Genomic DNA, 55989 nt, shown 5'->3' with positions numbered 1-55989 from the left:
TCGAGATCCTGACACGCCGCTGGCATGTTCAAACCGAAGCTGAATCCGAAGGTGATCTTTGGGGCGCTGTCCGATATCTTTTCGGTCGCTTCTGTCGCGAGATCGCCGGACTTGTGGTGTTTTACGTGGTCATCCGTGCGGTTGGGCGTGGGCTTCTGACACCTGAGCAAATCACTTACGCGGCGCCGTTTGTGTTCTACTTGATCTGGGTACCGCGGCTTGGTGCGGCCGCCTCGCGCTTTGTTCTGGCCCCGAACAAACCGCATTACCGTCTGGTCAACATCGAAGATCACTGGGCAAAGTATCTGCATCGCAATCTGATCGGGCTGCTGATCCTGATTGGTTTCACTCTGTTCCTGCTGCATTTTAACCGGCTGAACGGGATCACGGGTGATGAAACGCGTATCGGTTTCTGGCTGAACGCAGGTATTCACATTTATATTGGCCTGATCGCATGGAAAGCGCGCGAAGGTCTGTCGCAGATGATGCTGGGAACTGACCCGGACCACACCAGGTTCGACGAGGAAGTAGCAAAATACTACCCCTACTTCGCCGTTGCGGTCTCGGCTGCGACCTGGCTGCTGGTCGAATTTCTGGTGGCGCAGCGCAATCCCGCATCGCTGGCTCTGCTGGTTCAGGGGGCGCATTTCACGACCATGTTCTGGTTGTTGATCGCTCCGGCTCTCGACACATTGATCAGGGGTTTGGTCCGCCACCTTCAGCCACCAATGCTGGGCGATGGGCCTGTAGCGGAACGAGCGTATAAATCCACCAAGCGCAGCTACATTCGGATTGGCCGTGTTGTGGCGGGAATTTTCGTGATCCTGATGATTGCCCGCGCCTGGAACCTGAACCTCAGCGAAATCGCTGGTGGCAGTGGGGAAGAAGGCAGTCGTGTCATCCAATTCTTCATTATCGCCGCAGTAGGTTACATCTTGAATGAGGTTGTCTCGCTTTGGATCAACCGCCGCTTGGCGAAAGAGATGACTGCATCCGAGCAGAGCCCTGATGAAGAGGCCGGCGAAGGTGGCGGCGCGGGCGGCTCTCGTTTGGCAACTGTTCTGCCGCTGCTGCGCGTGACGGCACAGGTGGCGATCGCGGTCATCTTCGCGCTTCTGGCACTCGGGGCCCTGGGCCTGGATATCACGCCGCTTCTGGCCGGTGCTGGTATCCTGGGCCTGGCCATCGGTTTCGGCGCCCAGAAACTGGTTTCCGACATCGTCGGCGGCATCTTCTTTCTGGTCGATGATGCCTTCAGGGTCGGCGAATATGTGGATGTGGGCGGAACAACCGGCACGGTCGAGAAAATCTCGATCCGGTCGATGCAGCTGCGCCACCACCGCGGGCCGGTGCACACCATTCCCTATGGTGAGATCCAGAAGCTGACCAATTACAGCCGCGACTGGGTCATCATGAAGCTGAAGTTCACCGTGCCCTTTGATACCGACCCCAACAAGGTCAAGAAGATCTTCAAAAAGATCGGTGCCGAAATGATGGAGGACGAGACCCACAAGGATGGCTTCCTGCAGCCATTCAAGTCTCAAGGTGTCTTTGACTTTGACGATGTGGGCATGATCATCCGCGGCAAGTTCATGGCCAAGCCGGGCAAGCAGTTCACACTGCGCAAGGAAATCTTCAACCGGGTCAAGGCGTCGTTCAAGGAAAACGGTATCGACTTTGCCCGCCGCGAGGTGCGCGTTGCGATCCCCGGGCTGGATGACAATGATGACCTGTCTGGCGAGCAAAAGACTGCTATTGGCGCAGCGGCAGGAGCTGTTGCTCAGCAGGCCCAGCAACAGAAAGATCAGCCCAAATAAGCTGCAGATCATTCTGTGATCCAAAGATCAAACTCGGGGTCGTCATGAGGCGGCCCCTGTTTTCTTCAGACATCGCATACACACTCAAAATCCTGTCTCAATTGACAGAGCCGCCTTTCCTCTTCCCCCCGGCGGCTGCTTCCCCTAAAAGGCGCCAGACATTGCCATCTCGGGGACGGATACAGGATGCAAGAGCCAGCCATCACACCGGATTTGATTGCCGCACACGGGCTTAAGCCCGAGGAATACGACATGATCCTAGAGATCATCGGGCGTGAGCCAACCTTCACCGAGCTGGGCATCTTTTCTGCCATGTGGAACGAGCATTGCTCCTACAAATCCTCCAAGAAATGGCTGCGCACCCTTCCGACCGAGGGCCCTCAGGTCATCTGCGGACCGGGCGAAAATGCTGGTGTGGTTGACATTGGTGACGGTCAGGCGGTGGTCTTTAAAATGGAGAGCCACAACCACCCGTCCTATATCGAACCCTATCAGGGCGCGGCGACTGGTGTGGGTGGCATTTTGCGTGACGTCTTTACCATGGGCGCCCGTCCGATTGCTTCGATGAACGCTCTGTCCTTTGGTGAGCCCGACCACCACAAGACCCGCCAGTTGGTCAACGGCGTGGTTGAAGGTATTGGCGGCTATGGCAACTGCTTTGGGGTGCCTTGCGTCGGTGGCGAGGTCCGTTTCCACCCAGCGTATAACGGCAATTGCCTTGTGAATGCCTTCGCCGCAGGTTTGGCAGACAGCGACAAGATTTTCTACTCGGCCGCCTCGGGCGTCGGAATGCCCGTCGTTTATCTGGGCGCAAAAACCGGGCGCGATGGCGTTGGCGGTGCGACCATGGCCTCGGCCGAATTCGACGACACCATCGAAGAGAAACGCCCCACCGTACAGGTCGGCGACCCCTTCACCGAAAAGCGCCTGATGGAAGCGACCCTGGAGCTGATGCAGACCGGTGCCGTGATTTCGATTCAGGACATGGGCGCGGCGGGTCTGACCTGTTCTGCCGTGGAAATGGGCGACAAGGGCGGTCTGGGCGTGCGTCTGGATCTGGAAAACGTCCCCCAGCGCGAAGAGAACATGACGGCGTACGAGATGATGCTATCGGAATCTCAGGAACGCATGCTGATGGTGCTGAAGCCCGAGCTTGAGGCTGAGGCGCGCGCTGTGTTCGAGAAATGGGATTTGGATTTCGCCATCGTCGGAGAAACCATCGCCGAAGACCGCTTCCTGATCATGCATAACGGCGAGGTCAAAGCCGATCTGGTTCTGTCGAAACTCTCCTCAACCGCGCCGGAATATGACCGTCCGTGGGTTGCGACACCCGAGGCTGAGGAACTGGCCGAAGTCCCTCAGATCGACCCTATCGACGGGCTGCGCGCTCTGCTCGCCTCGCCCAATTACGCAGGCAAGCAATGGGTCTATGAGCAATATGACACCATGGTCATGGCCGACAGCACCCGTACACCCGGGCTGGGCGCAGGCATGGTGCGCGTCCACGGAACCGACAAGGTGCTGGCATTCACTAGCGATGTAACCCCGCGCTATGTCCGCGCCAACCCGGTCGAAGGCGGCAAGCAAGCGGTGGCCGAAGCCTATCGCAACCTGACTGCTGTCGGGGCCAAACCGCTGGCGACCACCGACAACCTGAATTTCGGCAACCCCGAAAAGCCTGAGATCATGGGCCAGCTCGTCGGCGCCATTCAGGGCATCGGCGCAGCCGTTGGCGCGCTGGATATGCCAATCGTGTCGGGGAACGTCTCGCTGTACAATGAGACAGACGGTCAGGCGATCCTGCCCACGCCGACCATCGGTGCGGTTGGCCTGCTCAGCCACAGTGATGAAATCATCGGCAACGAGGTTCGTGAGGGCCATGTGGCTCTGATGATTGGTGAAACCCAGGGCCATCTGGGCCAATCCGCCCTGCTGGCCGAGGTGTTCAACCGCGAAGACGGCGACGCGCCGCATGTCGATCTGGATGCCGAAAAGCGCAATGGTGATTTCATCCGCGCCAATCGCGAGATGATCAAGGCCTGCACCGATCTCGGCGATGGAGGTCTTGCACTCGCCGCGTTCGAACTGGCCGAAGCCGTCGGTGTCGGCGTACATCTCGACGAGGCCCCGACCGAGTTCCTGTTCGGTGAAGATCAGGCCCGCTATCTGGTCGCCTGCAACTTTGATCAGGCCGAGGCGCTGATGATTGCCGCCGGTCAGGCCGGTGTGGCGCTGGTGTCGGTCGGGCGCTTTACCGGCGATACCGTGAAAATTGGCGGCTCTGAGGCGCCGTTGGCGGAGTTGACCGAAACGTTCCGTACCAGTTTCGCGGCTGCTGTCGCCTGATCCTGCGCAGCACGTCTTGCGCGGGCTCACATGCCGCTCTACATCTTGGGAAAGACCTTCAGGAGAAACCTACATGCCGATGAGCGCCCACGAAATTGAAACCCTGCTGCGCGAGAGCTTTCCGAATGCGGAAATACAGGTTGGCGGCAGCGATGGCGTTCACATGTCCGCCATGATCGTGGATGAGAGCTTTCGCGGAAAAAACCGCGTGCAGCAGCAACGCGCTGTCTACGCTGCCTTGAAAGGCAAGATGGACGGTCCAGATGGAGATCTGCACGCGCTGGCGCTGACCACAAAAGTGCCGGAGTAAAATGGAGCATGCGATTGTAATCTCAATTGCGGTCTCCGTCTTTGTTGTACTGATCGCGCTTATCGCGCGGAACCATTCAAAGACTGGACGCAAGACGAGGCGAGGATCGCCGCCCGGACGCGGACAGCATCTTTTGCATTCCTCTTACAATTCACATGATGGTGCTATTGGCTCGTCGCAGACCCATATGCCCAAAGACCCACAAGACTACGCCAAAGCGATGATGCCGAAGAGCAAAGGAAACGCAAAATGACCGATGTGAAAACCCAGATCGACGAAACCGTCAAAGCCAATGACGTTGTGCTGTATATGAAAGGCACCAAAGAGATGCCGCAATGTGGGTTTTCGTCCCGCGTGGCCGGTGTGCTGAACTATATGGGCGTCGACTATGCCGATGTGAACGTTCTGGCCGATGAAGCGGTGCGCCAAGGCATCAAGGACTATTCCGATTGGCCGACCGTTCCTCAGCTTTATGTCAAAGGCGAATTCGTCGGTGGCTGCGATATCATCACCGAAATGACCCTGTCAGGTGAGCTGGACACACTGTTTGACGAAAACGGCGTTGACTACAACAAAGACGCTGCAGACAAAATCCGCGAAGCGAACGCCTGACCTGGCCTTAGCGGCTGGAGCAATTCTGATAGATGACCTGCTCGTCGGCGGCACCTGAGGCCGCCGCGTAGCTTACGCTGGCATCCCACCCTTTTGAGCGCAGAATGTATGTTCCGTTGGTGTCCACGGATTCATACCGAATGCCCGAACCGCTTTCTACCTGACGCATCGAGACAAGGGTGTTGTCCAAAATCGTCGCCGCTGCGCCCGACCCGTCCGCCGCGTTAAAGTAGGTCACGGGCAGTGGCACGCCATTTTCACAGGTGAAGCTTACGGTCAGAATGTCGATGTCTGCGGATGCAACGGATGCAGACAGGGCCAGAACGGCGGTACAGGCCAAAGATCGCATCATGGTCATTGGGATTTCTTCTCCTCGATCACGGATGCCAAAGCCTCGGCCCGTGCGGCCAGTTCAGCCAATGTGTCAGTTACTGACGGGGGCACCACGGCCACCTCAACCCGTTCCGGTTCTGGCGCAGGTGCTGCGCGCAGCGTATTCAACTCGGCCTCAACCTCGGTCAATTTGCGTTCCAAAACTTTGACCTTGTCATCCGTAGCGGCGGTTTTGTCGGCCAGCATCAAGCCCGCCATCAACAGCATCCGCGCCTCGGGCATCCGGCCAATCTGATCTGACAGAACCTGCGCTTCGTCATCCAGCATCTTGGCGGCAGTGTGCAGAAACGCCTCTTCCCCGTCCTGACAGGACACCTCGAAGCCGCGTCCGCCGATATGAATGGTCACTTCGGGCATCACTCTACCTCACCTTCTGCCAGTTCCGCTTTGCTGAGCAAGGGCTCAAGCCGGGCGAGAATGGCATGTGCCTCGGACGCATCCGAGGCCTGTTCCGCGCGGGTCGCCTCCAGTTCAGCAGCCGTGGCCTGATCCAGCAATTCAACGACCGAAAGCCCCTGCTCTGCTGCCCCGCGCAATTCATCAAGCGAGCTTTGCAGCATCGCGTTCGCCTTGCGCATCCGTTGCAGATCGCTGTCCAGACGCGACATTGCCGCCCCATGGCTGGCCCGTTCGGCACGCAGCATATCAAGTTCGGCGTTCAGATCATCCACCCGTTCGGTATCGGCAAGTTCTGACCGCAGCCGGCTATTTTCCGCCTCAATCTGTTTGGATTGTTCCACCAGCACCCGCAACTGATCCAACTCGGCCTGGATGGGCGCAGTATCGGCCAGCATGTCCATTTCTGATCGAAGCTGCGCATTCTCGGATTTTAAAGCGTCAAGCTCTTCTGAATTTTCCAGCGCCTCTTTGGCCTCGGCAAGTTCCAACCGGGCGGCCTCAACGCTTGCAAGTTTGGTCGATGCTTCCGCCAGCTGTTCGCGCAGCCCCTCGACCTCGGCGTTGTCACCAGACGATGCCTGCGCCTGATCCAGTTCAGCGCGCAGGCTGTCCATTTCCTGATCATGCCGTTCTTTCAGGGACTTCAACCGCTCCTGCAATTGGGCATTGGCGACCCGCTCCTCTTCAAGCGCGATCTTCAGGCTGTCATCCACCGGTTCGCCGCCGGGGGCCGCGTGCTGCATGGCATCGACACCTGCGCCGATACGCTCCATCGCGGCGATGATGCGATGCTGTAGTTCCTCGATTTGGCTCATGCCCCTGTCACCTCTTTATCAAGGTTCGTTCTGTTGCAGGGCGATCCGAATCAACATCACGCCCCGCCTGCGCCTAGTCTAGCGGAATGCGATGGAAAATACCCACTGTTTGGTTTCAACAACTTGGACTGCGCTGTTGAAGCACAAACCCTATGCAAAACCCAGTTCTACTTGCACTTTGAGGGCTGGATGGTATTGAGCCCGCAATCTGCATGTAATCCAAAGGAACAACGCCCGTGGACCTGACTGCGCTGCGCAATGCAAACCCCGAACACTGGGACAAAGCTGCGGCCATACGCACCCTAACCCTTGACGCCGTCGCCGCCGCAAATTCCGGCCATTCCGGCATGCCAATGGGCATGGCTGATGTTGCGACCGTGCTGTTCGAAAAGCACCTGAAATTCGACGCAGCAAACCCCAGCTGGCCCGACCGCGACCGGTTCATCCTGTCTGCTGGTCACGGCTCCATGCTGGTCTATTCGCTGCTCTATCTCACCGGCTATGCTGATGTGACCCTGGATGAGATCAAGAACTTCCGCCAGTTGGGCGCGAAAACCGCAGGCCACCCGGAGAATTTTCTGATCAACGGTGTCGAAACCACCACCGGGCCGCTGGGTCAGGGTATCTCGAACGCTGTGGGCTTTGCCATGGCCGAGGAAATCCAGCGCGCCCATTACGGCAAAAAGGTTGTCGATCACTACACCTATGTGATCGCAGGTGACGGCTGCCTGATGGAAGGCGTCAGCCAAGAAGCGATCACTCTGGCCGGTCGTCACGAGTTGGGCAAGCTGATCGTCTTCTGGGACAACAACAACATCACCATCGACGGCACCGTCGATATCGCTGATCGCACTGACCAGGTGAAACGCTTTGCCGCTTCGGGCTGGCAGGTGATCGAGATCGACGGGCACGACCCCGAGGCAATCGATGCGGCCATCACCAAGGCCAAAACGTCGAAAAAGCCGACCATGATTGCCTGCGAAAGCCATATCGCTCTGGGTCATGCGGCGCAGGATACCTCCAAAGGTCATGGCGCGTTGACGGATCAGGAGCAGTTGAAGGCGGCCAAGGCAGCTTATGGTTGGCCCCATGATGCGTTTGAAATCCCGGCCAATGTGAAATCCGCATGGGAAGCCATTGGGGCGCGTGGGGCCTCCGAGCGTGCCGCCTGGGAAGAGCGTTTCGCGCAGCTGTCCGAACGCAAGCAGGCCGAATTCAACCGGGCCTATGCGTTTGAAGCGCCCAAAAAGCTGGCCGGGGCGATCCGTTCGTTCAAGAAACAGATGTCGGAAGACCAGCCGAAACTGGCCACTCGCGCTTCGTCCGAGAAGGTTCTGAACGTTGTAAACCCGATCATGACCGAGACCGTTGGTGGTTCGGCTGACCTGACCGGATCAAACAATACCAAATCGGCTGATATGGGTGTGTTCCTGCCCGAAAACCGCAAGGGTCGCTACATCCACTACGGCATCCGTGAACACGGCATGGCCGCTGCGATGAACGGTATGGCGCTTCATGGCGGCATACGCCCCTATGGCGGGACCTTCATGGCCTTCACCGACTATGCCCGCCCGTCCATGCGTCTGGCCGCATTGATGAAAATCCCGTCAGTCTTTGTGATGACCCATGACTCGATCGGTCTGGGTGAAGACGGACCGACCCACCAGCCGGTCGAGCATCTGGCGATCAGCCGCGCGACACCGAACACCTATGTGTTCCGCCCCGCCGACACGGTCGAGACCGCTGAAGCCTGGGAATTGGCGCTGACCTTCAAGGACAGCCCCTCGGTCTTGTCGCTGACCCGTCAGGGCGTACCGACCGTGCGGACGGATCACAAGACCAAGAACCTGACCGCCCAAGGCGCTTATGTTCTGGCCGAGGCCGAAGGCAAGCGTCAGGCGATCCTGATCGCCACCGGATCCGAGGTTTCGCTGGCGATGGAGGCCAAAGCGTTGCTTGAAGGCGAAGGTATCGGCACCCGCGTCGTCTCGATGCCCTGCATGGAGCTGTTCGCGCAGCAGGATGAAACCTATCGCAAGCGCGTTCTCCCCGCGGGCCCTGTGCGCGTCGGTGTCGAGGCCGCCGTGCGTGCCGGTGGTTGGGACCGCTGGCTGCTGGGTGAACGTGGCCGCGAAGCCAAGGCGGGCTTCATCGGCATGTCCAGTTTTGGCGCCTCGGCCCCTGCGGGTGAGCTGTACAAGCATTTCGGCATTACGGCTGAGGCGACAGTTGCGAAGGTCAAAGATCTGCTGGGCTGATCCCTGCCTGAAAACGTCAAAAGCCCCGGTCCAGACCGGGGCTTTTTTGTTAGACGAAAATGATAACCGACTGCATCCCGTCAACGACCAGATCACCGTCAGTGTTCCAGACCCGCATGACCTGAGAACTATAGCCATCGCGCCCGGCGGTCAGTTGATGCTCCAGCAAGAACCACCCCTCGCGTGTTTGAATATCCTCGGCCAACACATTGAAAATCCAATTCATTGAAGAGTTTGGACCGGGTTTCTTCAGCGTTGGATAGATGGCAGGTGGCGGCAGATCAGCCACCGAGATTAACCCTTCCATCCGGCCCCACATACGCGGGTCTTTATGTCGGGCCCAAAGGCGCAGGTACCCTTTCTCGGCACCCGAGAACGGCAACGCGCCCTCGACCAGCCGGACATCGAAATTCTGAAGGAACGGGATAGGAGGTCTGGGCAAATCTGGCGGGAAGTAAGCCCCTGTTTCCTCAGGGTCTTCCGCAGGTTTGGCCGGGTAGTCAAACGCAACGTGGCTATCCTGAGGACGACCAAAGGAAAACGTCGCCATGGCTGCGACTTTCCCGTCGATCTGAGCGCGGGCATTGACGATGGTCACATTCCGCCCCTGTCGCAGCACCTCTGTTCCGATGATCGGCGAGGTTCCAATCGGTGCGGTAAAATTCACCAACGCCGAGCGCAAGGGTGGCAAATCCTTATGCTGCGCGCGAACCGCATCCAGCATAAGCGCAGAAGAGAACCCGCCAAAAGTGGTCCGGCCCTGCATCCAGTTGGATGGCACAGGATAGCTCAGACCATCGCCCGCCGGCGTTCGGCTCTCAAGAACCTCGGTTAGGGTATGAGACGACATTTGAATTCCAGTTCTTGTGTTTCAGGTCACAGCGTATCTGCTGTTCGGCTTGCGACCACAACGACCCAACGTCACAAACAGGGTTTTCAGTGCTGTTTGCTCGACCCTGAAACCATCCCCATCAACGGAGCAACGATCCTGGTTGCCACCGGGATCAGCGCCAGCCCATAGACCAAGCCGAAAATGCCATCCATTGTTGCTTTGGAAATCCACTCGACTGCTCCGACCCATTGCTCGGATGCCATATGCGCCAGCGCATAGGCCCAATCGTGGATATGGTGACCCAGCCAGCCATAGCCCAGCACTTCAAACCCGTGAATCACAATCGACCCACCAACCCAAAGCATTGCGGCGGTGCCGATGATCGAGAGCAGTTTCATCACTACAGGCATCGCCTTCACCAATCCGCGACCGATCCCGCGGCCAATCGGCGTGGGCGCGTTGCCTGCCAGGAACAGCCCCACGTCATCCATCTTCACGATCAGCGCGACTGACCCATAGACGGCCACGGTCACCCCGATCCCAACAACAGCCAGCGTCGCCGCCTGCATCCACAGGTTTGGGGCTTCGATCGCGGCCAGTGCAATGGTCATGATCTCGGCGGACAGGATGAAATCTGTCTTGATTGCACCTTTGACCTTTTGTTCTTCCAAATGGCCTGGATCGCGGTTTTTCATATCCTCGTCGATGACGTGGCTGCCATGGGGAAACAGCACATGGAATATCTTCTCGGCCCCTTCGAAACATAAGTATGAGCCGCCGATCATCAGCAACGGCGTAATCAGCCATGGTGCAAAATTGGCCAACAACAATGCAACGGGCAGCAACAGGATCAGCTTGTTAAAAAAGGACCCCCGAGCAATGCGCCAGATGATCGGCAATTCGCGCGCGGGCGCAAAACCCTGAACGTATTTCGGGGTTACCGCCGCATCGTCGATGATCACACCCGCCGTCTTGGCCCCGGCCTTGCCCGCAGCGGCGACAACGTCGTCAACCGAAGCAGCCGCAACTTTGGCGATCCCCGCCACATCGTCCAAAAGGGCCAACAGACCGCTCATCGCGCTTCCTTTCCTGTCACCTGTCGCGTTTCGGACCCTACCTGATCCAACAGCTAGCGCAAGCGTTAGCGCAATCGGATCAGGTTTGCGCTAACACCTTCAAAATATGCCATTTTTGCCCTTTTGAGACTCAGGTTTCACCGCTATATGGCCAACAACACAAGCGCATTCTGGAGACATGTTATGACCATCAAGGTCGGGATTAATGGTTTTGGCCGTATCGGTCGCTGTACCCTGTCGCATATCGCCGCCTCTGGGCGCAATGATATCGAGGTGATCAAAGTCAACGCCACCGGCCCGCTGGAAACCTCGGCGCATTTGCTGAAATATGACAGTATCCACGGTCGTTTTCCCCGCGACGTCTCAATCGAGGGCAACACCATGGATCTGGGTCGCGGCCCGATGCACATGTTCTCGACCTACGACATGAACGAGCTGGACTGGGAAGGCTGCGATGTCGTTCTGGAATGCACCGGCAAGTTCAACGATGGCACCAAAGCAAAAACGCATCTTGAACGTGGCGCACAAAAGGTTCTGTTGTCTGCGCCCGGCAAGAACGTCAACAAGACCATCGTGTTCGGCGTGAACCACAACACTCTGACCGCCAATGACAACATGGTCTCGAACGGCTCTTGCACCACCAACTGCCTTGCTCCGCTTGCCAAGGTGCTGGACGAAGGTGTTGGCATCGAACATGGCATCATGACCACGATCCACGCTTATACAGGCGACCAGCCAACGCTGGACCGCCGCCACAGCGACCTGTACCGCGCGCGTGCAGCCGCCATGTCGATGATCCCGACCTCGACCGGTGCCGCTGCAGCTTTGGGGGAAGTTCTCCCCAATCTGAGGGGCCGTCTTGATGGCTCGGCGATCCGCGTGCCTACCCCGAATGTTTCGGCGGTAGATCTGAGCTTCCGCGCCTCGCGCGATGTCACTGTCGAAGAGGTCAACGCCATCGTCGAAGAAGCCGCCAAAGGCCCGATGCAACGCGTTCTGGGCTTTGAGCCCGCTCCGCTGGTTTCGACCGATTTCAACCATACCGAAGAAAGCTCAATTTTTGCACCGGATCAAACTCGTGTGGTCGACAACCGCATGGTGCGTGTGCTGGCCTGGTATGACAACGAATGGGGCTTTTCCGTGCGCATGGCCGATGTGGCGGTTGCAATGGGTCGTCTTAACTGACCCTTTGCACATCGCTTGTACCTTCGGGCCTGCTCAGGTTATCTGGGCGGGCCTTTTTCGTTCGGGGAAAGAATGACAAATCAACTCGCTATATGGCTTGGGCTTCTGATCCTTGGCGTGGTGATTCTGGACTATGCACTGTTCGGCCCGGAACATTTGGTGTTTCTAAGCAAAAAGCTTTACGCGTTTCTGGACTGGCTCGCCTTCTGGCGTTGATCTAGGTTTTGCTTGACATTCGTGCCAATCTGCCATTGTTAGCGCTAACCAAGCCTCATATCGGGGCCAGCTGACGAACGGAGCGTGACATGACACTCAAACTGGCAATCAACGGCTTTGGACGGATCGGGCGCGGTGTTCTGCGGGCCTTGATCGAAACAGGCCGCACAGATGTGCAGATCGTAGCAATCAACGATCTGGGAAAACCGGAAATGAACGCGCATATGTTTGAGTTTGACAGTGTGCATGGCCGCTATCCAAACAAAGTCACGCTAACCGAAGCAGGCCTGGATGTTGGAGCAGGTCCGATCCGCCTGACCAGCGAGCGCGATCCCGAAGCACTGGAATGGTCTGACGTAGATGTGGTTCTGGAATGCACCGGCGTCTTCCGTACCCGTGAGGCGGCAGAACGTCACCTGAAGAACGGATCGAAGAAAGTACTGATTTCGGCCCCCGCACGCGGTGATGGGGGTGTCAAAACCGTCGTCTTCGGCGTGAATGATCACGAGTTGACGGCAGCAGACACGATCGTCTCGAACGCATCCTGCACCACCAACTGCCTGTCTCCGGTCGCTGCGGCACTGGATGCTGGGCTGGGCATTGTGCATGGCAATATGACCACTGTACACGCCTACACGGCCAGTCAACCCGTTCATGATAACGCGGGTAAAGACCCTTACCTGTCACGCGCTGCTGCCCTATCGATGATCCCGACCACCACCGGTGCGGCTTCGGCTGTCGGTCTGGTGCTACCGCAGCTTGCAGGCAAACTGACCGGTCAGGCGATCCGGGTCCCCACGCCGAATGTCTCGGTCGTTGATTTGGTGGCCGAAGTGTCACGTCCAACCACCGAAGAAGAAGTGAATGCCCTGTTCGTCGAGGCAGCAGCAAAGATCCCCGGCGTCCTGGCTGCGGAATCTCGCCCGCTGGTCTCGATCGATTTCAACCACGATGCCCACAGCTCGACCGTGTCGCTGGATGAAACCAAAGTCACGGACGGCACTTTGGTGCGCGTGCTGGCCTGGTATGACAATGAATGGGGCTTTTCAAACCGTATGCTGGACACCGCCGCCGCAATGGGCGCGCTATCCTAAACGGTCTTTCAGAGCGTCATTCACGCGGGGCGTGACGAATTTCGACACGTCCCCGTTCAACCGCGCGATTTCCTTCACCAGTTTTGAGGCAATCGCTTGGTGCCGTGCTTCGGCCATCAGGAAGACGGTTTCAATCGTATCATCCAGCGCCCGGTTCATACCAACCATCTGGAATTCATATTCAAAATCCGCAACGGCCCGCAGCCCGCGCACGATGATCTGCGCATCGACATCGCGAGCACAATCGATCAGCAGATTCTCGAACGGATGCGCAACAATCTCGGTCCCGGTCTGCTGGGTCAACTGGGCGCATTCCGCCTCGATCATGGCCACACGTTCTTCCAAGGTGAACAACGGTCCTTTGTCACGGTTGATCGCGACACCGATCACCAATTTGTCCACCAGCGCAGCGGCCCGACGGATGATATCAATATGACCCAAGGTTATCGGATCAAAAGTTCCTGGATATAATCCAACCCGCATCAGGCTCTCCCGCGCAATAAAATTTCTGCGCTAGCAAACATAACTTTGCCGCAGGTGCAAGGGGTTGAACACCCCTATCCCGTTAATGGCCCATGATCATCCCTTGCAATGCGTCTTTCTCCATGGCCAGTTCCGCCAGCTGTGCCTTGACCACATCGCCCAGCGTGACAATCCCGATCAGCTTGCCATCCTCGACCACCGGCATATGGCGAAAGCGGCCTTCGGTCATACGGGACATGATGTCCTGCACGGTCGCCTGTCGCGTCGTCGTCACCAGTTCCTTGGTCATGTACGAACTGACGGGTTCGTTCAGACATCCGCTGCCACTGGCGGCCAGTTCGCGGACGACATCACGCTCTGACAGAATACCCTTGGCCGTCTGCCCCCCATCGTCGGAAACGATAACTGTACCGATCCGCTTTTCCGCGAGTATTTTCGATGCTTCCGAAACGGTCGCTGAAGGCTTGACCGTCACAACACCCTCGGTGGCTTTGGATTTCAGAATGGCTTGAACGAGCATGAAAAAAACCTCCGGCAATAACGTACTGTTTTCCAAAGCGTTGCGCGATTAGGGCACCCTGTCAAGTTGCAGTGGCAGCTTCCAGCCGGGCAACCTCTTCCCGAATACCCTGGGTCAGGGCCTCGGCAAACCGGTTCAACCGTTCATTCCGCTGATCGCCCTGATGTCGAACCAGATGGAAACTGCGCGTCAACCTCAGCTGATCCGTCAGGATTTGACGCAGGCCCGGGTGGAACGGCAGTGTAAAATCATGCGCGACGCAGACGCCGGTTCCCAGAGACACCTGCCGCAACTGAACAGAAACCGAGTTTGACGCAAGCGCAACGCGGTCGATGCCTATGTCATTCAGATAGTCAAGTTCCCGGTCAAAGATCATGTCTGGGATATACCCGATCAGCCGATGCCCCTGCAGATCAGCGACCGAGCGGATCGCGTTGTGACGATCCAAATAGTCCTGCGTGGCTACCATGTGCAGCTGGTAGTCACAGATTTTCTGAACCAGCAATTTCCCAGCTGTCGGCGCGCTGACTGTGACAGCCATATCCGCCTCGCGCCTAGACAAGTTGATGATCCGGGGCAAGGCGAGGATTTGAATATCCAGATCAGGGTTCGCGTCGCTGATCTTTGCACAGACTTGCGGCAAAAGATAATTGGCCGATCCATCCGGCGCCCCGATCCGAATTTGCCCGCTGAGTGATTTGGAGGATCCGACCACAGCCCCTGTGGCTGCACGCATCGCCTCTTCGGCCTGTTGTGCATGATCCAGCAAACGTTCCCCTGCGGTCGTGAGCATGTAGCCTTGCTGAGATTTGGTAAATAATGGCGCGTCCAGATTGGCCTCGAGCCGCGCAATGCGGCGACCGACCGTTGCGGGATCGATCTTTAGGATGCGGCCCGCCGAAGACAGGCTTTCCTCGCGCGCAACGGCCAGAAAAATCCTCATATCATCCCAGTTTGGGTTCATGATCTACCTTTTGCATTTTTGCAAAGCCCTTTTGAAACATTGCCTCTGTTCAGGTGATTTCTGCAAGCCTATTCTGCGCGCAACAGATTCAGAGGAGTTTTCGATGCAAGACCTGACCCATTTCCTGAATGGCGCGCAAGTCGCCGGCACCTCGGGCCGGTTTGACGATGTCTTCAACCCCGCAACCGGCGAAGTTCAGTATAAATGCCCCATGGCCAGTGCAGCCGAAACAACTGCCGCGATCGAGGCCGCCGCCGCAGCGCAACCCGCGTGGGGTGCGACAAACCCGCAGAAACGCGCGCGTGTCATGATGGCCATGGTCGGCCTGATGAACCGCGACATGGACAAGCTGGCCGAAGCGCTCAGCCGTGAGCACGGCAAAACAATCCCGGACGCCAAGGGTGACCTGCAGCGTGGTCTGGAAGTGATCGAATACTGCATCGGCGCGCCGCAGATGCTGAAAGGTGAGTTCACCGACAGCGCGGGCCCTGGTATCGATATGTATTCGATGCGACAGCCGTTGGGCGTTGTCGGCTCAATCATGCCATTCAACTTCCCGGCGATGATGCCTCTTTGGCACGTTGGTCCGGCACTGGCCTGTGGCAATGCCGTGGTTCTTAAACCGTCCGAGCGTGACCCTTCTGTCCCTCTGATGCTGGCCGAACTGTTCATCGAGGCTGGCTTGCCCGCAGGTGTATTCCAGGTGGTCAATGGCGACAAGGAAGCCGTCGATACCATCCTCGACAGCGAAATCATTCAAGGCGTCAGCTTTGTGGGCTCGACCCCGATCGCGCAGTACATTTACAGCCGCGCAACCGCCAACGGCAAACGTGCGCAGTGTTTTGGCGGCGCCAAGAACCATATGATCGTCATGCCAGACGCTGACCTGGATCAGGCGGCAGACGCGCTGGTCGGCGCTGGTTTTGGTGCGGCAGGCGAGCGCTGCATGGCAATTTCAGTCGCCGTCCCCGTTGGCGAAGAAACCGCGGATCGCCTGATCGAAAAGCTGATCCCGCGTGTCGAAAAGCTGAAAGTTGGCCCTTACACTGCGGGTGACGACGTCGATATGGGCCCAGTTGTAACCGGTGCGGCAAAAGAGCGTATCCTCGGCCTGATCAACTCGGGCGTTGAGCAAGGCGCGAAGCTGGTTGTCGACAATCGTGATTTCAGCCTGCAGGGCTATGAAGATGGCTTCTTTGTCGGCCCGCACCTGTTTGACCACGTGAGGCCCGACATGGACATCTACAAACAAGAGATCTTTGGCCCGGTTCTGTCGACCGTCCGCGCCGGTTCCTACGAAGAGGCGATTGGCCTGGCCATGGATCACGAATACGGCAATGGGACAGCGATCTTCACCCGTGATGGTGACACCGCCCGTGATTTTGCCAGCCGGATCAATATCGGGATGGTTGGCATCAACGTGCCGATCCCTGTTCCACTGGCCTATCACACCTTCGGCGGCTGGAAGAAATCCATGTTTGGTGACCTGAACCAGCACGGCCCGGACAGCTTCAAGTTCTATACCCGCACCAAAACCGTGACCGCGCGCTGGCCGTCGGGAATCAAGGAAGGTGGCGAGTTTAACTTCAAGGCCATGGACTAAGCCTTTAAAGTTTATCCCGAAAACAAGAAACCGGCCTCATCAGGGCCGGTTTTTTTTTGTGCAAAGACTTGCCGAGGTTTTGAGATAGCCCTGTGCCCTCACGATAAATTCAGGCCGCTTGGGCTGGAATTCAAAGCCCTGCGGAAATATCTTACACGCGATTTGTTGATCGAGCAGTTTGAATAATCGGAGGTCGAATTGTCCAATTCCCGCATGACCCGCCGCTCTGCCCTGTTGGGCGCAGCGTCCGTCCTGGCGACGCCCGTAGTATTGCGCGCCCAAAGCCTGGATGCCTTTCCGCAGGCCGAAGACCCGATCAGCACGCAACCCCCGGTGCGCCGCAATGTATCCTCATTCTCACAGCAGAATTGGCAGGATCACTTTGACGAATTGGGCTCTGGATGCTTACTGGCGGATATCACCAGCCGCGCTGTGCATTACTGGGGGCCTGACGGGACCTATAAGCTGTACCCAAGCTCCGTTCCGATGAGCGAAGAACTGACAAAGCGCGGTTATACTAAAGTGGTGCGCAAAGCCGAAAACCCCAGCTGGACCCCGACCGCATCAATGCGGGAACGCGATCCTTCGCTGCCTGTACGAATGGATGGCGGTGATCCCGGCAATCCACTGGGCACCCGCGCGATGTATCTGGGCTGGCCCGCCTATCTGGTGCACGGCACGCATGACACGCGCAAGATCGGACGTCAGAGCTCGTCCGGCTGCATTGGTCTTTACAACCAGCATGTTGAAGAACTGTATCCGCTGGTGCAGGTCGGCACGCAGGTGCGTCTGGTCTGAAACGCGATACCCAAGAATCAGCAAAGCCCCGGCCATCAGGACCGGGGCTTTTTCGTGAGTGGTGGCGATTACTCCGGCAGCATCACTTCGTCGATCACGTGGATCACACCGTTGCTGGCCTCAATATCTGCCTGGATCACCTCGGCGCCATTGACCTTGACGCCGTTTCTGGCATTCACGCTCAGGCGGTCGCCCTGCACGGTCAGAACCTTCGCGCGCTTGCCTGCGATATCGCCCGACATGACTTTGGCCGGAACCACGTGATAGGTCAGAATCGCGACCAGTTGATCCTTGTTTTCGGGCAACAGAAGGCTTTCAACGGTGCCTTCGGGCAGCGCAGCAAATGCTTCATCGGTTGGTGCGAATACAGTGAACGGGCCATCCCCCTTCAGCGTATCGACCAGTCCGGCGGCCTGAACGGCTGCAACCAAAGTGCTGAACGATCCGGCCGAAACGGCGGTGTCGACAATGTCAGCAGCCTGGGCCTTTAGCGGCATGGCAAGTGCGATTGCGGCGGCAGCGCCCATAAACGTACGACGAAACATGGCTGTCTTCTCCTCTCCAGCTTGTTATGGAAAGGGGTACGGGCCTTGTTCCAAGCCGGATCACTTTGCGATCACCGTTCCTTGATCTGAACCCAGATACTCTGCGCGCGCCCATCGGCCAGAAACGGCAGAGCCTCGACCGCATCGGGGCGATCCTTTTGCAGGTAGTACCCCGGCCAAAGCATTGAAAACGCGCCCGATTGCAGCATTGCGTGCAGCATGTACTGCTCGCCCCAGCCCGGACAATCATAGAAGAAGCGCTTGGGATACTCATAGGGCAAAAAAACATCGTGCACATGGATCACAACACCGGGTTTCAGCGCAGGAATGATCCGGCAGAACAGGTGCGCCACGTCGTTGGACATCCGCACGACATGGCTGGAGTCGATAAACAGGACATCGCCTGCCTCAAGCTGGTCGAACAGCGCCGGGTCCACATCCTCCAGCCGTTTTTGTTCGAACGCATCAACCACATGAGCGATATCGGCACGAGGATACGGATCAATGGCCGTTATCGTTGTGTCCAAACCGCCATCGATGATCGCTTGCCGCGTCACACGGGTTGAGTTCCCGCACCCGATCTCGATCACCCGATTTGGCTGGAACCGACGGATCATCAGATACAGCGCATCCGCATCCGGACTGTCGTAATAGCCATTGCCAATGCGATAGCCGGTTTTGTTGCGCGCGGGGTCTTTCAGCGCGGCCAGAGCGTCATGATGCTGCGCGAACTCTTGTTTCAGCGGCTCGATATCAAACCCCGCCATCCCCGGTGACAGGGCATAGGCCGGGCGCGTCAGCCCTCCTGCCTGCTCAAAGGTTTCGAGCCGCGCACGCTCCTCCCGCTCGGTGAGCTTATCGATCAGCTTGACGCCAAAACGGTCCAACGCGGCGTTGATCCGGGGGAATTTTCTGGGTTTCACGCGGCGGGCTCCGATCTGAGGGGGCAGTTACCGCTCCTTACCTGTGCAGGACCGACCTCTGCAAGCGGCAGAACGCCAAACCCTTGGCAAAAGGCCAATTTCCGTATTCACTGGATCAACACGATAAAGAGAGGTCCGCCCATGCAGCAGGATTTCACGCTGGGCATCGAAGAAGAGTATCTGCTGGTCGACCGCGACAGCCTGCAACTGACCGAGGCACCCGCCGCCCTGATGGAGGCCTGCCAGACCGATTTCGAAGGTCAGGTTAGCCCAGAATTCCTGCAATGCCAGATCGAAGTAGGAACCCGACCTCATAGCACGATCAAAAGCGCGCGTGAGGATCTCAAGCGCTTGCGCAGCTGTGTTTCGAAACACGCGGCGCATTACAATCTCAGCCCAATCGCCGTTTCCTGTCATCCTTTCGCCAATTGGAAAGACCAGCATCACACGCGGAAAGAGCGCTATGATGCCCTTCAGCACGCACTGGGCGGCGTGGCGCGGCGCATGCTGATCTGCGGGATGCACGTGCATGTCGGGGTCGAGGATCAGGCATTGCGGGCCGATCTAATGCCTCAGCTGTGTTATTTCCTGCCACATCTTCTGGCGCTTTCAACCTCGTCGCCATTCTGGAATGGCGAAGATACCGGTTTGTCCTCGTACCGGCTGACCGTCTTTGACAACCTGCCCCGCACCGGCCTGCCGCCGGATTTCAGCGGCTGGTCGGAATATGAGCGGACAACCGGAGTTCTGGTAGAGCTCGGCGTAATCGAGGACACCTCCAAAATCTGGTGGGATCTGCGCCCTTCACATCGCTTTCCCACACTTGAGACGCGAATTATGGATGTTCAACCGCGTCTGGAACACACCTTATCTTTAGCCGCTTTAGTCCAGGCCCTAACCCGGATGTTGTGCCGCTTAAAAGCGCGAAACCTGCGCTGGCGCCAATATGATCGCTTTCTGATCGGCGAAAACCGTTGGCGCGCACAACGCTACGGAGTCGGCGAAGGCTTGATTGATTTTGGAGATCGTTCGGTCAAACCCATGGCCGAACTCATCGGCGAACTGATGGGCATGCTGGCTGAGGATGCCGAGGCCTTGGGCACTATGACCGAACTTGCCCGCTTGCGCCAGATCGCCGAAACCGGAACCTCGGCCACCCGCCAGCGCCGCATTCATGCTGAGGCTGTCGCCAAGGGAGACGACCCGGGCCAAGCGGTTGTGCGGCATCTGATCGAGGAATTCCACGCGGATCTGTGACCCCGTACCAGCACTGAAAAACGCGCGCCGCCTGCAATTGCCGACCTTGAAAAATTTCTGTAACGATTGAGAAATAAACAACCGTTCAATTCAATGCCGACGGGAGGGTAGCAATGGATTTCGGGCTGACCGAGGAACAGACCGCGATTTTCGATATGGCCTATGGGTTTGGGCAGGAAAACATCGCCCCATTCGCACGGCAATGGGAAAGTGACGGCACCATCCCAAAAGAGCTGTGGCCCCAGATCGGCGAGCTAGGGTTTGGTGCGCTATATGTGTCCGAGGATAGCGGCGGCTCGGGCCTGACGCGATTGGACGCCACGCTGGTGTTCGAGGCTTTGTCTATGGCCTGCCCCTCGGTTGCTGCGTTCCTCTCGATCCACAATATGTGCGCCAAAATGCTGGACAGCTTTGCCGGCGACGAATTGAAATCCCGCATCATGCCCGAGGTACTGAGCTTGAACACAGTCCTCAGCTACTGCCTGACCGAACCGGGCTCCGGCTCGGACGCAGCTGCACTGAAGACCCGCGCAGAACGCACCAACGAGGGCTACACGCTGAACGGCTCCAAGGCCTTCATCTCCGGTGGAGGGTATTCGGACGCCTATGTCTGCATGGTGCGTACCGGTCAGGACGGCCCCAAGGGTATCTCAACTGTCTATGTCGAGGATGGCACACCGGGCCTCAGCTTTGGCGCGCTAGAACAGAAGATGGGTTGGAAAAGCCAGCCCACTGCGCAGGTTCAGTTCGACGACTGCAAAATCCCTTCGGGCAATCTTGTCGGGGTCGAAGGCGACGGGTTCAAATATGCCATGATGGGTTTGGATGGCGGTCGTCTAAATATTGCCTCCTGTTCGCTGGGTGCCGCACAAGCCGGGCTGAACATGACACTACAATACATGTCCGAGCGCAAAGCCTTTGGTCAATCCATCGACCAGTTCCAGGCCCTACAATTTCGCCTTGCGGATATGGAGATTGAACTGCAAGCTGCCCGCACTTTCCTGCGTCAAGCCGCCTGGAAACTGGATCAGGGTGCGCCCGATGCAACCAAGTTCTGCGCCATGGCCAAGAAATTCGTGACCGAGACCGGCTCGAAGGTCGTGGATCAATGTCTGCAGCTTCATGGCGGCTACGGCTATCTGGCCGACTATGGCATCGAAAAGCTTGTACGTGATTTGCGCGTGCATCAGATATTGGAAGGCACGAACGAGATCATGCGCGTGATCGTTGCGCGCCAGATGATTGCACAAGGCTAAAGGGTTCATGTCTGACATCGACATCCGCACAACCGGGCGCGCCGGGCGTATCACCTTGACCCGCCCTAAAGCGCTGAACGCCATGACCTATGACATGTGCATGGCCATTGATACTGCCCTACGCAACTGGCGTGAGGATGACGCGGTCGATCTGATCATTTTCGATGCCGAGGGTGACAAAGCCTTTTGCTCGGGCGGGGACATTGCCGAACTTTATCAGACAGGAACGCAGGGCAATTTCACCTATGGCCAGACGTTTTGGCGCGACGAATACCGGCTGAACGCACTAATCTTTGAATATCCCAAGCCTGTCGTCAGCTTCCTGCAAGGGTTCACCATGGGTGGCGGCGTCGGCATTGGCTGCCATGGCAGCCACCGGATTGTTGGCGAAAGTTCCCAGATCGCAATGCCGGAATGTTCCATCGGGCTGGTTCCTGACGTTGGCGGCACCCTCATGCTGGCTCTCGCCCCTGGCCGGTTGGGAGAGTTCCTGGGCACCACAGGCCATCGCATGGGGCCTGCCGATGCGATCCTTGCAGGCTTCGCCGATCACTTCATCCCACAGGATCAGTGGGCAGACCTGATCGAAATGCTGGAAGTCTCCGGCAATACCGATTTGATCGCAGAACACGCGGTAACGCCGCCCAACGGCGACCTTGCCGATCTGCTATCCGAAATTGATGATAGCTTTGGCGGTGAAACACTTGGCGATATCCTCACCAACCTGCGTGGAAACGGATCAGAGTTCGCGGCGAAAGCGCTTGCCAAGCTCGAGCGCAACGCGCCGCTGTCAACCGCCTGCACGGTCGAGATGCTGCACCGCCTGCGCGGGGCCGCGCTGACCATGCATCGGGCGCTGGAAATGGAATACCGCTTCACCTTCCGCGCCATGCAGCACGGTGATCTTCTGGAAGGCATTCGGGCGCAGATCATCGACAAGGATCGCAACCCCCGCTGGCAATACGCGGATATGATCGTGCCTGCGGTCGCGGTTTCAAAGATGTTGCAGCCCTTGGGCAAGGACGCCCTGACTTTCGAGGAGGAATAAGACATGCAAATCGGGTTCATCGGGCTGGGCAATATGGGCGCGCCCATGGCGGCCAATCTGGCCAAAGCAAGTCATCAGGTGCGCGGGTTCGATACCGCCGGGGTCAGTGTCGATGGTGTGGCAAAGGCAGAAACCGCCGCCGATGCCGTGTCTGGAGCCGATGCTGTCATAACGATGCTACCAAACGGCACCATCCTGCGGGCTGTTGCCGATCAAATCATCCCCCATATGCTATCTGGCGCTGCCCTGATCGATTGCTCCACCGTTGATGTCGACAGCGCGCGCGCTGTGGCTGATCAAGCCGGTAGCGCTGGCTTGCTATCGGTCGATGCGCCCGTTTCAGGTGGGATCGGCGGCGCCTCAGCCGGAACGCTTACTTTCATGGCAGGCGGAACCAATGACGCTTTTGCCAAAGCCGCCCCCCTATTCGACATAATGGGTCAAAAGGCGGTGCATTGCGGCGAGGCCGGGGCCGGACAGGCAGCCAAGATTTGCAACAACATGATCCTTGGCGTTACCATGATCGCCACCTGCGAAGCCTTTGCCTTGGCCGACAAATTGGGACTGGACCGTCAAAAGATGTTCGACGTGGTCAGCACCTCATCCGGCTACAGCTGGACCATGAACGCCTATTGCCCAGCCCCGGGCGTCGGCCCGACCAGTCCTGCCGATAACAACTACCAACCCGGCTTTGCTGCCGAGCTGATGTTGAAAGACCTGCGCCTCAGTCAGCAAGCCGCCGACAGCGCCGATGCGGATACCCCAATGGGCCAAGCCGCCACCGCCCTTTACGAGCAATTTGTCGAAGCAGAAAACGGCCTTGGCCAGGATTTCTCAGCCATGCTACCGCGATTTGAAAAACGAGGTCGCAGCTAACTGCTGCGATCCATTCTTCATCTGGCCAAAAATATCCCGGAGCGCGAGGCAGAGCCTCGCTGCCTTCCCTCTCAAAGAAACGCGCGCCCTATTCGGCCGCCACACGTGTCCCAGACAGCATAGGCTTCAGATACCGCCCTGTATGGCTGCGTTCGACCTCGGCCACGTCTTCCGGCGTACCGGTCGCCACGATCTCACCACCTCCATCACCGCCCTCAGGGCCGATATCAATGATGTGGTCTGCGGTTTTCACAACGTCCAGATTGTGTTCGATCACGACAACGGTGTTCCCTTGATCAACCAATTCATGCAGCACTTCCAGTAGCTTACGCACATCCTCGAAATGTAGGCCTGTCGTCGGTTCATCCAGAATATACAGCGTCCGCCCGGTCGAGCGTTTGCTGAGTTCTTTTGACAGTTTCACCCGCTGTGCCTCGCCCCCCGACAAGGTTGTGGCCTGCTGACCAACCTTGATGTAACCCAGCCCCACGCGCGCCAGAGCGTCCATCTTGTCCCGGATCGAGGGCACCGCCTTGAAGAACTCCTGCGCATCCTCCACGGTCATATCGAGTACATCAGCGATGGATTTGCCTTTGAACTTTATCTCCAGCGTCTCGCGGTTGTACCGTGCGCCTTTGCAGGTTTCGCAGGTGACATAGACATCAGGCAGAAAGTGCATCTCGATCTTGATGACACCGTCGCCCTGGCAGGCCTCACACCGCCCCCCTTTGACGTTGAAGCTGAACCGCCCTGGCTTGTACCCGCGTGCCTTCGCCTCAGGCAGTCCGGCGAACCAGTCACGGATCGGCGTGAACGCCCCGGTGTAGGTCGCTGGATTGGACCGCGGCGTACGCCCAATCGGTCGCTGGTCAATGTCGATAACCTTGTCCAGATGCTCCAACCCTTTGATCGTCTCGCACGGCGCCGGAGTTTGCCGCGCGCCGTTCAACCGCATCGAGGCGGTTTTGAACAATGTCTCAATCGTCAGCGTCGACTTCCCCCCGCCGGACACGCCCGTGACACAGACAAACTTGCCCAGTGGAAAATCTGCGGTCACATTCTTGAGGTTATTGCCCGTCGCTTTCACAACGGTCAGTTTCTTGCCGTTGCCTTTGCGCCGCTCAGTCGGGACCGCAATCTCGCGCGTTCCGGCCAGATATTGCCCGGTGACCGAGGCCGCATCTGCCGCAATTTCGCCCGGAGTACCTTTGCTGACAACCTGCCCGCCGTGCACACCGGCACCGGGGCCGATGTCGAAGACGTAATCCGCCTCGCGGATGGCTTCTTCGTCATGCTCGACCACAATCACGGTATTGCCCTGATCCCGCAGGTTCTTGAGCGTCCCCAGCAACCGATCATTATCGCGCTGGTGCAACCCGATAGAGGGTTCATCCAGCACATACAAAACGCCGGTCAGGCCCGAGCCGATCTGGCTGGCCAACCGGATACGCTGGCTTTCACCACCGGACAAAGTGCCACTTGAACGTGACAGCGTAAGGTATTCCAAACCGACGTTATTCAAGAACCCCAGCCGTTCGCGGATTTCCTTCAAAATAGCCCGCGCGATCTCATTCTTTTGGGCGGAAAGATGGTTTGGTGCATCCTCAACCCAGGCCAGCGCCTCTCGGATTGACATCTCAACAACCTGCCCGACATGCAGACCGGCGATCTTCACGGCCAGCGCTTCGGGGCGCAGGCGATACCCTTCGCAGGTCCCGCAGGGACGATTGTTCTGATACCGCTCGAACTCTTCCCGGATCCAGGCACTGTCGGTCTCGCGATAGCGGCGTTCCATATTCGGGATCACACCTTCAAAACTGCGCGTGACCTGATAGACCCGACCACCCTCGTCGTAACGGAACTGGATTTCCTCCTCACCTGAGCCACGAAGGAACACCTGCTGTACCTTCTTGGGTAAATCTTTCCACGGCGTGTTCTTGTCGAACTCATAATGCCGTGCGATGGCCTCGATAGTTTGCAGAAAGTACGGAGACTTACCCTTCCGCCACGGGGCCAAGGCCCCATCATACAGTTTCAATGTCTGGTCCGGCACAACCAGCCGTTCGTCAAAGAACAGCTCAACCCCCAGGCCGTCACAATCCGGGCATGCGCCGAAGGGGGCGTTGAAGGAAAATAGCCGGGGTTCGATCTCAGGGATGGTGAAACCACTGACCGGACAGGCAAAATTTTCGCTAAACGTGATACGCTCTGGGTTACCTTCACGCGGAGCTGTTTCCAGAACGGCAATGCCATCCGCAAGGTCCAGAGCGGTTCGCAGACTGTCGGCCAGCCGGGTCTCCATCCCTTTGCGGACCACCAGACGGTCGACCACCACGTCGATATCGTGACGGAATTTCTTGTCCAACGTGGGTGGTTCGTCCAGCTCGTAAAAGTCACCGTCGACCTTCACACGCTGGAACCCCTGCTTGCGCAGTTCAAGAAACTCTTTCTTATATTCGCCTTTCCGATCCCGCACGATGGGGGCCAGCAGGTACCCCCGCGTCCCCTCCTCCATCGTCATGATCCGGTCGACCATATCCTGCACCTGCTGAGCCTCGATTGGCAGGCCGGTTGCGGGGCTATAGGGCGTCCCTGCCCGTGCGAACAGCAGACGTAGATAGTCGTAAATCTCGGTCACGGTCCCCACAGTCGAACGCGGGTTTTTCGACGTGGTTTTCTGCTCGATGGAAATCGCCGGGCTCAAGCCGCTGATGTGGTCCACATCCGGTTTTTCCATCATGTCCAGGAATTGACGTGCATAGGCGGACAGGCTTTCGACATAGCGGCGCTGACCCTCGGCATAGATCGTGTCAAAGGCCAGCGAAGACTTGCCCGAGCCCGAAAGGCCGGTGATCACCACCAGCTGATCTCGTGGGATATCCACATCGATCCCCTTGAGGTTATGCTCGCGCGCGCCGCGCACCTCGATATTTTTCAGCTCAGCCATTCTGGCCCCCAACAAACACGTCACTCAGAAATAGGCGAGTGGCGCTGAGTCTCCAACAGAAAAGTTAGAACAAAGGCGGAACTTTTGGATTATTGCCGACACATCCTGACAGGATGCAAGGCAAACACGCAGGGCGCGGCCTGCGCTTTGATGACACTGCGTATACGAAAGAAAATGGCGCGGTTGACGGGGCTCGAACCCGCGACCCCCGGCGTGACAGGCCGGTACTCTAACCAACTGAGCTACAACCGCGCATTTTGGGTCTATGTCCGATCCGTTTGCCCGGATCAAAGGCTGACAGTGATGGCGCGGTTGACGGGGCTCGAACCCGCGACCCCCGGCGTGACAGGCCGGTACTCTAACCAACTGAGCTACAACCGCCCACTGCCCGTTCCCGATGGAACGTTGGGGTGTATTATGACCCCGCCCCGACATCGTCAAGCGGCGTTTTGAAGTTTTTTGACAGAAGCCTGATTTTTCCATGCGGCCCAAATCGAAGGCCCCATTTTCGTGTCTCACACAGCGTTTTCCGAGCAGCTCGGGCTTGCGCAGCCTTTTGGGACGCGATAACAGCACGCGCTATGGGTGATTAGCTCAGTGGTAGAGCGCTTCGTTCACATCGAAGATGTCAGGAGTTCAAATCTCTTATCACCCACCATCTTACCTTTGAAGACTTGTTTAAACCCCGCAGCGGGTTTGCTCGCTAAACCGCTTCCAAAAAAACGAAAAAGGCGGACCTAATGGCCCGCCTCTTTGAATTCTGCTTGAAAGCTCAGTGCGCAGTCGCTGAAGGACCCGCACTTTCCGCAGCTTTGGCAGCGGCAGCGGCTGCTTCCTCAGCGGCCTCGTCCCAATCAATGGGTTCAGGATCACGCACCAGCGCCTGTTTCAGCACCTCCGAGACATGTTTGACCGGGATGATCTCCAGCCCGTCCTTCACATTGTCTGGGATGTCGGCCAGATCCTTTTCATTCTCTTCCGGGATCAGAACCGTTTTGATGCCACCACGCAGCGCTGCCAGCAGTTTTTCCTTCAAACCACCGATCGGCATCGCGTTCCCGCGCAGCGAGACCTCGCCCGTCATTGCGATGTCCTTGCGCACCGGAATACCGGTCAGGACCGAGACAATCGACGTGACCATCGCCAGACCCGCCGATGGGCCATCCTTGGGCGTTGCCCCATCCGGTACGTGGACGTGGATGTCCAGCTTATCGAATTGCGGCGGCTTGACCCCGATCTTCGGCGAGATCGACCGTACGTAAGACGACGCCGCGTCGATGGATTCCTTCATCACATCGCCCAGCTTACCGGTGGTTTTCATCCGCCCCTTGCCGGGCAGTTTCAACGCCTCGATATGCAGCAGATCACCGCCCACGGACGTCCAGGCCAGACCGGTCACAACGCCGATCTGATCGTCCTGCTCGGCCAGGCCATAGCGGAACTTCGGCACACCCAAGAAATCGTCCAGATTGTCCGGCGTCACGGTAACCGAGTCCGCCTCTTTCTTGATGATCTTGGTCAGCGATTTCCGCGCAACCTTGGCGATCTCACGTTCAAGGTTCCGCACACCCGCCTCACGGGTGTAGGTGCGGATGATCGATTGCAGCGCCTCATCGGTCAGTTCAAACTCTTTGGCCTTGAGACCATGGTTTTTGACCTGCTTGCCAATCAGGTGCTGCTTGGCGATCTCGGATTTTTCCTCTTCGGTGTAACCAGCCAGCGGAATGATCTCCATCCGGTCCAGCAGAGGCCCAGGCATGTTGTAGCTGTTAGACGTGGTCAGGAACATCACGTTGGACAGGTCATATTCCACCTCAAGGTAGTGATCCATGAACGTGTTGTTCTGTTCCGGGTCCAACACCTCCAGCATTGCCGAAGCCGGATCCCCACGGAAGTCCTGCCCCATCTTGTCGATTTCATCGAGCAAGATCAGTGGGTTCGTGGTTTTCGCCTTTTTCAGCGCCTGAATGATCTTGCCGGGCATCGAGCCAATGTAAGTCCGGCGGTGGCCCCGAATCTCGGATTCGTCGCGCACACCACCTAGCGAGATGCGAATGAACTCGCGCCCCGTGGCTTTGGCAACGGACTTACCCAGCGAGGTTTTACCCACACCCGGAGGGCCAACAAGGCACAGGATCGGGCCTTTCAGCTTCTTCGAGCGCTGCTGAACCGCCAGATACTCAACGATCCGCTCCTTAACCTTTTCAAGGCCATAGTGATCAGCGTCCAGAATGTCCTGCGCGCGGCTCAAGTCCTTTTTCACACGGGATTTGGTGCCCCACGGCAGCGACAGGATCCAGTCCAGGTAGTTGCGCACGACGGTGGCCTCAGCCGACATCGGGCTCATGTTGCGCAGCTTCTTCAGCTCGCCTTCGGCTTTTTCGCGCGCCTCTTTCGACAGCTTGGTCTCGACGATTTTCTCTTCCAGCTCGGCAACTTCGTTAGAGCCGTCCTCGCCATCGCCAAGCTCCTTCTGAATGGCCTTCATCTGCTCATTCAGATAGTACTCGCGCTGGGTCTTCTCCATCTGAGATTTGACGCGGGTCTTGATCTTTTTCTCGACCTGAAGCACCGACATTTCGCCCTGCATCAGACCATAGACCTTCTCAAGCCGCTCACTGACCGAGAGCGTCTCCAGCAGTTCTTGCTTTTGTTCAACCTCAATGCCCAGATGACCCGACACAAGGTCGGCAAGCTTGGCAGGCTCGGTGGTTTCACCGACTGCGGTCAGGGCCTCTTCAGGGATATTCTTGCGCACTTTTGCATAGCGCTCAAATTCATCCGCCACAGTGCGCAGCAGCGCCTGCGTGGTGGTCACATCGCCAGGAATTTCGGTCAGATACTCGGCACGGGCCTCGAAAAACTGATCGTTTTCAAGGAATTCCGTAATCTGCACGCGCGCCTGCCCTTCGACCAGCACCTTCACGGTGCCATCGGGCAGTTTCAGCAGCTGCAGCACATTGGCCAAAACACCGGCCTGATAGATGCCGTCCACTTCCGGATCATCGACACCGGGGTCGATCTGGCTGGACAACAGAATTTGCTTATCATCCTGCATCACCTCTTCCAGCGCGCGGACCGATTTGTCTCGGCCCACGAACAGCGGCACGATCATATGCGGGAACACCACAATATCGCGCAGCGGCAGGACGGGGTATGAGGAATTCAGAGGCTCTTGCATGCTCTATCCTTATCGTTGGCAAGACGGCTCTGGTCCCTGCTTGAGGCAACCGCTGGCCGTCTCCTGTCTTGGATGGTTAAAGGTGGGGCTGTATGGGCCCTATTTCAACCTCACCATCATGTCTCAGTTCTCAGCATGACCCGAGGCTTTCCGGACTGCAAGGCGCCCGACCGAGATATCCACCGAAATTAGAGCCCTACGCATGCAAAATACGCAGCCAAAATTCAGAACACACGCTGCACGGCGCGGGACAGGAAAAATCCGTGGCCGTCCTGATTGCGGCATTCCAGACCTTTCCGAGAGGAACTGCAGGTAAATCCACCAAACTGGCCCGTGACCCCATATTCCGCACGTTCAAACCCGTCGCGGTTTCGATTCAGCGGCTGGCACAGCATTTCCACAGGGCCGGTATTGAACATCAAGAAATCATGGCCCCAGTCGGATTGGCAGTCCGAAGGCCGCGGCAATGCGGGCTGGCCGGACTTTTCGATTATCGTGCACTGGATATCAGAAGACTCAGCGCCTTCGCCCACCGAACATTGAATATTTTCGGATGGGGTTTCAAAGGTCCAGACATCTGAAATAGCAGGTGTCGCGCAGAAAACGGCTGCACCGAGAAAAAGGCGAAACATCAAAACTCTCCGGGTCACGAACTAAAAATAGCGTTGCTTGAAGTGGTCTTAGACTACCTGAAAACCACGCTATTGTCACCCGAACGGGACGGCTATAGCGGCTCGATATCACCTTGCGCGCGCGTAGCATGAAACTCAGCCTGCCACGCGTCGAAAGTTCCGGCAGCGATCGCATCCCGCATGCCCTGCATGATGTCCTGGAAGTAATGCAAATTGTGCCAAGTCAGCAGCATGCCCGAAATCATCTCATTCGACCGGAACACATGATGCAAATAAGCGCGCGAATAGTTCGAACAGGCCGGGCACGAGCATTCCTCGTCCAGCGGGCGCGGATCATCAGCGTGGCGGGCGTTTTTGATGTTGACGACACCACGTCTCGTAAACGCCTGCCCTGTGCGCCCTGAGCGTGATGGCAATACGCAATCCATCATGTCGACGCCGCGCGCAACGGCACCCACGATATCGTCGGGCTTGCCCACGCCCATCAGATAGCGCGGCTTGTCCGTGGGCAGGAAGTCGGGCGCGTAGTTGAGGCAGTCGAACATCGCTTCCTGCCCCTCACCGACAGCCAAACCACCAATGGCGTAGCCTTCAAAACCAATCGCCTTCAGCGCCTCGGCGCTTTCTTCGCGCAGGTCTTGTTCCAACCCGCCCTGCATGATGCCGAACAGCGCATGGCCCGGGCGGTCGCCAAACGCTTCCCGAGACCGCTCGGCCCACCGCATCGACAGCCGCATCGACTCGGCGATCCGATCCCGATCAGCGGGCAGCGAAGGGCATTCGTCGAAACACATCACAATATCCGAGCCCAGCAGGCGTTGGATCTCCATCGACCGTTCCGGCGTTAGTTCGTGTTTCGACCCATCCACATGGGATTTGAAGGTCACGCCCTTCTCGGTCAGTTTGCGCAACCCGGCCAGAGACATAACCTGAAACCCGCCCGAATCCGTCAGAATGGGCCGGTCCCAGTTCATGAACTTGTGCAGACCACCTAGCCTATCGATCCGCTCAGCTGTGGGACGCAGCATCAGGTGATAGGTGTTTCCCAGCAGGATATCCGCCCCGGTTGCGCGCACGCTTTCCGGCATCATCGCCTTGACCGTCGCCGCCGTTCCGACCGGCATAAACGCTGGCGTGCGCACCTCACCACGGGGCGTGTTGATAACACCTGTGCGGGCCTTGCCATCGGTGGCTTTGAGGTCAAATGAAAACGGCTGGGTCATATCATCATCTCAGATCGCGGAACCGGGCAGGCTTTGCCCGATCCGCTGATGCATTGCAACCCGTCAGGGCAGCGAAGCGACGCGGGCCGTGAAGAGGTCAACCACCCCTGCCCCATCCACATCTCGACATACGGTCACGGGCGGGCGGCCATCCTGCGGTATTGTCGCGCCCAACGCATCTCCTTCGGTAGTCACCTGCACCCCTGTTTGAACCAAATCGAACATATGGTCATGGGTACAGGCGATCACAGCGGTCGAGTCATGCAGGCCACAGCCATCCAGGCCGCCGATCTCCTTGTAGAACTGCAAATAGAACTTGGAGATGTCGCGCAGGAACACCCCTATATCGGATGATTTCTGCGACAGCGCCTCAAAATCGGCGTTTTGATACAGCGTTTTCAGCGTTACATCCAAACCCACCAGAACCGTTTCGGGCGGCGCGGCAAAAACCGCATCGGCGGCCTGCGCATCGTGATAGATATTGGCTTCGGCATGCGGAGTGATGTTTCCGGGGCAATAGACCGCGCCGCCCATGATCACCAACCGCCCAAGATTCTTTGAAAACGCCGGGTCCAGTGCCATCGCATCGGCGATATTGGTGAGCGGACCGATGGCACAGATCACCAGTTCACCAGCATGTTCGTGCGCCATTTCGACCAGAAACTCAGCCGCTGTCAGGTCGTGGTTCTGCCCGATCTCGGGGATATCGGTCAGATCACCAAAGCCTTCTGGCCCGTGCACATGCTCGGATGGGCTGTGATCGTCTTTGCCATGAGCCGCACTCGCGCCTTGGGCAACGGGGATATGCAAACCCAATTTGTCGACCAGAAACCGGGCGTTCCGGCTGGATTGGTGGACATGTGTATTGCCAAAAACCGTTGTCAAACCGATCAGGTCAATCTCGGGTGCCGCAGCAGCGTAAGCGATGGCCATCGCGTCATCGATGCCGGGGTCTGTATCAATTATCAGTTTCATTCCGCCCCGATACCGCAGTCACATGCAGATGCAAAGCGATCACTGTCGTCTTCGCCCAGTCGCGACACTATTTGCATCCAACCGCATTCACGCCATACCTGAGTTGAAATCGGGCGACTCAATCCCCAAATGTATACTATAGTACACAATAAATGAGGACAGATATGACAGAAGAGCAGATCATCGGATTGCTTTCATCGAACATTATCTACCTGCTTGGCGCCGTTCTGGTCGTCATCGTTATTCTCAAGGGCATTAAAATCGTGCCGCAATCTGAGAAATACGTAGTCGAACGGTTCGGGCGTTTGCACTCGGTGCTGGGGCCCGGCATCAACTTTATTGTTCCGTTTCTGGATGTTGCACGCCACAAGATCTCGATCCTGGAACGTCAGCTGCCAAATGCAACGCAGGACGCGATTACCAAGGACAACGTGTTGGTGCAGATCGACACCTCGGTTTTCTACCGGATTCTGGAGCCTGAAAAGACTGTCTACCGTATCCGCGATGTGGACGGCGCGATTGCCACCACGGTTGCCGGTATCGTTCGCGCCGAGATCGGTAAAATGGATCTGGATGAGGTTCAATCGAACCGAGCCCAACTGATAAACCGCATTCAGGAAAGCGTTGAAACTGCCGTGGATGACTGGGGGATTGAGGTGACGCGTGCAGAAATTCTGGACGTGAACCTTGACCAAGCAACGCGGGACGCGATGTTGCAGCAGTTGAACGCCGAACGTGCGCGCCGTGCGCAGGTGACCGAGGCAGAAGGTCAGAAACGAGCAGTAGAGCTACAGGCAGATGCTGAACTTTATGCCGCCGAGCAATCGGCCAAAGCGCGCCGCATTCAGGCCGATGCCGAAGCCTATGCTACCGGTGTTGTAGCCAAGGCCATTCAGGACAACGGGATTGAGGCCGCCCAGTACCAAGTTGCCCTGAAACAGGTGGAATCGCTCAACGCATTGGGCAATGGTTCGGGCAAACAGACTATCGTTGTTCCGGCCAACGCCTTGGAAGCATTTGGAGATGCGTTTAAGATGCTGAAAGGAGCAAAGTAATGGCTGATCCCTTTTGGTTGACATGGTGGATCTGGTTGGCGGGCGCCCTGGCGCTCGGCATATTGGAACTGGTTCTGCCCGGGTTCATCTTTTTGGGCTTTGCGATCGGAGCCGCGATCACAGGTTTGATTCTGGTCATCCCCGGAGTCGCGCCTTCGCTGCCCATCCTGTTGCTGATTTTTGCGGTTCTGTCGCTGATTGCTTGGCTGATTTTGCGCCGCATGTTCGCACTGCCGCATGGCCAAGTGAAAACATTCCAGCACGATATCAATGACTGACACCATTCTGGCATTGCCCGGACGGCATGACTGGACGCTGGGCAGGCCATTCCCTATATAAAAAGTCAGGCAACTGACCCGAGGCAATGATGACCCATCCCAGCGAACAGTTTGAAGGTGCACCCTTGATTGCGCCCTCGACAATCGAACATCCTCTATACGATCAAGTGGTGGATGCGTGCCGAACGGTTTATGACCCTGAAATTCCAGTCAATATCTATGACCTGGGCCTGATCTACACAATCGACATCAAGGAAGATAATGCCGTCAAAGTCATCATGACCCTGACCGCCCCGGGATGCCCGGTTGCCGGGGAAATGCCAGGCTGGATTGTCGAAGCCATCGAACCCGTGGCTGGCGTGAAAGAGGTTGATGTCGAACTGACATGGGAACCCCCTTGGGGCATGGACATGATGTCCGACGAAGCGCGGCTTGAACTCGGCTTTATGTAATTCAGCCTGAACCGTCTGCGGAACGCGGATTGTCACAAAACATTAGGTTTTGCGTTACCTTGCTGTGTGTCGGTTGTCACATTGCTGCGGGACATATACGGCGCATCTACAATCGCACAGGTTGAACGCAGTGATGCACTTGGGCCGTGACCAATGCGCCGCCCCCCGTCGCCCGGCCCCGAATTTGGACCGCTCTTGCCCGAGAGCGGTCTTTTTCATTGTCTAACAAATACTTATGGTATGCTACAAGTCGATCTGATCTCGGCCGCGCGTGCATCAAGCTGTTTGATATAGTCGCCTGCTAACATCTTAAGATGTTTGTTCTCAGTTCCCGTCACCAGACCCAGCAGAGCGCCAGCGGGCAGAATCGAAACAACACTTTCGACCTGCTGATCTTCAGCATGTCGCTTCTCAGCTGCAATCGCGCGTAAATCACCGGGCGCAGTCGCGCAGTTAACTGGATGCCGCTTTGTGTCATCGGCAGCCATCGACGGTTGCGCAACAGCGAAGCAGAGCAAACCCATCAATATGCTTTTTCTAGCTATGTGTTGCACCGTCATCGCATCTGACCTCTTTCAAAACTATCTGCTCGCAGGCTAAAGCGACGCAGCCACCGATGACAACCCGCAGCAGAAACAGAAATTGAATGCGCGCTCTCTTGAGCCCGGCCCGTGTCGGGCCTAGATTAGAACAAACGCGTGACGACGGAGACACAGATGTTCGGCACTCCCGGCAAACAAGCCGTGACCATGACGCCCAAAGCTGCAGAGCAGATCACCCGCCTGATGACAACAGGTGGGCATGCCGGTTTGCGCATCGGCGTCAAAAAGGGCGGCTGCGCTGGCATGGAATACACCATGGACTATGTGGATGAGGCCGACCCCCATGATGAGGTCGTCGAGCAAGACGGCGCACGCGTGATGATCGCCCCTATGGCGCAGATGTTCCTGTTCGGCACCGAGATTGACTATGAGGTCTCGCTGCTAGAATCCGGTTTCAAGTTCAGAAACCCGAACGTGGTCGACGCCTGCGGATGCGGTGAGTCAATCAAATTTGACGAAAGCCTTTCTTCAGAGGCTTAGGCCGACTTTAGATGCACATAGGTTTCGTTGAAGCGTTTCGTTAAGTGCTCACCTGCCGAAATCACCTGATCTGACTCAGGCGGCGCAACATTTGTGTCGTAGGACGGGTTAAAAAACAACGGGACCGAAATCCGTTCATGAGCCCCGCCAACCACCCGGTGTTCGGTCGCCTTGACGCGGCCTGCGGTCCAGAACTCAAGCATTTCACCAAAGTTGATGACGAACGTGCCCGGCGCGGCCTCCACCTTTTCCCAGGTCCCGTCAGGCATACGAACTTCTAGGCCTGCGGTTCCGTCGGTCGCCAGCAGGGTCAGGCAGCCATAATCGGTATGGGCCCCAATACCGAAATCCTTCTCGCCCGCCCAGATAGGCCGCTGCGGATAATAATTCCCGCGCAGCAGAGCCATTGGTGTGTCAAAGGCCGTGTCGAAACTGTCAGCATCTCGACCCAGGGCCACGGCGATCGCGCGTAGCACCTGCATTGCTACACCACACGCATCTGCATAGTAGGCGCGGATGGTCTGCTCGAAGCTTTCCGGTGCCTCGGGCCACTGGTTCGGCGCATAGACGCTCAGTTTGCGCGCGCGATACGGGCTCAGCTCAGGCAGCTCATAGCCGCAATCAAAGACCTCTTTGAAATCCGGGTTGGCGTTCGGATCCACCTGTTCAGATTTCGGCGCGCCCCACCCCCGGTTTGACCCGGTCGCAGCCATATCGACCAGTTTCTTATCCTGCTCAGGCAGCCGGAAGAAGTCGAAGTAAGTCGAAATCACCTGCTGCACCCGTTCAGCACTCAGCCCGGTATTTCCGATGGTCAAAAAACCCACCTGCCCGATGGCCTGCTGAAGCCGGATAAGTTCGTCCTTATCGCGGCTATCCAGTTTTTCGAGATCAAGATTATCAATCATGGCGCCCTCACCGAATCACGGCGGACCGTGCCGAGGTGCAGCCGGAACTGCAACCTGAATTGTAAGCTCCGATCAACGGTGCTATCCGAAAGGCAAATCGCGGATCTAGCAGGAGAAACGGATATGCGGCGCAAGCTGGCGGCGGGAAACTGGAAAATGAACGGAACCGGCGCGGCCCTTGCCGAGCTTGAAGCATTGGCAGCGCGCTATCCAACGCCCGAAGTCGATATCCTGATCTGCCCGCCAGCCACGTTGCTAGAGCGTGCTGCGACAACCGTCGAAAGTTCTGGTGTGGCCGTTGGTGGCCAGGATTGCCACGCGGAAAGCACGGGGGCACACACCGGCGACATCAGCGCCGAGATGCTGCGGGATGCGGGCGCCTCAGCGGTGATCCTGGGCCATTCGGAACGCCGTGTGGACCATGGCGAGCAAAATGAAGATATCCGCGCAAAGGCCCGTGCTGTCATGGACGCAGGGCTGCAAGCCGTCATCTGCGTCGGTGAAAGCTTGGAACAGCGCGAAGCGGCCAACACGCTGGACATCATTGGCGGTCAGATGTCAGGCTCGATCCCCGATCAATCCACTGGCGAGAACCTGATCATCGCCTATGAACCGATCTGGGCCATTGGCACCGGCAAAGTCCCAACTCTGGACGAGATTGGGGCCGTACACGATTTCATTCGTGCACGTCTTGAACGCCGATTTGGCGAGGGTGTCGGCCGTTCAGTGCGCGTGCTTTACGGTGGCTCAGTCAAGCCGTCGAACGCAGCTGAGATATTTGGCGTTTCGAATGTGGATGGTGCGCTGGTGGGCGGCGCCAGTCTGAAAGCAGATGATTTCTCGGGTATTATCGACGCATTGTGTGCGACGTGAGACGGATGTTACTCAGCGATATCTTCCGCCCAAAGCTCGGGCTTCTCCGCGATAAACCGCTTCATCAAGGCGATACATTCTGGGTCTTCGGCTAAGACAACCTCAACGCCGCGTTCACGCAGAAACGCTTCATTACCGCCAAAGTTCTGAGTGTCCCCGATCACTACGCGTGGGATTCCGAATTGCACGATGGTGCCCGCACACATCATGCAGGGTGACAAAGAGGTATAGAGGACCGTATCGCGATAGGTCTTCTGTCGCCCCGCTTTGCGCAAGGCATCCATTTCGCCATGGGCGATCGGGTCACCACGCTGCACCCGTTGGTTGCGCCCTCTGGACACAACCTCTCCACCCCGGGCTAACACCGACCCGATTGGGCAGCCACCTTCGTCAAACCCCGCTTTCGCCTCATCATAGGCAATGCGCAGTAGGCGCATGTCGGTGTCTGTCATCATGTCGAGCAAACCTCCTCGGATCGGTGTTTTGTCAGCAGCGTGACGAATACAGATGCAGGCGTCAACGCCGCCATCACGCCAGCTTCATCGTTACGATCCCCGCAATGATGAGGGCCGCGGCCAACAAGCGCATAGGAGTCAGCGCTTCACCCAACACGGTGACGCCAACCACAAACGCGCCAACCGCACCAATACCGACCCAGATCGTGTAAGCGGTGCCTAGCGGCAGGTCTCGCATCGCCAGTGACAGTAGTCCAAACGACCCGATCATCGAAACGCCCATGATCGCGGTCGGCCACAGCCGTGTAAAACCAGCGGATTGCTTCATCGCACCCGCCCAAACAATTTCTAGTATTCCGGCAAAAACAAGCATGATCCATGCCATGAGGTGACCCCATATCAAAGCGGGCCGTCCCGCATGATCTGCCCGTGGTGGGGAGGTCGTCCTCTGAAACAGAGATATGTATCCCTGTCCCGGGGTTCAAGTCCGGCCGGGCAACATCTGCTGCCCGGCCAGCCACACGCTAGTTCGTTATGATTTCAGGCCCCATGACCGAGTTCGGCAGGAAGGTCGAAATCCACGGGATATACGTCACCATGATTAGGAAGACGAACAGCACCGCCAGGAAGGGCAGCGCAGCCTTCACGACACCCATCATCGGCATGCCGGCAACGCCGGACGTCACGAACAGGTTCAGCCCAACCGGCGGTGTGATCATCCCAATCTCCATGTTCACCACCATGATGATGCCCAAATGGATCGGGTCGATGCCCAGTTCGATTGCAATCGGGAACACCAGAGGTGCAACGATCACCAACAGACCTGAAGGTTCCATGAACTGACCACCGATCAGCAGAATCACATTCACCACGATCAGGAAGGTTACAGGACCCAGCCCAGCAGACAACATCGCCTCGGCAATGTGCTGTGGCACCTGTTCGTCGGTCAAAACATGCTTCAGGATCAGCGCATTGGCGATGACGAACAGCAGCGTGACGGTCAGCTTACCAGCCTCGAACAGCGTGTGCTTGGTGTCAGGATGGAAGAACGCTGTGATCAGCGCGTGGGGTTTCTTGAACAGCGAGATATTCGCAGTCCCTTCTTCCGTGCTGAGCGGCCCCATATCCTTGTAGACAAAGCTGGCAATCAGGAAGGCGTAGACAGCGGCCACGGCTGCGGCCTCGGTTGGTGTGAAGATACCACCATAGATACCGCCCAGGATGATTACGATCAGGAACAGGCCCCAACCAGCCTCGCGCGCCGAGACGAAGATTTCGCCCCAGCCCTTCCAATCGCCCTTCGGCAGGTTCTTAACCTTGGCCATGACATAGATGGTGATCATCAGCATCAGACCGGCCATCAGGCCCGGAATAACACCCGCCAGGAACATCCGCCCGACCGAAACCTCGACGGCCGCGGCGTAGACCACCATCACAATCGACGGCGGGATCAGAATGCCCAGAGTGCCCGCGTTACAGATCACACCGGCGGCGAATTCCTTGGAATAACCCACCTGACGCATCCCGGCGATCACGATGGAGCCGATGGCCACAACGGTCGCCGGGGACGACCCGGACAGTGCTGCAAACAGCATACAGGCGAAAACACCCGCGATTGCCAGACCGCCCGGCAAATGCCCCACGCACGCAATCGAGAACCGGATGATCCGCCGCGCCACGCCACCCGTCGTCATGAAGGACGAGGCCAGAATGAAGAAGGGGATCGCAAGGAGGGTAAAGTGCCCCTCGAACGCCTCGAACAGTGTTCCTGCGACCGAAGCCAATGAACTGTCGGAATAGATCAGCAGGAACAGGGTCGAGCTGAGGCCCAAAGCCACGGCAATCGGAACACCGATCAGCAGGAGGCCAATGACCATTGAAAAGAGAAGTACGACGTCCATTAGTTGTGCTCTCCTTGCTGAGCCCGGACCTCTTCGATCTCGTCCTCGACCTCGTGACTGGCGACCAGGCGGTCGGTCTCACCACGCCAGATCTGAACGGCGACTTGCGCAAAGCGGATCACCAGCAGCAGCATCGAAAGGGGTAGGATGAAGTAAGGAACGACCTTGGGTAGTTTTTCGTAGTATTCGCCGTAGTTGATCAGGCCCTCCAGAAACCGCAGCGGAGCGATCATCGGGATATCGTCAACTTCGTAAAAGCTTTGACTGCGCGCATCAAAATTCAGACCCGTGGGAAACCAGCGGCCTGATGTGGGCGGCAAATCCGCGAACACTGCCCAGTAGTCATAGGACCCTTTGAGCAGCAAAAGCGAGAAAACCAGACAACAGGCGACGGCAATCAGCGCCAATATGCGACGCGGTCCAGGGGCCAGCATGTTCAGGATCGCATCAACGCCCAGATGCGCGTGCTTTTTTACTGCATAAGAAGCGCCCAGCAGAACCAGCCAGCCGAACATGAACACTGTCAGCTCCAGCGCCCATAGAATATTGGAATTAAAGAAGAACCGGGCGATCACATTGGCAAAGGTTACGGCCGTCATAAGGCCCAGCAGCAATGCAATCAGGGTTTCTTCGATATGGTCGACCAGCCCGGTCGGGCCGGATTTCGCACCAGACATCTTTCTGTCCCCGCAATTTTTGTGATGAGAGTGATAGCGGGCGGGCTTTCACAGCCCGCCCAGCCTGCGCGTTGGATACTCCCCAGTCCCCCGACGCGTGGCCCGATCCGGATCAGAACCCGGCGTTGATCGCCTGAGCGGCGTCGATCTTGTCCTGACCTACGTCGCCAGCGAATTGATCCCAAACAGGCTTCATCGCATCGACCCAGGCTTGACGCTGTTCAGGTGTCAAATCGCGGATGATGCCGCCTGCGTCGGTGATCGAGGCTTTGGCCGCTTCGTTAACCGAAAAGGCTTCTTTGTTCCGCTGCTCGGTCACTTCGGCCAGAATTGTCGTGAATTGGTCACGCACTTCCGGATCCAGACTGTCCAGCCAGTCCACCGAGGTCACAACCAGATAGTCGATGATACCGTGATTGGTCTCGGTGATGCCGTCCTGCACCTCAAAGAACTTCTTGCCGTAAATGTTCGACCAAGTGTTCTCCTGCCCGTCCACAACGCCCTGCTGCAGCGCGCCATAGACTTCCGAGAAGGCCATTTTCTGCGGGCTGCCGCCAATGGCTTCCATCTGAGCAACCAGAACGTCCGAAGATTGCACACGGAACTTCAGTCCATCCGCATCGGACGGATCAACCAAAGGCTTGTTGGCCGACATCTGCTTCATGCCATTGTGCCAGAAGGCCAGCCCCTGCAGGCCACGGCGCTGCATGCTGTCTTTCATCGCCTGACCATCTGCTGATGCTTGGAACGCATCCACAGCATCGATGTTCTTGAACATGAACGGCAAGTCAAACAGGCGGAACTGCTTGGTGAATTTCTCGAACTTCGACAGCGATGGCGCGGCCAATTGCACATCGCCCTGCAGCATCGCCTCAAGCACTTTGTCATCGTTGTAGAGGGTGGAGTTCGGATATACCTCCATGCACATCACGCCCTGCATCTCGTCATTGACGCGCTGCTCCAGCAGCGAGGCAGCGATGCCCTTGGGGTGTTTGTCGGTGTTGGTCACATGCGCGAATTTGACGACAATCTCGCCGTCATCACAGGCCGCCATGCCTGCTGTAGCGGTTACCGTAAGCGCCATCGCCGTTGCGGCGGTTGCTAGAAATTTCATCTGTCTTCCTCCCTGACTTCAAAACAGTTCAATAGGTGCCACACGGGCACCGCATGCCCGGCAGTCAAACGAATCAACTCTAACGGCACAACGATTTGATCGATTATAGCCGGCCCTCTATTTTTACTATGGATAACAATGCTTTACACTTCACTCCAAACCACTTCTTTAGACACGGCAACTCGCTTGTGCGAAAATCCGCACATCAAAATTCTTGTATGTGCGGATTTTCGCACGGTATTCGAATCAAATGGTACGAATCGCGTTTGATCCCCAAACGCACCGACCGCAGCCCGCTCCAGCGGGCTGCCCGACCCAACAACTTGCCCGCATGATATGCGGGTTAAGCTGGCGGGAGTATCTGCTTATCTTCGGTAGTCTTCCGGTTTGATCTGGTACCGCGCGAGTTTGTCATAAAACGTCTTGCGTGGCAGTTTTAGTGCCTTTGCCGCGTCCGAGGCTTTGCCATTGTGCCGCCCTAACGCAGCGATCAGCAACGATCGTTCGACCCGCGCCATCTGATCGCTGAGCCCAAGCTCAGCCGCTTGCGCCACATCGTCCGGCATCCCCAGAACAAAACGCATCGCTGCCGACATCAGAGACCGCGCATTGCCCGGCCAATCACGCGCCATCAGCGAGGCAAGGTGTTCCGAGGTGATCTCTGGCTCGGGAATGCCTGCCTGTTCAGCCGCTTGCGCGACATAGTGGCGGAAGATGACAGGAATGTCCTCGGGCCGTTCTGCCAGTGACGGAATACGCACCCGCATCACATCCAACCGATAGAAGAGATCGGCGTTGAATTGACCCTGGTCTGAAAGCGCTGACAGATCAGCCGTTGTTCCCGCGATAATCCGCGTCTCAGTGCCCTGTTCCATCAGCTCAAGCGCGGCGTATTGGGTTGCCACCGGCAGCGCCGATATCTCGTCCAGAAACAACGACCCGCCGACAGCAGAAGCAGCACTTTGCGCCAGATCATCAGCGCTCAGCCCCGAGGCTGGGCGTTTCACAAACGATCCCTGGGCAACGGGCGACATCAGATGCACCACCTCCGCGACCTTGGATATGCCGCTACCCGGTGGACCGGTCACCAAAACCTCGGCGCCGGTCATTGCAACATTGCGAACCCGGTCACGCAAAGCCGCTGCCTGCGCGGACAAACCAAACAGCAGCCGTGCCGCTGGGTCGCCACGCTCCAACTCGGTTTTTAGCGCACGCTCACGCAGAACTTCACAGCGTGCCGAAAATGCGCGTTCGAGCACGGTCAGCAAATCAGCTGCGGCGCAGGGCTTCTCCAGAAAATCGAAAGCACCCTGCCCCATCGCTTTTACTGCCATCGGAATATCGCCTTCACCTGTCAGCAGGACAACCGGCAGGTCTGGGTCAATCTCATGCGCATAGGCCAACAGATGAAACCCATCCCGCCCCGGCATTCTAATATCTGACAGGATCACACCCGGAAAATCGGCGCGTATATGATCCTTGGCTGCCACAAACGATCCCACGGACAGAGGCTCACATTCCGCCAGCTCCAGCGTCTGTGACAACGCCTCGCGCACCGCCGCGTCATCGTCCACCAAAAGCACTTTGCGCGTCATGCCACCTTACCCTCTGCAAAATGCTCCAGTTCCACGCTGAATACAGCACCACCTTCCGCGTTCGCACCCCGGATATTGCCGCCAAAGCTTTGCACCAATCCGTAAGAGATCGACAGCCCAAGCCCCAAACCTTCGGACGAGCCTACAGATTTTGTAGTGTAAAAGGGTTCAAACAGCTTGTCCGGATCTTCGATCCCCGGGCCTGTATCGCGGATGAACACAACCAGACGATCCCCGTTATCGATCTGAATACTGATCCCTTTGTCCACCTGACCGTCCATGGCATCGATAGCGTTGTTGATCAGATTCACAAAAACCTGCGCCAGACGGACCTCTCCACCCCAGGCGTTCGCGGGATGTGAGGGAGGCGACCAGTCTAGTGTCACCTGCTCCTCTCGCAGGCGAGGCTCTGTCAGTTCTATTGCCGACTGGATGACCTGCACCAGATCGACCTTCCCCATAGGCTCGCTCTCATTACGAGCAAAAGCCCTGAGGTTCTTGATGATCCGCGCCATGCGTGCCGCCATTTCTGAGATACGCCCGAGGTTTTTCCCGGCTTTTTCGCCCTGCCCGCGCTCCATATAAGCCGCGCCATTGTCCGCAAATTGCTGGATTGCCATCAACGGTTGGTTCAACTCATGACTGATGCCTGCCGACATCTGACCCAAAGCGCTGAGCTTGCCGGCCTGAACCAAATCTGCCTGAGCCTTTTTCAGTGCCGCTTCGGCCTCCTGCCGCTCTGCCACTTCGCGCCGCAAAGCGGTATTGGCCGTGGTCAGGTCACGCGTTCGTTTCGCCACGCGGCCTTCCAGCACCGCATTTGCCTCGGCCAGCGTGCGCCGCCGCTCGGTTGCAAGAAACAGCAAGGCTCCAAAGGCCAGACAGATGGCTGCAACCGCCGCCGCCTGCAGCCCAGCCAAACGCCGCGCCGGGGCCACATCCACCAGCACCTCAGCTGTCATGTCGATCACCGGCAGATCAAGTGTCAGATGCAGCGCCCGACGTGGCAAATAACGGCCCCAGTTCAACGACCATAGCTCATGCCCGTCCACCCAAGACGTGGCAAAATCGATCGGGATCCCATCTGGCGGTGTGAGCCCCCTTTGCCCCTCAGCCCGTGACCAGAACAGAAGATCGGACCGGTTTGAGATAAAGACGACCCCGTCATTATCCACAAAAAACACCGCCTCGGTGCTGCCGCGCCAAGTCTGTTCCACATCCTGCACATCCGCGACAACCATCAGGGCGCCGACAACCTGCCCGGCGGCGCCAAAACTGGGCGCAGCATAAGAATATATCCTGTTTCCGCTGTCCGGATCGACCCCATGCGCGCTGCCCATGGCCCCCTGCAGGGCGCGCCTGAATGCGGGATGCTCGGCCATATTACGCGGCCCCACGGGCTTTGCGGATGCCAGAACCCGGCCCGACTGATCCAGATAAATCATGTTGATCGCGGCCGTCTTGTCCGCCACATCCAGCAGCATGAGACGGGCCGCCAGTTCTTGCTCAGGAGTACTGAGCTCTTGCAGCGTCGGATGGTTCGCCATCAGGACAGCAAGCTCTTGATAGACCTGCATCTGCGTACTCAACCGGTCAGCCGCCAATTCAAGATCGGCCTCGGCCTTTTCACCGAGCTGCGACAGGGCTTGCCGATACCCATAAGACCAGACAGCCGTCGATAGCAAACCAACCGCCAACAGGAATCCAGCAATGACCCAAAGCCTCTGCATGACATAGGGTCTTGCATTCACCACGCCCGATGGCAAGTCTGCGCGACATGAAGACCCTGTCACAATCCCCGACTAATCCTGATTTTGTCCAAAACCCCTATCCTTTCTACGACAAGGCCCGCGCCTGTGGTGATCTGTTCTATTGGGAGGATTACCAGATGGTCTCAGCAGTTTCGCACAAGGCTGTGCAGGCACTGTTTCGGGACAGACGGTTTGGCCGTGAGGTTCCACCTGAACGCGCCCAACCCGCGCCCGATCATCTGGCCCCTTGGTTGGCGATCGAGGCGCATTCTTTGCTCGAAACTGAACCGCCCCGCCACACGCGCCTACGTGCCTTGATCAACCGCGCCTTCACGTCGCGCGCGATTACCAGCCTTGCGCCATCCATCGAAACGCTCTGCCACGCGTTGATCGATCAATTTACTGATACGTCGTTCGACCTGCTGGAGGCTTATTGTACCCAAATCCCGGTCATCACGATCTGCCGACTTCTGGGTGTGCCCGAGACAATGGCCCCTGACCTGCTGCGCTGGTCCCACGATATGGTCGCCATGTACCAGGCCAACCGCACCATTGAAACGGAACACCGGGCGGCGCAATCCTCGCGCGAGTTTGCCGAATTTCTTCTGGGCTACACCGATCAGCGACGCACGGACCCGCGTGATGACCTGATCACCCGCCTTATTGCGGCTGAGGAAGAAGAAGAGAAACTCTCGACAGATGAACTGGTCGCCACCTGCATCCTGCTTTTGAATGCCGGGCATGAGGCAACGGTGCATTCACTCGGCAATGGGGTCAAAACACTGTTGCAAACCCAAACTGACAAAGCGGCGTTGGCATCTGATACCATAGACTCCACAGTCGAAGAAATCCTGCGCTACGACCCGCCGCTACATATGTTCACACGCTATGCCTATGAAGATATCGAGGTCTTCGGTCACTCATTCAAACGCGGTGATCAGGTGGCACTGCTGCTCGGGGCCGCCAATCGAGACCCTGAGGCTTGGTCTGATCCAACCCCCTTCGATCCAACTCGGCCCATCCAAACCAATTCCAGCTTTGGCGGCGGCCTTCATTTCTGCGTGGGTGCGCCGCTCGCTCGGCTTGAAATGCGCATCGCCTTGCCAATCCTGTTCGACAGATGCCCCGATTTGCGATTGACCGAACCTCCGCACTATTCGAACAGCTACCATTTCCACGGCCTGGAAAAACTCATGGTTCAACGCTGAATCGCGCGTACCGCGCGATGCCTCCGGCGGAGGTATTCTGGGCCAGATGAACAGGGATCCAGACTTCATCTGGCCAAAAATATCCCGGGGGAGGCGCCCCTTCAGGGGCGGCGGGGGCAGCGCCCCCTTGACCACCTAGTCAACGGCTAAAGCATTCAAGGGAAGCATTGTCGTTGATTTTATCTCTTCCATCGACAGCAGTGCGGTAACGTTGTGCACACGCACTTCAGCGATCAGAGATTGATAGAACTGATCGTAAGCGCGCGCATTTTTAACGCGCACCTTCAGGATATAATCGATATCCCCGGCCAGGCGGTGCGCCTCCTGCACTTCGGGCTGATCCCGCAATGCTTTCAGGAACTTGCGCTGCCACTCTGCCTCATGTTCCGAGGTCCGGATCAGAACAAAGAATGTCGCCTCAAACCCCAGCGCCTCGGCATCCAGCAAAACCGTTTGCTGGCCAATAATACCGGCGCTTTTTAGTTTGCGGATTCGATTCCACACAGGCGTCTTGGAACTGCCTACCCTGGCCGCTATTTCGTCCAGCGACTGACTGGCATCGCGTTGTAGCTCGGCCAGAATTTTCCGATCTGTGCTGTCTATCCGCACCGTCATTCCGGTTTTCCTTCAATTTCAGAACCCGTGTCCCACCAAATGCAATCATTGGAACGGACGTTCTTATTTGATCGGCAATATGGCGATTTGCTGGGAATATTTCCTATATTGAGAGACAAGTCAAACCACGCTCTGGACGATCTGATGCAGTTCGAACGCAAAATAGGATATGTCGAATTTGTCGGCGCGGGACCCGGTGATCCGGACCTGCTGACACAAAAGGCGCTCAAAGCCTTCGCAGCTGCGGATGTCGTACTGCATGACCGACTGATCAGCGCAGAGATTCTGGCGCTTGCCGGTCAGACTGCAACTCTTGTCGATGTCGGGAAGGCCGGGTTTGGCCCCTCCTGGAAACAAAGTGATATCGACGCACTTCTGGTCGACTATGCGCTCAAGGGCAACCGCGTCGTGCGCCTGAAATCCGGTGACCCCACCCTGTTTGGACGGCTGGATGAAGAAATCGACGCCGTCGATGCTGCTGGCATCCGTTGGAGCATCGTTCCGGGCATCACCGCCGCGTCTGCCGCCGTTGCGGGAATCGGCCAAAGCCTCACCCAGCGCGGTCGCAACTCTTCGGTTCGTTTTCTGACCGGGCATGACATGAAAGGCTTTGCCGACCACGATTGGGCAGCGCTTGCCCGCAATGGCTCGGTTGCCGCGATCTATATGGGCAAGAAATCTGCGCGGTTCATTCAGGGCCGTCTGATCATGCATGGCGCAGATCGCGCGATCCCGATCACATTGGTCGAAAACGCCTCGCGCCCTGATCAGCGCGTTCTCACCACCAGCCTCGATCAACTGCCCACCGACCTGAGCGCCGCCGAAATGGACGGCCCGGTTCTGACATTCTATGGCCTTGCCCCGCGTCAGGCGGCTGAGGCCCTGACCGAATTCAATAAGGAGCTTGCCTGATGGCCCGCGCTTTTACCCCCAAAGTTGTCACCGCCAACGACCTGCTGGAAGGCGACGTGATCTATCAGACCGAGGATGACCGCTGGTCGCGCGAATTATCCGAGGCAGAACTGATCACCGATGAAGCCCATGCACAGGTGCGTCTGCTGGATGCTGCCCGGCAGGCTAACAAGATCGTCGGCGCCTACCTGGCCGATGCAGCCGCTGGCGAAAACGGCCCTGAACCCACCCATTTCCGAGAGGAGTTCCGCCGTACAGGACCCTCGAACTATGCCCATGGCAAGCAGGAAACCGAAACGCAGCCCCGGGCCTGATAACTGGCCCTTCTCTCTCCCCTTCAAGGCCCCTGGTTTCGGGGCTGCAACTAAGGACAGCTAGATATGTATCGCTACTCCGAGTTCGACACAGCATTCCTGGCAGAACGCAACAGACAGTTCCGCGCCCAGGTTGAGCGCCGCATTGACGGCTCGTTGACCGAAGATGAATTCAAGCCCCTGCGCCTGATGAACGGCCTGTACCTACAGCTGCACGCCTACATGCTGCGCGTCGCCATTCCCTATGGCACGCTGAACAGCGCGCAGATGCGCCAACTGGCTTTGTTGGCCGAAAAGTGGGACAAGGGCTATGGCCATTTCACCACCCGCCAGAACATCCAGTATAACTGGCCGAAACTGAAAGACGTACCGGATATGCTGGACGCGCTGGCCGAGGTTGGCATGCACGCCATCCAGACCTCGGGCAACACGATCCGCAACGTGACCGCCGACCATTTCGCCGGTGCCGCCGCGGATGAAATCGCCGACCCGCGCCCCTATGCAGAACTGCTGCGCCAGTGGTCCACCGACCACCCCGAGTTCCAGTTCATGCCGCGCAAGTTCAAGATCGCCATCACCGGCAGCGAAAATGATCGCGCCGTGATCAAAGCGCATGACATCGGCCTGCAACTGGTCGAGCGCGATGGCGTTTTGGGTGCCCGTGTCATCGTGGGTGGCGGCCTGGGCCGTACGCCGATGATCGGCAAGGAACTGTCCGAATTTGTCGCCTTTGACGACCTGCTGGCTTATCTTGAGGCCACCGTTTCCGTCTGGAACCAGATCGGCCGCCGCGACAACAAGTACAAAGCGCGCATCAAAATCACCGTGCATGAGCATGGCATCGACGCCATCCGCGCCAAAGTGAACGAGCGTTTCCTGCAGGTTCGCCCGCAGTTCAAGGGAGCCGACATGAACCTGCTGGAAGAGATCAAGGGTCACTTTGCAGCGCCTGATTTCCGTCAGGGCTCGGTTGCGTCGTTTGAAAGCGCCTATACCAACGATCCGGTCTTCCGCTCGTGGGTCGACACCAACATCGCGCCGCACAAGGATGCGAACCATGCGATCGTGACGATCTCGATTAAGAAGCACGGCCAGACGCCCGGCGATGCAACTGCCGAGCAGATGCGCGTGATGGCCGATCTGGCCGAGGAGTTCGCCTATGACGAACTGCGCATTAGCCATGAGCAGAACGTGATCCTGCCGCATGTCCACAAATCGGACCTGCCCGCGATCCATGCGAAGCTGAAGGAATACGACCTGGCCACAGCCAATATCGGCCTGATCAGCGACATCATCGCCTGCCCCGGCATGGATTACTGCGCGCTGGCGACGGCCCGCTCGATCCCGGTTGCGCAGGAAATCGCGACCCGGTTTGACGAGCTGAAGCTGGAGCATGATATCGGTCACCTGAAGATCAAGATCTCGGGCTGCATCAACGCATGTGGTCACCACCATGTGGGCCATATCGGCATTCTGGGTCTGGATCGCGCAGGCGTCGAAAACTACCAGATTACTCTGGGCGGTGACGCGACCGAAACAGCCGCCGTTGGCGACCGCACTGGTCCAGGCTTTGCCTATGACGAGATCGTGCCAGCCGTCGAACGCATCGTGGACACCTATCTGAACCAGCGTGAGAGCGCCGAAGAAACCTTCCTGGAAACATACCGCCGCGTCGGTATGGCTCCGTTCAAGGCGGCCCTCTACCCCGAGGTTCAGGCGAATGCCGCTTGACCTTATCCAGACGGAACTGGGTGCAGACAGGCGCGAACTGACCGACAAGGTTGACGCGCTGAACAACCGGTTCCGCCACCACAGCGCCCATGATGTCATGCATGGCGCAATCGAAGAGATCGACGAGCTTGCTCTGGTCTCAAGCTTTGGGGCGGAATCGGTGGTGTTGCTGCATATGGCGGCGGTGGTCGACAAGATGACCCCGGTGCTGTTTGTGGACACGCAGATGCTGTTCACCGAAACGCTGGAATACCAGCAGGAGGTCAGCGAGCGTCTGGGCCTGAAAAACGTTCATATCGTCCGCGCGGATGATCAGGACATTCAGCGGGAAGACCCCTATGGCGCGCTGCGCCTACGGGATACGGATGTGTGCTGCAACCTGCGCAAGACCTTCCCGCTGCAACAGGCATTGACCGGGTATTGCGGCTGGATTACCGGGCGCAAGAGATTCCAGTCCGGCACCCGCGCCGCGCTCGATTTCTTCGAGGTCGAAGACGGAACCGGCCGGATCAAGGTGAACCCCCTGGCCCATTGGGCGCCCGAAGACGTGCGGGCTTACATGGAAGAAAACAACCTGCCCCGGCATCCGCTGGTGGCCAAAGGATACCCTTCGATCGGCTGTGCGCCCTGCACCTCGCCGGTCAAAGAAGGCGAAGACCCCCGCGCCGGACGCTGGCGCGACCAGAGCAAGGAAGAATGCGGCATTCATTTTGTCGATGGCAAGATGGTGCGCGCCGGAGAGACAACATGAACGTAATCGTAAACGATGAGGGCTTTGCCCCCGATGACTGGACCGACGGGTTCGTCACACTGGAAGACGCCGCAAATGACGTTGTGGCGCTGGATGTGGCCTCGGACACCGACCCGGATGAGCTGATTGATCGCCTGGGCGGCGCCAAGATGGTACGCGTGGACTTTCCATCCTCGGCGGATGGGCGCGGCTTCACTATTGCTCGTGTTCTGCGCCTGAAAGGCTTTACTGGTCGTTTGCGCGCAAAGGGTCATGTCCTTGCAGACCAGTACGCCATGGCGCGTCGCAGCGGCTTTGACGAGGTTGAAATCGACAACGCACTGGCTGCCCGACAACCTGAAGATCAATGGCTGGCGCGTGCCGATTGGCAAGACAACAACTATCAGGCCCGCCTGCGCGGCTAAACCCGCCATCACCGGCCAACCAGAACCGGGGGCAATCTGTCCCCTTTTCCTGACCTGGATCAAAGATTAAACGGAGATGTCGGTTTAACAAACCGGCAGTGAAACGATGACAGAGATGAAACCCGTGAGTGAAGCAACCGCCGTAAAGGCCCCCGTTCTGCCCGACGCGCAGACCGTGACCGATGTGAAGCATTGGACCGACAGCCTGTTCTCGTTCAAAGTGTCGCGCCCGGCAACGCTGCGGTTCCGCTCGGGCGAGTTCGTGATGATCGGCCTGATGGGCGACCCGGACCCCAAGACCGGTCGTCAGAAACCTCTGTTGCGCGCCTATTCGATCGCATCTCCGTCGTGGGATGAAGAGCTGGAGTTCTACTCGATCAAGGTGCAGGATGGCCCGCTGACCTCGAAGCTGCAGCATATCAAGCCCGGCGATCAGATCATCCTGCGGCCCAAGCCTGTTGGCACGCTGGTTCATGACGCCCTGCTGCCCGGCAAGCGTCTGTGGTTCTTCGCCACCGGCACCGGCTTTGCCCCCTTCGCCTCGTTGCTGCGCGAGCCGCAGACCTATGAGGACTATGACGAGGTCATCATCACCCATACCTGCCGCGAAGTGGCCGAGTTGGAATATGGTCGTCAGCTGATCGAAAGCATCCGTCAGGACGAATTGCTGGCCGAGCTGATCGGCGAAGGTTTTGCCGACAAGATCCGCTACTACCCGACCACCACGCGGGAACAGAGCCCCAAGATGGGCCGCATTACCGAATTGCTGAAAGATGGCACCGTGTTTGCCGATCTAGGAATCGAGGGTGGCATCAAGCCGGAAACCGACCGTGCGATGGTCTGCGGTTCATTGGCTTTTAACCTGGATATCAAGGAAATCCTGGAAGGGTTTGGCCTGCGCGAGGGCGCAAACTCTGAACCCAAGGAATTCGTGATCGAAAAGGCATTTGTCGGCTGATCGACACGGCTGGCCGGACCATTCCTGACCCGACCAGCCGATTCCCGCGATAATTCACGGGAATTTCCGACTAACAGGCGTTTATGCTGCTTGAAACGCTGCCCGGCCCGGTCTAAATTCCGGGCTCGAAATTCTGCAATCATCAAAGGAATGAACCCATAGCTCGCAGACCCCACAACGCGCCGCCGCAGAGAGACACCGGACCGCGCGTCAATGACAAGATCCGTGCCCCCGAAATTCGCCTGATTGGCGCTGAAGGCGAAAATGTCGGGGTGGTTCATCCCGCCAAAGCCATGCAACTTGCTGACGAAGCTGGTCTCGACCTGGTCGAGATTTCGCCAAATGCGAATCCGCCGGTTTGCAAGATCATGGACTTCGGCAAGTTCAAATATGAAACGCAAAAGCGCGAAGCCGAAGCCCGTAAGAAGCAAAAAGTCATCGAGGTGAAAGAGGTCAAATTCCGGCCCAACACCGACACCCATGACTATGACGTCAAGATGCGCAATGTTTTCAAGTTTCTGGAAAACGGCGACAAGGTCAAAGTCACGCTGCGTTTCCGCGGTCGTGAGATGGCACACCAGAACCTGGGCCGTGAGCTTCTGGAACGGGTGGCAGAAGACGTTAAGGAAATCGGCAAGATCGAAAACATGCCGAAGATGGAAGGCCGTCAGATGATCATGATGATCGGTCCGCTTCCGCAGAAATAAACCCGATTGCAGAAGCCCCCTTGAAGCCAAGGGGGCTTTGTTGCGCGCGCACTACTGGCTTTTGCGGTCTTTGTTCCACAAAATCGCGTCTCGCAAGTCAAAGCCAAGCGAAACAAGATCGACCACCAACAGCACCAGCAAAAACTGCGCATAGATCGGCAGAAGATCGGTATGCGTGTTCAGAACGTAGACGATGATCAAAACCATCGGCGTCCAGAACAGCAGATGCGGAAGCGCCATGGCGCGCGACATGCCACGCTCTGCCATCATGATCGGCAGGTTCAATGCCATCCCCAGAATGGCCAGTCCCGCAATAACTGCGCCATAGGGCTGATCCAGAAACGCCAGCGGCACCAGATTGGCCGGAACAAGAACCACCGACATCCAAATCTGAACCCAGGCCGGAAGGTTTTGGAAGCTGATCCAGATATCTCTGAGCATTTTCAAGAGCCTTACCGTCTTTAGTTCAGGTCGACCTTAAACGCGTCTTCACTGGCTGAAAGGCCCCTCACAGAATTGTCAGAAGGACGCGTCCAACGCCGCCGAAAGCTTGGTGACCAACTCTTCAATCTGGGCCTCTTCGATGATGAAAGGTGGTGCCAGCAGGATGTGATCACCGGTTTTACCATCGCGGGTACCCGACATCGGATAACAAATCAGACCCTGGGCCAGCGCCGCTTTCTTAACCTTCCCAGCTAGCCCCAAAGATGGGTCAAACGGGGTTTTGGTCGCGCGATCAGCCACCAGTTCCAGCCCCCAGAACAGGCCTCTCCCGCGTATATCCCCCACATGAGGATGCTGACCAATGGCCGCGTTCAGCGCGGATTCCAGCTTCTCGCCCATCGCACCGGCACGTGTAGGTAGGTCTTTGGAGGTCAATTCCTGAACCACAGCCAAGGCGGCTGCGGTGGCGACGGGATGGCCGATATAAGTGTGGCCATGCTGAAAAAAGCCTGAACCGTCCCGAATGGCATCATAGATTTTACCGGTACACAACATCGCACCGATCGGTTGATATCCGGCCCCCAACCCTTTGGCAATGCACAATATATCCGGGCTAACCTGATCATGATCGCAGGCGAACAGATGGCCGGTTCGCCCCATTCCGCACATGACCTCATCCAAAATCAAAAGCACGCCATATTGATCGCAAATCTCCCGAATCCGCTGGAAATACCCCTCAACGGCTGGAACCGCCCCCAAGGTCGCACCCACCACCGGCTCTGCCATGAACGCCATCACCGTATCCGGGCCAAGGCGCAAAATTTCGGCCTCAAGCTCATTGGCGACGCGCTGACCATAATCAAAGCTACTCTCATTGTCGGGTCTTTCAGCATATTCGTAACAGGCCGCGATATGGGACATACCGATCAACATGGGTGCAAACTGCGCCCGGCGCCATTCATTGCCCCCCGCCGACAAGGCGCCCAACGTGTTGCCGTGGTAGCTCTGCTTGCGGGCAATCACATGGCGGCGTTCGGGCTGCCCGATCTCTAGATAGTACTGCCGTGCCAGTTTGATCGCAGCTTCGGTGGCCTCGGACCCACCCGATACAAAGTAAACCCGCTCCAAATCACCCGGGGCGTGTTTGATCAGCAAATCCGCCAGCGTTTCAGCCGGTTCCGAAGTCATAAACCCGCTATGCGCAAAGGCGATCTGTTCCACTTGCTGCTGCACGGCCTTAATAACCGCCGGGTTGGAATGGCCTAAGCAGGACACGGCCGCATCCCCACAATCCAGATAGCGCTTGCCGTCTGCGTCGATCAGGTAACACCCGTCTCCAGCAACCGCGACGGGCAAGGTGGATTTTGTATGGCGTGGAAACACGTGGCTCATTGGGAAGTTCCTTTAAGCAAAGCGATGAGTGCTGTGACCGAGGCTGCATTATCAGGCCAGGGCTGGCCTTCCGAATTTGTCAGGCTGTTTTCAAATCCAACCCGTAGATCACCGCCCTGTCGTGCCGCCTCAGCCAGGCACGCATGCTCCAGCGGCCCAAATGCGCACACCATCCACGGCGAAGTATCCTGAGGGAAGGATGCGATATCTTCGGTTGAGGAGATTTGATTGACTGTGTACCGCCCCAGCACCAGCAGGCGATCCACCTGCCCGTCTCGCACAACGCCAGTCTTCTGCCATGTCTTCAGCAGCGCCGCGTCGTCGGCGTCATACAGAATATGTTGCACCCGTGTGCCCTGATCATGACACAGCCCATAGACGCGTTCGGCCAGATCCGGCTGCCGGGCGATTTCTCGTACCGAGATGGAGGCCCATTTCGGTTGCACACGGCGCAAACACTCAAACTGCGCCTCAACATCATAGAGACCAGCCGCCTCAGTCGTGATCTGAACATCCATCTTAGGGAGCTGCCTGTTCAGCTCTGCGACCGCCTCAAGATATCGCCCTGCGTCCAGCGAATGCCGCCCATCGGCGTCCCGAATGTGAAGGTGCAGACCATCCGCTCCTGCCAAATGACATGCCCGTGCGGTTGATATGGTTCGATCCAACGTAACCGGCAGCTTGGCGTGATCCTCAGGTCCACGCCGGGCACCATTCGGCGCGACTAGAATATAAGGGTTTGTGGCCACCGGACCCTCCGCAACTGCCTGAGTTCGACCTACTCTGTCCCAACTTGTTTTCAATTGGCAATATAGAAAACATATGTTTTCTTTGTCCAATGACCGATACGTATAGCCATTTGATCAAAACCCTCCGGCATGACATTGATCACATGCCGCCACAACTACAGGCGGCTGCGAAATACGTGATCGATCATCCCGGCGATTTCGGCCTTGATCCGATCCGCACAACGGCCCGGAAGATCGGCGTCAGTTCCAACGTTCTTGTCCGCCTTGCCCAACGGATGGGCTATGACGGCTACGACGCATTCCGCCACCCGTTCCGGCAAGCCCTGGTCACGGATGGAGAGGATCGCCTGCACCAGGATTGGTTATCGCTTCAATCGTCCGAAGGGCCGTTCAGCGCGGCCCAAGCCGATTTTGCCCGCAATGAGTTGAACGTGGTCGCCCGATCCCTACGCCTTGTAGAACCTGAACGGGTCAAGGCCGCAACAGATCTCATTCTGAACACGCAACGGTGCTTTGTCACAGCAACACGGGCCAGCTATGCTCTGGCCTATTACTTTCATTATGCAGGTCGCATGGCCCATCCCGGATTGCAGCTGGTTCCCCGGCATATGGGCTCTGCTGCAGATGATCTGCTGGATGCGGGCAGCGGCGATTGCCTGCTGGCCATTACGGTCAGGCCCTATTCAGCCGAAACCATCCGCACCATGCGCTTTGCCGCTGGCAAGGGCATCCGGATCATCCTGATTTCAGATAGTGATGTGATCGCACCGGGAGTGCGCCCCGATATCAGCTTGCAGATCAGCACACGCTCAATGCACCATTTCTCTAGCTTTTCTGGGGCCATGGCGGTGCTGGAATGCCTGCTGAGCCATTTGTTTGCAGCGGGTGGTCAAGATGCCCTTCATCGAGTCGAGGCCTATGAGAAAGCCCGTGAAGACTCAGGCGCTTATTGGCAGCCGAAAAAATTGCCCAGACTACGCCGCACATGAAAAAGCCCCGGTTTTCACCGGGGCTTTTGTTTCTTCGGCTGCCCCCCTTAGCTACAAGCTTGGACGGCGCGTTTTGTCATGACGGCGACC

The 55989-nt window shown here is 57.5% G+C and carries 56 protein-coding genes and 3 tRNA genes (1 of these 59 only partly in view); 29 read left to right on the top strand and 30 right to left on the bottom strand.

What is annotated here, in order from left to right:
* The 4 genes from ACR0KG_RS11675 to grxD all read left to right on the top strand — a co-directional run.
* A protein-coding gene (locus ACR0KG_RS11675) for a mechanosensitive ion channel family protein (RefSeq protein ID WP_480827381.1) crosses the window boundary here: on the top strand, positions 1 to 1817 show its 3' portion. 451 nt of this gene lie to the left of the window's left edge; 1817 of the gene's 2268 nt are visible here — the last part of the coding sequence; its start codon lies off the left edge, out of view; it ends in the stop codon at positions 1815 to 1817.
* A 186-nt stretch (positions 1818 to 2003) separates the two neighbouring features.
* Positions 2004 to 4163 carry a phosphoribosylformylglycinamidine synthase subunit PurL gene (gene purL, locus ACR0KG_RS11670; RefSeq protein WP_480827380.1) on the top strand — a complete coding sequence of 720 codons (2160 nt, stop codon included), beginning with the start codon at positions 2004 to 2006 and terminating at the stop codon, positions 4161 to 4163.
* A gap of 73 nt (positions 4164 to 4236) precedes the next feature.
* Complete coding sequence (locus ACR0KG_RS11665; protein WP_480827379.1) at positions 4237 to 4473, top strand: BolA/IbaG family iron-sulfur metabolism protein; 237 nt, start codon at positions 4237 to 4239, stop codon at positions 4471 to 4473.
* 249 nt (positions 4474 to 4722) lie between these two features.
* Entirely contained in the window at positions 4723 to 5085 is a 363-nt protein-coding gene (gene grxD, locus ACR0KG_RS11660; RefSeq protein ID WP_480827378.1) for a Grx4 family monothiol glutaredoxin, read from the top strand.
* Between the two features lie 7 nt (positions 5086 to 5092).
* On the opposite strand, the gene ACR0KG_RS11655 is transcribed toward grxD, so the two are convergent.
* The 3 genes from ACR0KG_RS11655 to ACR0KG_RS11645 are packed head-to-tail and all read right to left on the bottom strand — an operon-like array spanning position 5093 to position 6692.
* Complete coding sequence (locus ACR0KG_RS11655; protein ID WP_480827377.1) at positions 5093 to 5443, bottom strand: MliC family protein; 351 nt, start codon at positions 5441 to 5443, stop codon at positions 5093 to 5095.
* A complete protein-coding gene (locus ACR0KG_RS11650; RefSeq protein WP_480827376.1) occupies positions 5440 to 5835 on the bottom strand; it encodes a cell division protein ZapA in 396 nt (131 codons plus the stop codon). Before ACR0KG_RS11650 ends, ACR0KG_RS11655 begins: the two co-directional genes overlap by 4 nt.
* Positions 5835 to 6692 (bottom strand): hypothetical protein, encoded by an 858-nt coding sequence (locus tag ACR0KG_RS11645; RefSeq protein ID WP_480827375.1) that lies wholly within the window; start codon positions 6690 to 6692, stop codon positions 5835 to 5837. Before ACR0KG_RS11645 ends, ACR0KG_RS11650 begins: the two co-directional genes overlap by 1 nt.
* Positions 6693 to 6928: 236 nt before the next feature.
* Here ACR0KG_RS11645 and tkt point away from each other — a divergent pair, with 236 nt between their 5' ends.
* On the top strand, positions 6929 to 8950 hold the full coding sequence (tkt, locus tag ACR0KG_RS11640; protein ID WP_480827374.1) for a transketolase: 2022 nt from the start codon (positions 6929 to 6931) through the stop codon (positions 8948 to 8950).
* A 49-nt stretch (positions 8951 to 8999) separates the two neighbouring features.
* Here tkt and ACR0KG_RS11635 read toward each other — a convergent pair whose 3' ends face one another.
* Together ACR0KG_RS11635 and ACR0KG_RS11630 are read right to left on the bottom strand one after the other, a co-directional pair.
* Positions 9000 to 9800 carry a thioesterase family protein gene (locus ACR0KG_RS11635; RefSeq protein ID WP_480827373.1) on the bottom strand — a complete coding sequence of 267 codons (801 nt, stop codon included), beginning with the start codon at positions 9798 to 9800 and terminating at the stop codon, positions 9000 to 9002.
* 86 nt (positions 9801 to 9886) lie between these two features.
* Complete coding sequence (locus tag ACR0KG_RS11630) at positions 9887 to 10858, bottom strand: DUF808 domain-containing protein (protein ID WP_480827372.1); 972 nt, start codon at positions 10856 to 10858, stop codon at positions 9887 to 9889.
* Between the two features lie 183 nt (positions 10859 to 11041).
* Between ACR0KG_RS11630 and gap (ACR0KG_RS11625) the strand changes: the two genes are divergently transcribed.
* The 3 genes from gap (ACR0KG_RS11625) to gap (ACR0KG_RS11615) all read left to right on the top strand — a co-directional run bounded on the left by gap (ACR0KG_RS11625) (position 11042) and on the right by gap (ACR0KG_RS11615) (position 13353).
* Positions 11042 to 12043, top strand: coding sequence for a type I glyceraldehyde-3-phosphate dehydrogenase (gene gap / locus ACR0KG_RS11625; protein ID WP_480541651.1), 1002 nt, complete (start codon positions 11042 to 11044; stop codon positions 12041 to 12043).
* 72 nt (positions 12044 to 12115) lie between these two features.
* A complete protein-coding gene (locus ACR0KG_RS11620; protein ID WP_480549384.1) occupies positions 12116 to 12259 on the top strand; it encodes a hypothetical protein in 144 nt (47 codons plus the stop codon).
* Between the two features lie 89 nt (positions 12260 to 12348).
* A complete protein-coding gene (gap, locus tag ACR0KG_RS11615; protein WP_480549386.1) occupies positions 12349 to 13353 on the top strand; it encodes a type I glyceraldehyde-3-phosphate dehydrogenase in 1005 nt (334 codons plus the stop codon).
* Here the strand turns inward: gap (ACR0KG_RS11615) and coaD are convergent.
* The 3 genes from coaD to ACR0KG_RS11600 form a co-directional block, all read right to left on the bottom strand.
* Entirely contained in the window at positions 13345 to 13836 is a 492-nt protein-coding gene (gene coaD, locus ACR0KG_RS11610; protein ID WP_480549388.1) for a pantetheine-phosphate adenylyltransferase, read from the bottom strand. The genes gap (ACR0KG_RS11615) and coaD overlap by 9 nt on opposite strands.
* Before the next feature lie 82 nt (positions 13837 to 13918).
* Complete coding sequence (locus tag ACR0KG_RS11605) at positions 13919 to 14356, bottom strand: CBS domain-containing protein (RefSeq protein ID WP_353007339.1); 438 nt, start codon at positions 14354 to 14356, stop codon at positions 13919 to 13921.
* A gap of 61 nt (positions 14357 to 14417) precedes the next feature.
* A complete protein-coding gene (locus ACR0KG_RS11600) occupies positions 14418 to 15320 on the bottom strand; it encodes a LysR family transcriptional regulator (RefSeq protein ID WP_480827371.1) in 903 nt (300 codons plus the stop codon).
* A 103-nt stretch (positions 15321 to 15423) separates the two neighbouring features.
* Here ACR0KG_RS11600 and ACR0KG_RS11595 point away from each other — a divergent pair, with 103 nt between their 5' ends.
* Positions 15424 to 16923 carry a CoA-acylating methylmalonate-semialdehyde dehydrogenase gene (locus ACR0KG_RS11595; protein WP_480827370.1) on the top strand — a complete coding sequence of 500 codons (1500 nt, stop codon included), beginning with the start codon at positions 15424 to 15426 and terminating at the stop codon, positions 16921 to 16923.
* A gap of 213 nt (positions 16924 to 17136) precedes the next feature.
* Positions 17137 to 17721, top strand: coding sequence for a L,D-transpeptidase (locus ACR0KG_RS11590; RefSeq protein ID WP_170537057.1), 585 nt, complete (start codon positions 17137 to 17139; stop codon positions 17719 to 17721).
* Positions 17722 to 17789: 68 nt separating this feature from the next.
* Here the strand turns inward: ACR0KG_RS11590 and ACR0KG_RS11585 are convergent, their stop codons facing one another.
* Positions 17790 to 18266 (bottom strand): fasciclin domain-containing protein, encoded by a 477-nt coding sequence (locus ACR0KG_RS11585; RefSeq protein ID WP_480549395.1) that lies wholly within the window; start codon positions 18264 to 18266, stop codon positions 17790 to 17792.
* A gap of 71 nt (positions 18267 to 18337) precedes the next feature.
* Positions 18338 to 19189 carry a class I SAM-dependent methyltransferase gene (locus tag ACR0KG_RS11580; protein ID WP_480827369.1) on the bottom strand — a complete coding sequence of 284 codons (852 nt, stop codon included), beginning with the start codon at positions 19187 to 19189 and terminating at the stop codon, positions 18338 to 18340.
* Between the two features lie 141 nt (positions 19190 to 19330).
* On the opposite strand from ACR0KG_RS11580, the gene ACR0KG_RS11575 reads away from it, so the two are divergent.
* The 4 genes from ACR0KG_RS11575 to mmsB all read left to right on the top strand — a co-directional run bounded on the left by ACR0KG_RS11575 (position 19331) and on the right by mmsB (position 23626).
* Positions 19331 to 20446, top strand: a complete 1116-nt coding sequence (locus ACR0KG_RS11575) for a carboxylate-amine ligase (RefSeq protein WP_480549399.1) — start codon at positions 19331 to 19333, stop codon at positions 20444 to 20446.
* Positions 20447 to 20559: 113 nt separating this feature from the next.
* Positions 20560 to 21702 carry an acyl-CoA dehydrogenase family protein gene (locus ACR0KG_RS11570; protein WP_480827368.1) on the top strand — a complete coding sequence of 381 codons (1143 nt, stop codon included), beginning with the start codon at positions 20560 to 20562 and terminating at the stop codon, positions 21700 to 21702.
* 7 nt (positions 21703 to 21709) lie between these two features.
* The gene (locus tag ACR0KG_RS11565) at positions 21710 to 22750 is read left to right on the top strand and encodes an enoyl-CoA hydratase/isomerase family protein (protein ID WP_480827367.1); all 1041 of its coding nucleotides are present in this window, start codon (positions 21710 to 21712) and stop codon (positions 22748 to 22750) included.
* A 3-nt stretch (positions 22751 to 22753) separates the two neighbouring features.
* Complete coding sequence (gene mmsB / locus ACR0KG_RS11560) at positions 22754 to 23626, top strand: 3-hydroxyisobutyrate dehydrogenase (RefSeq protein ID WP_480827366.1); 873 nt, start codon at positions 22754 to 22756, stop codon at positions 23624 to 23626.
* A gap of 88 nt (positions 23627 to 23714) precedes the next feature.
* On the opposite strand, the gene uvrA is transcribed toward mmsB, so the two are convergent.
* From uvrA to ACR0KG_RS11545, 3 genes are all read right to left on the bottom strand, one after another.
* Positions 23715 to 26573 carry an excinuclease ABC subunit UvrA gene (gene uvrA / locus ACR0KG_RS11555; protein ID WP_480827365.1) on the bottom strand — a complete coding sequence of 953 codons (2859 nt, stop codon included), beginning with the start codon at positions 26571 to 26573 and terminating at the stop codon, positions 23715 to 23717.
* A gap of 175 nt (positions 26574 to 26748) precedes the next feature.
* A tRNA-Asp gene (locus ACR0KG_RS11550) sits at positions 26749 to 26825 on the bottom strand.
* Between the two features lie 52 nt (positions 26826 to 26877).
* Positions 26878 to 26954: transfer RNA gene (locus ACR0KG_RS11545), tRNA-Asp, on the bottom strand.
* A 202-nt stretch (positions 26955 to 27156) separates the two neighbouring features.
* Here ACR0KG_RS11545 and ACR0KG_RS11540 point away from each other — a divergent pair.
* Positions 27157 to 27231 (top strand) — tRNA-Val (locus ACR0KG_RS11540).
* 114 nt (positions 27232 to 27345) lie between these two features.
* Here the strand turns inward: ACR0KG_RS11540 and lon are convergent.
* The 4 genes from lon to ACR0KG_RS11520 all read right to left on the bottom strand — a co-directional run bounded on the left by lon (position 27346) and on the right by ACR0KG_RS11520 (position 32584).
* On the bottom strand, positions 27346 to 29754 hold the full coding sequence (lon, locus tag ACR0KG_RS11535) for an endopeptidase La (protein WP_480827364.1): 2409 nt from the start codon (positions 29752 to 29754) through the stop codon (positions 27346 to 27348).
* Positions 29755 to 29978: 224 nt separating this feature from the next.
* Complete coding sequence (locus ACR0KG_RS11530; RefSeq protein ID WP_480541675.1) at positions 29979 to 30386, bottom strand: DUF6636 domain-containing protein; 408 nt, start codon at positions 30384 to 30386, stop codon at positions 29979 to 29981.
* Positions 30387 to 30478: 92 nt separating this feature from the next.
* Positions 30479 to 31609: a tRNA guanosine(34) transglycosylase Tgt gene (tgt, locus tag ACR0KG_RS11525; protein ID WP_480549410.1), complete on the bottom strand. Its 1131-nt coding sequence runs from the start codon at positions 31607 to 31609 to the stop codon at positions 30479 to 30481.
* A 63-nt stretch (positions 31610 to 31672) separates the two neighbouring features.
* The gene (locus ACR0KG_RS11520; RefSeq protein WP_480549412.1) at positions 31673 to 32584 is read right to left on the bottom strand and encodes a nucleoside hydrolase; all 912 of its coding nucleotides are present in this window, start codon (positions 32582 to 32584) and stop codon (positions 31673 to 31675) included.
* Between the two features lie 164 nt (positions 32585 to 32748).
* On the opposite strand from ACR0KG_RS11520, the gene ACR0KG_RS11515 reads away from it, so the two are divergent.
* The 3 genes from ACR0KG_RS11515 to ACR0KG_RS11505 all read left to right on the top strand — a co-directional run bounded on the left by ACR0KG_RS11515 (position 32749) and on the right by ACR0KG_RS11505 (position 34369).
* Entirely contained in the window at positions 32749 to 33639 is an 891-nt protein-coding gene (locus ACR0KG_RS11515) for an SPFH domain-containing protein (RefSeq protein WP_480541682.1), read from the top strand.
* Entirely contained in the window at positions 33639 to 33917 is a 279-nt protein-coding gene (locus ACR0KG_RS11510) for an NfeD family protein (protein WP_353007303.1), read from the top strand. Before ACR0KG_RS11515 ends, ACR0KG_RS11510 begins: the two co-directional genes overlap by 1 nt.
* A gap of 89 nt (positions 33918 to 34006) precedes the next feature.
* Positions 34007 to 34369 (top strand): SUF system Fe-S cluster assembly protein, encoded by a 363-nt coding sequence (locus ACR0KG_RS11505; protein ID WP_170536990.1) that lies wholly within the window; start codon positions 34007 to 34009, stop codon positions 34367 to 34369.
* Between the two features lie 233 nt (positions 34370 to 34602).
* Here ACR0KG_RS11505 and ACR0KG_RS11500 read toward each other — a convergent pair whose 3' ends face one another.
* Positions 34603 to 34929: a hypothetical protein gene (locus ACR0KG_RS11500; protein WP_480827363.1), complete on the bottom strand. Its 327-nt coding sequence runs from the start codon at positions 34927 to 34929 to the stop codon at positions 34603 to 34605.
* Between the two features lie 156 nt (positions 34930 to 35085).
* Here ACR0KG_RS11500 and ACR0KG_RS11495 point away from each other — a divergent pair, with 156 nt between their 5' ends.
* Complete coding sequence (locus ACR0KG_RS11495; protein ID WP_480549414.1) at positions 35086 to 35451, top strand: HesB/IscA family protein; 366 nt, start codon at positions 35086 to 35088, stop codon at positions 35449 to 35451.
* Here ACR0KG_RS11495 and ACR0KG_RS11490 read toward each other — a convergent pair.
* Entirely contained in the window at positions 35448 to 36359 is a 912-nt protein-coding gene (locus ACR0KG_RS11490; RefSeq protein ID WP_480827362.1) for an isopenicillin N synthase family dioxygenase, read from the bottom strand. The genes ACR0KG_RS11495 and ACR0KG_RS11490 overlap by 4 nt on opposite strands.
* 123 nt (positions 36360 to 36482) lie before the next feature.
* Between ACR0KG_RS11490 and tpiA the strand changes: the two genes are divergently transcribed.
* Complete coding sequence (gene tpiA / locus ACR0KG_RS11485; protein ID WP_480549418.1) at positions 36483 to 37232, top strand: triose-phosphate isomerase; 750 nt, start codon at positions 36483 to 36485, stop codon at positions 37230 to 37232.
* An 8-nt stretch (positions 37233 to 37240) separates the two neighbouring features.
* On the opposite strand, the gene ACR0KG_RS11480 is transcribed toward tpiA, so the two are convergent.
* The 7 genes from ACR0KG_RS11480 to ACR0KG_RS11450 all read right to left on the bottom strand — a co-directional run bounded on the left by ACR0KG_RS11480 (position 37241) and on the right by ACR0KG_RS11450 (position 44704).
* Positions 37241 to 37687 carry a nucleoside deaminase gene (locus ACR0KG_RS11480; RefSeq protein WP_480549420.1) on the bottom strand — a complete coding sequence of 149 codons (447 nt, stop codon included), beginning with the start codon at positions 37685 to 37687 and terminating at the stop codon, positions 37241 to 37243.
* 73 nt (positions 37688 to 37760) lie between these two features.
* A complete protein-coding gene (locus ACR0KG_RS11475) occupies positions 37761 to 38072 on the bottom strand; it encodes a DMT family transporter (RefSeq protein ID WP_170537001.1) in 312 nt (103 codons plus the stop codon).
* Between the two features lie 139 nt (positions 38073 to 38211).
* Positions 38212 to 39588, bottom strand: coding sequence for a TRAP transporter large permease (locus ACR0KG_RS11470; protein WP_170537003.1), 1377 nt, complete (start codon positions 39586 to 39588; stop codon positions 38212 to 38214).
* A complete protein-coding gene (locus tag ACR0KG_RS11465; protein ID WP_480827361.1) occupies positions 39588 to 40265 on the bottom strand; it encodes a TRAP transporter small permease in 678 nt (225 codons plus the stop codon). Before ACR0KG_RS11465 ends, ACR0KG_RS11470 begins: the two co-directional genes overlap by 1 nt.
* Positions 40266 to 40377: 112 nt before the next feature.
* A complete protein-coding gene (locus ACR0KG_RS11460; protein ID WP_480827360.1) occupies positions 40378 to 41379 on the bottom strand; it encodes a DctP family TRAP transporter solute-binding subunit in 1002 nt (333 codons plus the stop codon).
* Between the two features lie 365 nt (positions 41380 to 41744).
* Positions 41745 to 42974, bottom strand: coding sequence for a sigma-54-dependent transcriptional regulator (locus ACR0KG_RS11455; protein WP_480549428.1), 1230 nt, complete (start codon positions 42972 to 42974; stop codon positions 41745 to 41747).
* Positions 42971 to 44704, bottom strand: a complete 1734-nt coding sequence (locus ACR0KG_RS11450; protein ID WP_480827359.1) for a sensor histidine kinase — start codon at positions 44702 to 44704, stop codon at positions 42971 to 42973. Before ACR0KG_RS11450 ends, ACR0KG_RS11455 begins: the two co-directional genes overlap by 4 nt.
* A 47-nt stretch (positions 44705 to 44751) precedes the next feature.
* Here ACR0KG_RS11450 and ACR0KG_RS11445 point away from each other — a divergent pair, with 47 nt between their 5' ends.
* On the top strand, positions 44752 to 45933 hold the full coding sequence (locus ACR0KG_RS11445; protein ID WP_480827842.1) for a cytochrome P450: 1182 nt from the start codon (positions 44752 to 44754) through the stop codon (positions 45931 to 45933).
* Between the two features lie 135 nt (positions 45934 to 46068).
* On the opposite strand, the gene ACR0KG_RS11440 is transcribed toward ACR0KG_RS11445, so the two are convergent.
* On the bottom strand, positions 46069 to 46548 hold the full coding sequence (locus tag ACR0KG_RS11440; protein ID WP_480827358.1) for an Lrp/AsnC family transcriptional regulator: 480 nt from the start codon (positions 46546 to 46548) through the stop codon (positions 46069 to 46071).
* A gap of 144 nt (positions 46549 to 46692) precedes the next feature.
* On the opposite strand from ACR0KG_RS11440, the gene cobA reads away from it, so the two are divergent.
* The 7 genes from cobA to infC all read left to right on the top strand — a co-directional run bounded on the left by cobA (position 46693) and on the right by infC (position 52325).
* Complete coding sequence (cobA, locus tag ACR0KG_RS11435) at positions 46693 to 47460, top strand: uroporphyrinogen-III C-methyltransferase (RefSeq protein WP_480827357.1); 768 nt, start codon at positions 46693 to 46695, stop codon at positions 47458 to 47460.
* Positions 47460 to 47774 (top strand): DUF2849 domain-containing protein, encoded by a 315-nt coding sequence (locus ACR0KG_RS11430; RefSeq protein WP_480827356.1) that lies wholly within the window; start codon positions 47460 to 47462, stop codon positions 47772 to 47774. The genes cobA and ACR0KG_RS11430 overlap by 1 nt, the downstream gene beginning before the upstream one ends.
* A gap of 66 nt (positions 47775 to 47840) precedes the next feature.
* A complete protein-coding gene (locus ACR0KG_RS11425; protein ID WP_480827355.1) occupies positions 47841 to 49505 on the top strand; it encodes a nitrite/sulfite reductase in 1665 nt (554 codons plus the stop codon).
* Positions 49495 to 50256, top strand: coding sequence for a phosphoadenylyl-sulfate reductase (locus ACR0KG_RS11420; protein WP_480827354.1), 762 nt, complete (start codon positions 49495 to 49497; stop codon positions 50254 to 50256). The genes ACR0KG_RS11425 and ACR0KG_RS11420 overlap by 11 nt, the downstream gene beginning before the upstream one ends.
* The gene (locus ACR0KG_RS11415) at positions 50253 to 50660 is read left to right on the top strand and encodes a DUF934 domain-containing protein (RefSeq protein ID WP_480541713.1); all 408 of its coding nucleotides are present in this window, start codon (positions 50253 to 50255) and stop codon (positions 50658 to 50660) included. Before ACR0KG_RS11420 ends, ACR0KG_RS11415 begins: the two co-directional genes overlap by 4 nt.
* Positions 50661 to 50766: 106 nt before the next feature.
* Entirely contained in the window at positions 50767 to 51618 is an 852-nt protein-coding gene (locus ACR0KG_RS11410; RefSeq protein WP_480827353.1) for a ferredoxin--NADP reductase, read from the top strand.
* Between the two features lie 116 nt (positions 51619 to 51734).
* Positions 51735 to 52325, top strand: a complete 591-nt coding sequence (infC, locus tag ACR0KG_RS11405) for a translation initiation factor IF-3 (RefSeq protein ID WP_425328970.1) — start codon at positions 51735 to 51737, stop codon at positions 52323 to 52325.
* A gap of 51 nt (positions 52326 to 52376) precedes the next feature.
* On the opposite strand, the gene ACR0KG_RS11400 is transcribed toward infC, so the two are convergent.
* The 3 genes from ACR0KG_RS11400 to ACR0KG_RS11390 form a co-directional block, all read right to left on the bottom strand.
* Positions 52377 to 52766, bottom strand: a complete 390-nt coding sequence (locus ACR0KG_RS11400; protein WP_480827352.1) for a hypothetical protein — start codon at positions 52764 to 52766, stop codon at positions 52377 to 52379.
* Between the two features lie 78 nt (positions 52767 to 52844).
* A complete protein-coding gene (locus ACR0KG_RS11395; protein ID WP_480827351.1) occupies positions 52845 to 54161 on the bottom strand; it encodes an aspartate aminotransferase family protein in 1317 nt (438 codons plus the stop codon).
* On the bottom strand, positions 54158 to 54910 hold the full coding sequence (locus ACR0KG_RS11390) for a beta-keto acid cleavage family enzyme (RefSeq protein WP_480827350.1): 753 nt from the start codon (positions 54908 to 54910) through the stop codon (positions 54158 to 54160). The genes ACR0KG_RS11395 and ACR0KG_RS11390 overlap by 4 nt, the downstream gene beginning before the upstream one ends.
* A gap of 89 nt (positions 54911 to 54999) precedes the next feature.
* Here ACR0KG_RS11390 and ACR0KG_RS11385 point away from each other — a divergent pair, with 89 nt between their 5' ends.
* Positions 55000 to 55899 carry a MurR/RpiR family transcriptional regulator gene (locus tag ACR0KG_RS11385; RefSeq protein ID WP_480827349.1) on the top strand — a complete coding sequence of 300 codons (900 nt, stop codon included), beginning with the start codon at positions 55000 to 55002 and terminating at the stop codon, positions 55897 to 55899.
* Positions 55900 to 55989 lie beyond the last annotated feature (90 nt).

It is taken from the genome of Ruegeria sp. H4, assembly GCF_056533065.1.
This window is presented reverse-complemented; position numbering and strand designations above follow the sequence as displayed.

Coding starts and splice junctions, on each gene's coding strand:
- purL (WP_480827380.1), top strand. CDS start 2,004: ATGCAAGAGCCAGCCATCACACCGGATTTGATTGCCGCACACGGGCTT.
- ACR0KG_RS11665 (WP_480827379.1), top strand. CDS start 4,237: ATGCCGATGAGCGCCCACGAAATTGAAACCCTGCTGCGCGAGAGCTTT.
- grxD (WP_480827378.1), top strand. CDS start 4,723: ATGACCGATGTGAAAACCCAGATCGACGAAACCGTCAAAGCCAATGAC.
- ACR0KG_RS11655 (WP_480827377.1), bottom strand. CDS start 5,443: ATGACCATGATGCGATCTTTGGCCTGTACCGCCGTTCTGGCCCTGTCT.
- ACR0KG_RS11650 (WP_480827376.1), bottom strand. CDS start 5,835: ATGCCCGAAGTGACCATTCATATCGGCGGACGCGGCTTCGAGGTGTCC.
- ACR0KG_RS11645 (WP_480827375.1), bottom strand. CDS start 6,692: ATGAGCCAAATCGAGGAACTACAGCATCGCATCATCGCCGCGATGGAG.
- ACR0KG_RS11635 (WP_480827373.1), bottom strand. CDS start 9,800: ATGTCGTCTCATACCCTAACCGAGGTTCTTGAGAGCCGAACGCCGGCG.
- ACR0KG_RS11630 (WP_480827372.1), bottom strand. CDS start 10,858: ATGAGCGGTCTGTTGGCCCTTTTGGACGATGTGGCGGGGATCGCCAAA.
- gap (WP_480541651.1), top strand. CDS start 11,042: ATGACCATCAAGGTCGGGATTAATGGTTTTGGCCGTATCGGTCGCTGT.
- ACR0KG_RS11620 (WP_480549384.1), top strand. CDS start 12,116: ATGACAAATCAACTCGCTATATGGCTTGGGCTTCTGATCCTTGGCGTG.
- gap (WP_480549386.1), top strand. CDS start 12,349: ATGACACTCAAACTGGCAATCAACGGCTTTGGACGGATCGGGCGCGGT.
- coaD (WP_480549388.1), bottom strand. CDS start 13,836: ATGCGGGTTGGATTATATCCAGGAACTTTTGATCCGATAACCTTGGGT.
- ACR0KG_RS11605 (WP_353007339.1), bottom strand. CDS start 14,356: ATGCTCGTTCAAGCCATTCTGAAATCCAAAGCCACCGAGGGTGTTGTG.
- ACR0KG_RS11600 (WP_480827371.1), bottom strand. CDS start 15,320: ATGAACCCAAACTGGGATGATATGAGGATTTTTCTGGCCGTTGCGCGC.
- ACR0KG_RS11595 (WP_480827370.1), top strand. CDS start 15,424: ATGCAAGACCTGACCCATTTCCTGAATGGCGCGCAAGTCGCCGGCACC.
- ACR0KG_RS11590 (WP_170537057.1), top strand. CDS start 17,137: ATGACCCGCCGCTCTGCCCTGTTGGGCGCAGCGTCCGTCCTGGCGACG.
- ACR0KG_RS11585 (WP_480549395.1), bottom strand. CDS start 18,266: ATGTTTCGTCGTACGTTTATGGGCGCTGCCGCCGCAATCGCACTTGCC.
- ACR0KG_RS11575 (WP_480549399.1), top strand. CDS start 19,331: ATGCAGCAGGATTTCACGCTGGGCATCGAAGAAGAGTATCTGCTGGTC.
- ACR0KG_RS11570 (WP_480827368.1), top strand. CDS start 20,560: ATGGATTTCGGGCTGACCGAGGAACAGACCGCGATTTTCGATATGGCC.
- ACR0KG_RS11565 (WP_480827367.1), top strand. CDS start 21,710: ATGTCTGACATCGACATCCGCACAACCGGGCGCGCCGGGCGTATCACC.
- mmsB (WP_480827366.1), top strand. CDS start 22,754: ATGCAAATCGGGTTCATCGGGCTGGGCAATATGGGCGCGCCCATGGCG.
- uvrA (WP_480827365.1), bottom strand. CDS start 26,573: ATGGCTGAGCTGAAAAATATCGAGGTGCGCGGCGCGCGCGAGCATAAC.
- lon (WP_480827364.1), bottom strand. CDS start 29,754: ATGCAAGAGCCTCTGAATTCCTCATACCCCGTCCTGCCGCTGCGCGAT.
- ACR0KG_RS11530 (WP_480541675.1), bottom strand. CDS start 30,386: ATGTTTCGCCTTTTTCTCGGTGCAGCCGTTTTCTGCGCGACACCTGCT.
- tgt (WP_480549410.1), bottom strand. CDS start 31,609: ATGACCCAGCCGTTTTCATTTGACCTCAAAGCCACCGATGGCAAGGCC.
- ACR0KG_RS11520 (WP_480549412.1), bottom strand. CDS start 32,584: ATGAAACTGATAATTGATACAGACCCCGGCATCGATGACGCGATGGCC.
- ACR0KG_RS11515 (WP_480541682.1), top strand. CDS start 32,749: ATGACAGAAGAGCAGATCATCGGATTGCTTTCATCGAACATTATCTAC.
- ACR0KG_RS11510 (WP_353007303.1), top strand. CDS start 33,639: ATGGCTGATCCCTTTTGGTTGACATGGTGGATCTGGTTGGCGGGCGCC.
- ACR0KG_RS11505 (WP_170536990.1), top strand. CDS start 34,007: ATGACCCATCCCAGCGAACAGTTTGAAGGTGCACCCTTGATTGCGCCC.
- ACR0KG_RS11500 (WP_480827363.1), bottom strand. CDS start 34,929: ATGACGGTGCAACACATAGCTAGAAAAAGCATATTGATGGGTTTGCTC.
- ACR0KG_RS11495 (WP_480549414.1), top strand. CDS start 35,086: ATGTTCGGCACTCCCGGCAAACAAGCCGTGACCATGACGCCCAAAGCT.
- ACR0KG_RS11490 (WP_480827362.1), bottom strand. CDS start 36,359: ATGATTGATAATCTTGATCTCGAAAAACTGGATAGCCGCGATAAGGAC.
- tpiA (WP_480549418.1), top strand. CDS start 36,483: ATGCGGCGCAAGCTGGCGGCGGGAAACTGGAAAATGAACGGAACCGGC.
- ACR0KG_RS11480 (WP_480549420.1), bottom strand. CDS start 37,687: ATGATGACAGACACCGACATGCGCCTACTGCGCATTGCCTATGATGAG.
- ACR0KG_RS11475 (WP_170537001.1), bottom strand. CDS start 38,072: ATGGCATGGATCATGCTTGTTTTTGCCGGAATACTAGAAATTGTTTGG.
- ACR0KG_RS11470 (WP_170537003.1), bottom strand. CDS start 39,588: ATGGACGTCGTACTTCTCTTTTCAATGGTCATTGGCCTCCTGCTGATC.
- ACR0KG_RS11465 (WP_480827361.1), bottom strand. CDS start 40,265: ATGTCTGGTGCGAAATCCGGCCCGACCGGGCTGGTCGACCATATCGAA.
- ACR0KG_RS11460 (WP_480827360.1), bottom strand. CDS start 41,379: ATGAAATTTCTAGCAACCGCCGCAACGGCGATGGCGCTTACGGTAACC.
- ACR0KG_RS11455 (WP_480549428.1), bottom strand. CDS start 42,974: ATGACGCGCAAAGTGCTTTTGGTGGACGATGACGCGGCGGTGCGCGAG.
- ACR0KG_RS11450 (WP_480827359.1), bottom strand. CDS start 44,704: ATGCAGAGGCTTTGGGTCATTGCTGGATTCCTGTTGGCGGTTGGTTTG.
- ACR0KG_RS11445 (WP_480827842.1), top strand. CDS start 44,752: ATGAAGACCCTGTCACAATCCCCGACTAATCCTGATTTTGTCCAAAAC.
- ACR0KG_RS11440 (WP_480827358.1), bottom strand. CDS start 46,548: ATGACGGTGCGGATAGACAGCACAGATCGGAAAATTCTGGCCGAGCTA.
- cobA (WP_480827357.1), top strand. CDS start 46,693: ATGCAGTTCGAACGCAAAATAGGATATGTCGAATTTGTCGGCGCGGGA.
- ACR0KG_RS11430 (WP_480827356.1), top strand. CDS start 47,460: ATGGCCCGCGCTTTTACCCCCAAAGTTGTCACCGCCAACGACCTGCTG.
- ACR0KG_RS11425 (WP_480827355.1), top strand. CDS start 47,841: ATGTATCGCTACTCCGAGTTCGACACAGCATTCCTGGCAGAACGCAAC.
- ACR0KG_RS11420 (WP_480827354.1), top strand. CDS start 49,495: ATGCCGCTTGACCTTATCCAGACGGAACTGGGTGCAGACAGGCGCGAA.
- ACR0KG_RS11415 (WP_480541713.1), top strand. CDS start 50,253: ATGAACGTAATCGTAAACGATGAGGGCTTTGCCCCCGATGACTGGACC.
- ACR0KG_RS11410 (WP_480827353.1), top strand. CDS start 50,767: ATGACAGAGATGAAACCCGTGAGTGAAGCAACCGCCGTAAAGGCCCCC.
- ACR0KG_RS11400 (WP_480827352.1), bottom strand. CDS start 52,766: ATGCTCAGAGATATCTGGATCAGCTTCCAAAACCTTCCGGCCTGGGTT.
- ACR0KG_RS11395 (WP_480827351.1), bottom strand. CDS start 54,161: ATGAGCCACGTGTTTCCACGCCATACAAAATCCACCTTGCCCGTCGCG.
- ACR0KG_RS11385 (WP_480827349.1), top strand. CDS start 55,000: ATGACCGATACGTATAGCCATTTGATCAAAACCCTCCGGCATGACATT.